The following is a 56,647-nucleotide window of genomic DNA, read 5'->3' on the forward strand; positions in this document are numbered from 1 at the left end:
TCCTCGCGAAATTCGCGAGGAACGACGCGTTCATGGCGTCGGAAGATGGGTGCGGACGCGGGTGAGGCGGGCTTCCCAGGCCGCCCGGACTTCCGGGCCGGCGGCGTGTGCGGCGAACAGGTCGGGTGCGGGCGCCTGAAGCGGTACCGGCAGTCGACCGTCCACAGGGGACAGTGAGTCGCCGCAGACGTCCCCCGTCAGCAAGGACATCGTGCCGAGCCCGCAGGCGAAGTCCAATGTGGGCAGTGCGCCCGCGAGGGCCAGCCCGGCGGCGAGACCGACGCTCGTCTCGACGGCGGACGAGACCACGCACGGCAGCCCGCACGCCTCGGCGACCTCCAGCGCGCGCCGGACCCCGCCCAGCGGCGCGACCTTCAGCACGGCGACGTCGGCCGCCCCCGCCACGGCCACCTTGAGCGGATCCTCCGCCCGGCGGATGGACTCGTCCGCGGCGATCCGCACCCCGACCCGGCGCCGGACGTCGGCGAGTTCCTCGATCGACGGGCACGGCTGTTCGACGTATTCGAGTCCGCCCGCCGCTCGATCCAGTTCGCCGATGGCCTTGACCGCGGTGTCCACGTCCCAGGCCATGTTCGCGTCGACACGGACCGCGCCCCGCGGGCCCAGCGCGGACCGCACGGCCTCCACCCGGGCGCAGTCCTCGGCGAGACTCACCCGCGGGTCGGCGACCTTCACCTTCGCCGTGCGGCATCCCGACGCGGACACGAGTTCGTACGCCTTGTCCGGGGACACCACCGGGACGGTCGCGTTCACCTCGACGCTCTCCCGTACCGGCGACGGCCAGCCGCGTTCGCTCGCCTCCAGCGCGGACGCCAGCCACGGCGCGCTCTCGGCGTCGGAGTAGTCGGAGAACGGGCAGAATTCGCCCCAGCCCGCTTCGCCGCGGATCAGCAGTCCTTCACGGACGGTGATGCCGCGGAACCGCGTGCGCAGGGGGATCGCGTAGACGTCCATCGGCACCGATCATGCCACCGCGGGAATCACGTGCCGTTTGTCCGGGTTCCGGACAGAATGAGCGACGTGGCACTCGACTTTCGCGTGCTGGGGCCCACGGAGGTCACGGCGGACGGGCTGCCGGTGCCCTTGGGCGGCAGCAGGCCGCTCATCGTGCTGGCAGGCCTGTTGCTGCGCGCGAACACGGTGGTGCCGGTCGAGGAACTGGGCCGCTGGCTGTGGCCGGACGACCAGCGGCGGTCGAAGGGAGCACTGCAGACCTACGTCCTGCGGGTCCGGCGCGCCCTCGGCGACGAGGTCGCCATCCGCACCGAACGCGGCGGCTACCTGCTCGAACTCGACGAGAAGCTGCTCGACCTCGCCCGGTTCCGGTCACTCGCCGCGACCGGGACGGAGGCCGCGCGGGACGGTGACCTGCGCGTGGCCGCGGACCGGTTCGCCGCCGCGCTGGCCGAGTGGCGTGGCCCGGCGTTGCAGAACGTCCACTCCGAAGCGCTGCTTCGGGACGAAGCCGACCAGCTGGGCGAAGAGCGGTTACGCGTGCGCGAGCAGTGGGCCGACGCGCTCATCGCCCTCGGCGAGCACGCCAGCGTCGTCCCCGAGCTGACCAGGTTGTGCCGCGAGCACCCGCTGCGGGAGCGGCTGCACGAACAGCTGATGATCGCGCTCTACCGCTCCGGCAGGCAGGCCGAGGCGCTGGACGTCTACCGCCGGATCGGCGCGGTGCTCGCCGAAGAACTCGGCCTCGACCCCGGCGCGTCGCTGCGGCGGGCGCACCAGGCCATCCTCACCGGTGAAGAGTCCGTCGAGACCACATTGGACTCCGGACTGACGCGGTACCGGCTCGGCGCCGAACCGTTGATCCCCCGTCAGCTCCCCGCCGACCTGCGGGTGTTCTCCGGCCGTCAACGCGACCTCAAGGCGTTGCACGGCCTCGTCCCGGAGGCGCTGGACACCGAGCGATCGACGCCCATCGCGTCGATCGAGGGGATGGGCGGTATCGGCAAGACGACCCTCGCCGTCCACTTCGCGCACGAGGTCGGGGACCGCTTCCCCGGCGGGCAGGTGTACCTCAACCTGCGCGGTTACGGCCCCGGTGAGCCGGTCGAAGCCGCCGCCGCGCTCGAAACCATGCTCGTTTCCGTCGGCGTCCCCGCCGACCGGATCCCCGCCGGCGTCGACGGGCGCGCGGCCACCTGGCGCACCCACAGCGCCGGCCGCCGGATGCTGATCCTGCTCGACAACGCGGGGAGCACCGAGCAGATCAGGCCGTTGCTGCCCGGCCCCGGCTGCCTGGTGCTGGTGACCAGCCGATGGCAGCTGCGGGCACTCGTCGCGACCCACGGCGCGCGGCGCGTCGCGCTGGAGGAACTGCCGGACGAGGACGCGATCGCGCTCCTCGCGTCGACGATCGGGCTGGACCGGGTCGCCGAAGATCCCGATGCCACCGAACGATTCGTCCGGTACTGCGGCGGGCTGCCGCTGGCCATCCGGATTCTCGCGGTGCGGGCGGCGCAGTTCCCGGACCTCGGGTTGCGGGAGTTCGTCCGGCTGCTGGAAGCCGAACAGGACCGGCTGGGCTCGTTCGACCTCGCCGACGGCGACGAGACGAACATCCGGGCCGTCTTCTCGTACTCGTACCGGGCGCTCGACGAACGCGCCGCACGCCTGCTGAGGCTGCTCGGCCTGCCCACCGGCGGTGACTTCAGCCTGCCCGCGGCCGCGGCGGTGGCCGGGATCGACATCGCCGAAGCGCAAGAGGATCTGGCGAAACTCGCGTCCGCGCACCTGATCGCGCGGTCCAAACCCGGCCGCTACCAGTTCCACGACCTGATCCGCGCGTACGCGGCCGAGCTGTCGGCGAAGATCGACGGGCCCGGAGCGCGGACGGCCGTGCTCGACAGGCTGCTCCACGCGTCGCTGGCCTCGGCGTTGAACGCGTCGAGGCTCCTGCGCCCGGAACGGCACTACCGGCTCGTCGAACCCGAGCGGTTCGACGGCGACGGCCTCAGGTTCGGGCATTACGAGCAGGCGCTCGACTGGTTCGACGAGGAGGCGGGAAACCTCATCGCCGCGGTGAACGTCGCGTACCGGGAGCGGCGGTACCGGGAGTGCTGGCAGCTGGCGTGGCTGCTGCAGTCGTACTTCATCGTGCGGGCACGGCTGGAGGACTGGCGTTCGGTGTTCGGGGTGGCGCTCCGCGCCGCTCGCGACCTGGGGGATCGCTCCGGCGAGGCCGCCATCCTCAGCGGGCTCGGCGTGGCCTGCGGGGTCGCCCGCCAGTACGACGACAGCATCGCCTACCTGAAGCAGGTCGTCGAACTGCAACGCCAGGTCGGAGACCGGCAGGGCGAGGCGCGGGCCCTCTACAACCTCACGCTGGCCAGCCAGGATCCCGAAACCGGTTGGGAATACGGGACACGGGCGTTGCGGCTCATCCGGGAGAGCAACGTCGGCGCCGGCATGGAGGCCAGCGCGCTGCAGGCCCTCGGCGACATCTGCACTCAGGCGGGCCGCTTCCAGCAGGCACTCGACTTCGCCGACCAGGCCCTGGCGCTGGAGGCGCACGCGCTCCCCGACGAAGCCCGCTTCACCCTGCACACCAAGGGGACCGCGCTGGTCGGGCTCGGCCGCGGCGACGAGGGCATCGCCTGTATGCGGCGCGCCGTCGAGATGTTCTTCGCCCACGGCGAGCTCTACGAGGCGGCCGACGTGCTGGCCCAGCTCGGCGGAATCCATCTGCGGCTCGGTGATCCCTCGTCGGCGCGGGAATGCTGGCTGCGTTCGGTCCGGGTGCTGACCGAGCTTTCGCATCCCGACGCCGAAGACGTCCGGACCAAGCTGGCCTCGCTCGTCGGCGAAGCGGCCAAGGCGGAGTGAGGCACGGGCGCCCGGCGTGCCGACCCCCAGTCGCAGCACGCGAGTACGCCCGTGCCCGCACACGTCACCTAACAGGACACCGCTCACTGCGCGCTGACTGTGCAGCGTGCGCGGGTCAAGCCAGCATTTTCGCGAGGGTGATCGCGTTCTTCGGCGCCTCGACCTTGACGTCGTTGTCGAAGTAGACGTACGTGTCGCGGCCCCAGCTTTCGATTTTCCGGGCCCACTTCTTCAAGGCCTTGTCGCTGTACCCGCTGACGTACAGCTCCTCGTCGCCGTGCAGGCGGACGTACGCGAAGTCGTCGCTCGTCATCTCGTCGACGAACGGGAACTTGCCCGCGGTGTCGGCGACCACGAGGGCGATGCCGTGTTTCCGGAACAGTTCGAGGCTTTCGGGCCCGGCGAAACTCGGATGCCGGACTTCGACGGCGTGCCGGAGCTTCCGGCAAGGCTTCGGATCGGTGTGCGGCTCGGCCTTCAGCTTGTCGTCGTGCTTGCCCGCGAGCTTGGCGGCGGCGTCACTGGTGCGCGGCAGCAGCTTGAAGAACGCCTCGACGCGCTCGGCGTCGAACGCCAGCCGCGGCGGCAGCTGCCAGAGGAACGGCCCCAGTTTCCGGCCGAGCGCCAGCACGCCGGACGCGAAGAAGTTCGCCAGCGGCGCCTCGACGTCACGCAGCTGCTTCATATGCGTGATGAAGCGGCCGCCCTTGACGGCGAAGACGAAGTCGTCCGGTGTCTCCTCGGCCCACGTCCGGTACCGCTCGGGACGCTGCAGCGAGTAGAACGAACCGTTGATCTCGGCCGAGTTCATCCGGGACGACAGGTATTCCAGCTCGCGCCGCTGCACCAGGCCGCGGGGGTAGAAATCCCCGCGCCACGGTGGGTAGCGCCAGCCCGAAGTGCCGATCCTCAGCTCCGCGACGTCGATCACCGCCTTCCCGTGTCGCCCTGATTCCCCCTCTCCGGCCGGTGCAAACGCCCGCTCACGCCCACGAGAACCGCCACCTGCGGGTCTGGACCAGGCTGGAGGCGAACTCGCGGAGATTGCCCGGCTGACCGGCGAACGAGGGCAGGCAGAACGCCCGGTGCTCGGCGGCGACGGTGAGCGCGCGGCCCTGGGTGCGCGGCGGCGCGGCCACCGACAGCTCCATCGAGTCGAAGCCCAGCACCGTGAGCGTGGCGCCGAAACGGTCTTCCCAGCTGCGCAGGACGGCGGACAGCTCGTGGACCTGGTCGGTCGCCTTGATCATGCCCGTCCAGCCGAGGATCGCCGGGATGTCGGCCGGCCGCTCCGTCTGCACCAGCGCCAGCCGATGCGGCCCGCGCGCGGCCAGGATCGATCCGGTGTTGCCGGCCTCGGCCAGCGGATCCGCCCGGCGCGACGGACGACGGGCGAGCCCGGGGAACTTCGCGCCGAACGGGCGCAGGCAGGCGCCGTCGCAGCACGACGTGTCCCACCAGCGGGCCAGCACCTCGGCCGGATCCACCGAGGCGATCCGGTGGTCGGCGGGGGCGAGCCTGCCGCGGTCGTCGATCCAGTCCTCGCCGTTGGCGGCGAAGCGCTGGTCGTGCGGGATCAGCACCGGCCACAGACCGGAGCGGTCGAACTCGGCGACGCAGCCGGTGTAGCGCTCCGGCCTGGCCAGCGGCAGATCCGAAACCCAGATCCGGCCGTGCCACCGGCCGGGCGGCAGGGTCTGGACGGGCGGCGTACCCGGACGGAACGGTGCGATCGTCATGGCTTCCCCTCGAACTGGTGTTCGGTCGACTCTACCCGAACACTAGTTCGAAGCACCGACAGTTTTCGATACCCCGTTTGCGGGATCTCGCTATGGTCGCCTCACGCGTCTCTGGAGTCACAGGGGCACCAGGACCGCGAGTGGTAGCAAAGGTCCCTTGCTCTCTTTTCGCAGGTCAAGCGGCGATCGGATGTCCCGAAGGGCACCTTTGGGACGCTGAACGTCTCAAAGGTGACCTTCGGGACACCGCGGCCCAGCGGGCCCCTACAACGGGCGCAGCAGGTCGTCCGCGTCCACGATCCGGTACGCGTAACCCTGCTCCGCCAGGAACCGCTGCCGGTGCGCCGCGTACTCCGTGTCGACGGTGTCCCGCGAGACGACCGAGTAGAAATGCGCCTGCCGTCCGTCGCCCTTGGGCCGCAGCAGCCGTCCGAGCCGCTGCGCCTCCTCCTGCCGCGAGCCGAACGTCCCGGAGATCTGGATGGCGACCGACGCCTCCGGCAGGTCGATCGAGAAGTTCGCGACCTTCGAAACGACCAGCGTCCTGATCTCACCGCGCCGGAACGCGTCGAACAGTTCCTCGCGTTCCTTGTTCCGTGTCGCGCCCTGGATCACCGGGGCGTCGAGTTCGTCGCCGATCATCTCCAGCTGGTCGAGGTAGGCCCCGATGACCAGCGTCGGCTCGCCGGGATGCCGGTCGACCAGCGATTTGATCACCTTGGTCTTGGTGTCCGCGGTCGCCGCCAGCTTGTACCGCTCCTCGGCCTCGGCCGTCGCGTACGCGAGCCTCTCGGCGTCCGTCAGCGTCACCCGGACCTCGGTGCATTCCGCCGGCGCGATCCAGCCCTGCGCCTCGATGTCGCGCCACGGGACGTCATATCGCTTCGGGCCGATCAGCGAGAACACATCGCCCTCGCGCCCGTCCTCGCGCACCAGGGTCGCGGTCAGCCCGAGCCGCCGCCGCGACTGCAGGTCGGCGGTCATCCGGAACACCGGCGCGGGCAGCAGGTGGACCTCGTCGTAGACGACCAGGCCCCAGTCCCGCGAATCGAACAGGTCCAGATGCTTGTACTCGCCCTTGGTCTTGCGCGTGACCACCTGGTACGTGGCGATGGTGACCGGCCGGATCTCCTTCTTCTCCCCGGAGTACTCGCCGATCTCCTCCTCGGTGAGCGAGGTCCGCGCGACCAGCTCCCGCTTCCACTGCCGTCCGGCGACGGTGTTCGTCACCAGGATCAGCGTCGTCGCCTTCGCGTGCGCCATGGCGGCGGCGCCGACCAGGGTCTTGCCCGCGCCGCACGGCAGGACGACGACGCCGGATCCGCCGGCCCAGAACGCCTCGGCGGCCTTGCGCTGGTAGTCGCGCAGCTCCCAGTCGACCTCGGCGAGGTCGATCGGGTGCGCCTCGCCGTCGACATAGCCCGCGAGGTCCTCCGCGGGCCAGCCGACCTTCAGCAGCGCCTGCTTCAGCCGTCCGCGTTCGGACGGGTGCACGATGACGGTGTCCTCGTCGATCCGCGCGCCCAGCATCGGGCTGATCTTCTTGTGCCGGAGGATCTCCTCCAGCACCGCGCGGTCGATGGTCGACATCACCAGGCCGTGCGCCGGGTGGTTGGCGATCTGGAGCCGGCCGAACCGGCCCATCGTGTCCACGATGTCGATGAGCAGCGGCTGCGGCACGGGGAAGCGCGAGTACGTCGTCAGCGCGTCGACGACCTGTTCGGCGTCGTGGCCGGCGGCGCGGGCGTTCCACAACGCCAGCGGCGTGATCCGGTAGGTGTGGACGTGCTCGGGCGCGCGTTCCAGTTCGGCGAACGGCGCGATGGCGATCCGCGCGTCGTCGGCCTGGCTGTTGTCGACCTCGAGGAGCACGGTCTTGTCGGATTGGACGATCAGCGGGCCATCGGTCACATCCTCCTTTATACGTTCCGGCCACACCGACTCCCGTCGCGGCACCGCTGGTGGAAGGATGTGCGGAAGGTGACTGGAGGGGACCTTGACGACTACACCGACCGGCGGGATGCCCGAGTACGACCCGTTCAACGCGCCGGCGCCGCTGCCGTCGATGCCGGAGGCGGTACCGCCGACACCGTTCCCCAAACCGCCGCCGCTGAGTGTGCTGGCCAAGGCCTCGATCGTGCTGGGCGTCGTCGTCGCGCTGGGCCTGGGGAGCCTGTTCGCCTTCGCCGTCTCGCGGTCGAGCGGCTTCACGAAGGTCGAGGCGGGCAAATGCCTGTACCTGACCGACGAGGCGGGTGGCAACCAGAGCTACACGACGGCCAGCTGCTCGTCGGATCGCGCGACGTTCCGGGTCGACGAGGTGCGGACGGGCTCGTCGGACTGCCGTAGCGCCGACTACATCCAGTTCGAGCTGTACGGGGGTTCGTCGAGCAAGAGGGCGGAAAAGACGCTCTGTCTCGCGCTGAACGTCGAAAGCGGGGACTGCCTGCGCGACGTCGTGCACGAGACGCGGATCGCGAAGGTCCGCTGCAGTGACATCAGCGCGGAGGCGCGCGCGACGGTGATGCGGGGATCGGAGGCCGCCTGCATGCCGGAGGACACCGAACTGCGCTACACCGGGCCGCCCGTGCGCACCGTGTGCCTGCGGCCGACCGGCGAGAACATTTAGGGCCGCGCCACCATCGACTGCACGTCGAGCCGCGCGCCGAGCATGCCCGAGTTGTGCATCAGGTCGGCCACGCGTTGCAGCCGGATGCCGTTGAGGGACACCGGATACGTCCCGAGCGAGATCAGCGAAGCCGTCGTCCGGTCGATGTCGGAGAACGACGGCAGCGCGTCGCGCACGACGGCGGGATCGGCCGCCCGCACCTGCGCTTCGCCGAGCACCTTGCGGAAGACCGCGAGCGTGCGGGCGTTGGCCTGCCCGAAGGCTCCCGTCGAAACATAGGACGACATGGGGAAGTCCAGCGTCGCGCCACGGGCGCCGTCGGCGAGGATGCTCGCCCCGAGTTCCTTCTCGGCCCTGGTGATGTACGGCTCGACCATCCACGCGGCGTCGGCCTCGCCCGCCTGCAACGCCTGGGGCATCCGGTCGAACGGGTGCTGCTTGAACTGGATGCGGGTCGCGTCGACGCCCGCGGTCGCCAGTACCGATCGGGCCGCCAGCACGCCGACGTCGTCGAGCATGTTCACCGCGATCTTCGGTGACTTCTTCAGCGTCGGCTCGGTGTAGTCGGAGCCGGGGAGTGTGACGAGCGCCATGGTGTTGCGGCCGGCGGTGTACGCCTCGCCCTGCAACTGGAGAGCCGTCCCGGCCGCGGCGGCACGGAAGATCGACACGTCGCTGGCGAACGCCAGGTCGACCTCGCCCGCCGAGAGCTTGCCGATCGCCTGGTCGGCGGGAACTTCGACGAGGGTCACGGAAAGGCCGGCGGCGGTGAACCTCCCTTCGGCGACGGCGACCCGCAACGGCGCCGTGTCGATGGGGCTCCCGACGCCGATACGCAGTTCCGTCCGTTCGAGTGGCGCGTCGGTGCTTGCGTCACCACCGGAAAACACTCCGCAACCGGCGGTCGCCAGCAGTGCCGCTACCAGCGGAATCGCCAAGACGCGCATCTTCGTCACCGCTCACCTACCGAGAGAATGTGCTCCTCCTTCTGGATCGTATGGTCCGCGCCCCATACGATCGCCTGCGGGAGGCGCCCGACGGCGCGGCTTTCGATCGTTCCCGAACCTTGTTACTCTACAGTAGGTTCGGGCTCTCGTCCCCGATGTCAGCCATGGGAAAGGGTCCCGTGGTGGGAAAAGGAAACCAGGTGGCCCGTCGCGACAAGCGTCCCCGTGGGGGCGACGCGGCGGAACGGCATCCTCGTGTCGGCGGACGCTGGCGGCTGCGGAACTGGCACCTGCGTACCAAACTCTTCGTGGTACTCCTGATTCCCGCCCTCGCGGTGGTCGCCCTCGTCGGGCTCCGGGTCAACTCGGATCTGCGGGACGCGCGGCAGCTGGCCGAATTCGCCACCCGCGGCCGCGTCGACAGCACCGTCGCCGAGGCCGTGCACCAGCTCCAGCGCGAACGAGACCTCACCGTCCGGTTCGTCGCCGGTGACCGCAAGGGCGACCTTTCCGAACTGACCGAGCAGCGTAAGCGCGTCGACGAGGCCATCGGCACGTTCGACCGCACGCTCGGCGAGAGCAAGAGCAGGCTCGGCGGCAACACCGCGATCAGCCTGCAGCAGACCAGCGACCGGCTGCGCGTGCTGACCGGGCTCCGGTTTTCCGCGGAACACTCCGCTTTTCCCGCCGACGCGGTGCTGCGTTCCTACAGCGACCTGATCTCCGGCCTGCTCGACATCAGCGATTCCACCGCCGCCGACGTCTCCGACCCGGATCTGGGGAAGCTCCGCCTCGCGGGCAACGCGCTCGCGCGGGTCAAGGACCAGATGTCGGTCAAACGCGCGATCATGGCGGCCGCGCTCGCGGAGGGCGGCCTCAACCGGGACCGGACCCGCGCGCTGCTCGGCGCGGAGGCCGAACTCGCCGCCGCCCGCAACGACTACCGCACGTTCGCGACCCCCGAGCAGCAGCGGATGTACGACGACACGGTCATCGGCCTGATCGTCGACATCGGCAACGACATGGTCGAGTCGGCGCTCATCCGCGCGGAGAACGATCAGGGCCTCGGCGGGCTGGACCCGAACCAGTGGGACACCTCGGCCACGTACACGGTGAATTTGGCCCACCAGGTGCAGCAAGCGCTGCTCGTCCAGCTTCAGGAACGCACCGACGCCCTCGCGGCACGGGCGAGGACGTCCGCGATCTGGGACGGCGGCATCGTGCTCGCCGTGCTGGTCGTCGCCGGGGTGCTCTCGGTGATCATCGCGCGTTCGCTGTTGCGGCCGCTGAGGATCCTGCGCCGCAGCGCGCTCCACGTCGCCGAGCATCAGCTTCCGGCGGCCGTCGAAGGACTGCTGAGCGATCCCGAGCCGCAGCCGGAAAACCTGCGGCGGCGGTTGGCCGTCGCCCCGGTCCCGGTGTTCAGCCGCGAGGAACTCGGCCAGGTGGCGCGCGCGTTCGACGCGGTGCACGGCGAGGCCGTCCGGCTCGCCGGGGAACAGGCGATGCTGCGGGAGAACATCAACGCGATGTTCGTGAACCTGTCGCAGCGAAGCCAGGATCTCGTCGAACGGCAGCTGTCCGTGCTGGACCGCATGGAGGCCGACGAACAGGATCCCGACACGCTCGCCGGGCTCTTCGAACTCGACCACCTCGCGACCCGGATGCGCCGCAACAGCGAGAACCTGCTGGTGCTGTCCGGAACCGACGTCGTCCGCGAGGACGGCGGCGCCGTCGTCGCCGACGAGATCATCGGCGCCGCGCTCTCGGAGGTCGAGCACTACCAGCGGATCGAACTCGGCCCGGCGCCGCGGATCGCGGTGCGCGGCGAGGCCGTCAACGACCTCGTGCACGTGGTCTCGGAGCTGCTGGAGAACGCGACCCGCTATTCGGACCAGAGCACGATGGTGCAGGTCGAAGGGCACGAGACCGGCCGCGGGGAATGGCAGATCGAGATCACCGACCACGGCGCCGGGATGCCGCAGGCCGAGATCGACCGGACCAACGCGCGGCTGGCGAATCCGCCGGACGTCGACGTCGAGGTCTCCCGGCGGATGGGGCTGTTCGTGGTCGCGACGCTGGCGATCCGGCACCATATCGACGTCCGGCTCCGGTCCGCCGACGGCGGCGGGATCACCGCGGAGGTCGTCGTACCCGCCGAGCTCATCGTCGAAGCGCCCCGGCCCGCGCCGCTACCGGAACCGGTGCCCGTCACCGTCGTCGCCCCGGAGCCGGAACCCGAGCCGCCGCTGGAAGTCCCGCCGCTGCCCGAGCCGGAAGAGAGCGCCGAGGAGTCGCGGTTCGCGCCGGTGCTGGACCCCGGCCCGCTGCGGCGCGCTCCCGTCGTCGAGCGCGAGACCCAGCCGGAATGGCCGTCTTCGGACGACGACGCCGCCAACCATCTCGAAGTGGACGCGCCGACCGAGCGGATGCCCAAGTACCAGAGCGTGCTTTCGCAGTGGTTCGACCACGGAGGCCCGCGCGAAGGGCCTTCGCCCGCGGAGCCCGGCCCGCCTTCCTTGCCTTCGTTCGAGCCGGTCAAGAACACCGTGCCCGAGGAACCCGAGCCGGATCCGGACGAGCCGACCGAGCCGACGCTGAAGCCGGTGGAGCCGAAGGCTCCGGTGCCGGAAGAAAAGGAACCGGAACCGGCGTGGCCGACGCCCGCCGAACTGGAACAGGAGGACGGGGCGGAGGAGACCTGGCCGGTGCTGCCCGCCGTCGTTCCCGAGGCCCGGTCGCAGGACGACAGGCCGGAGAAGCCGCGAGGGGAGAGGCCGATACTCTCACTTTCCCCCGAAGCGGTCCGCGAACGGATGACCAGCCTGCAAGGCGGATTCCGGCGCGGTCGCCACGCCAGGGGTGACGACAACCCCTCGGCATAAGCGAATTGGAAGGTCCATGAGTTCGAAAACCGGCCTGCTGGAAGTGATCGCGCTGACCGCGGCGGACGCGGAGCGCGCGCAGGAGGGCGGGGCCGATCGCCTCGAACTGGTCAGCGACATGGCCAGCGACGGTCTCACGCCGTCGGTCGAGACGCTGCGCGACGTGCTCGGTGCCACCGATCTCCCGGTGCGGGTCATGCTGCGCGACAACATGTCCTTCGCCGCCGGCGACCTCGACGGGCTGCGTGCGGACACGGTGCGCCTGATCGACGCGGGCGCGCGGGAGTTCGTCTTCGGTTTCCTGGACCTGGAAAGCGAAATCGACGTCGAAGCCTGCGAGACCCTGGTCAAGGAACTCGACGGGCTGCCGTGGACCTTCCACCGCGCCATCGACCGCGCGCGGGATCCGTTGCGCGCCTACGACCAGCTGATCGCCCTCGGCTGCGACACGGTGCTCGCGGCCGGGCATCCGCACGGCGTCGCGCACGGGCTTTCGGTGCTGCAGCGGCTCGCCCGGCGTGAGGACGGGCCCCGGCTGCTGGTCGGCGGCGGCCTCCGGGCACAGCAGGTGCACCTGCTGCGAGCGGGCGGGGTCGGCGCCTTCCACGTGGGCAGCGCGGTCCGGCCGGGCGGCTGGGAGTCCGATGTGGACGTCGCCGCCGTTCGCGAGTGGGCGGCGCTGGTCAAGGAGTAGGCCCCACCGCGTTCGCATGTCGTGAAGGCCTCCTTGCCTACCTTCAAGGTAGGGAAGGAGGCCTTCACGGACTTGGCTCGCTTTGACCGCACCGGTTTCCTCGCGCGTGCGACTACCACGTTAAGAGGACGAAATGCGGGCGTTCGCCGTACGCGGGGGGTCAGGTCCAGACCACAGACGGTGATCCGAGGTTGCATCTTCAACTATCCGGGGGCGACCAGATAGCGTGTGGCCATGGCTACCCGCACCGTACGTGACGCGACCAGGGAACTGCTGCGCGATCTGGGCCTGACCACCGTTTTCGGCAATCCCGGTACGACCGAGATCGCCTTCCTGACGGAATGGCCCGACGACTTCACCTACGTGCTCGCGCTCCACGAGGCGTCCGTCGTCGCGATGGCCGACGGGTACGCGCGCGCGAGCAGGCGGGCGGCGCTGGTGAACCTGCACTCCGCCGGCGGGGTCGGCCACGCGCTCGGGCATATCTTCACCGCGTACCGCAACAACGCCCCGCTGATCATCCTGGCCGGTCAGCAGACCAGGTCGCTGCTGCCGGACGATCCGTTCCTCGGCGCCGTCGAGGCGGCGAACTTCCCCAAGCCGTACGTGAAGTGGAGCTGCGAGCCCGCCAGGGCCGAGGACGTCCCGGCGGCGCTGGCGCGGGCTTACCACATCGCGACGCAGGCGCCCATGGGTCCGGTGTTCGTCTCGGTGCCGGTGGACGACTGGGACGTCGAGACCACGAAGCCGATCATCTCGCGGCCGCAGATCCGGGGTTTCGCGCCCGATCCGTCCGCTTTGGACGAACTGGTGTCCGCCTTGGACGCCGCCGAACGCCCGGCGATCGTGGTCGGCCCCGGGATCGACGGCGAGGGCGCCGTGCCGGACGTCGTCGAGCTGGCCGAGAAGGTCGGCGCCGGGGTCTGGGCGCCGCCGATGGGGGCGCGCTGCTCCTTCCCCGAGGACCACCCGCAGTTCTTCGGATTCCTGCAGCCGGAACGGAAAGCGCTCGCGAGCGCGCTGACCGAGCACGACCTCGTGGTCGTCATCGGCGCTCCGGCGTTCACCTACCACGTGTACCGGGGCGAGTCGGAAACCGCGCTGCCGCCGCTGTTCCTGGTCAGCGACGACGAACAGATCCTCGCCAGGGCCGCGGAAGGCACCGGTATCCGTGCGACGCCGAAGCTCGCCATCCGCGCGCTGCTGGACCGCGCCGCGCCGCGTGAAGCGCCGAAACCCCGCACCAGGCTGGAAAAGCCCGCCGCGGTCACGCCGATCACGCCGGCCTTCGCCTACTCCGTGCTCTCGGAGGTGCTGCCGGACGACGCGATCGTCGTCGAAGAGACACCGAGCCACCGCAACGAACTGCACGACCACCTGCCGATCAAGTCGACCGACACCGGCTTCCTCACCGTCGCCAGCGGCACGCTGGGCTACGGCCTCCCGGCCGCCGTCGGTGCCGCGCTGGCCCGGCCGGACCGCAAGGTCGTCGCGATCCTCGGCGACGGGTCGAGCATGTACTGCGTCCAGGCACTGTGGACGGCGGCGCAGCACAACCTGCCGGTGACGTTCGTGATCTTCGACAACTCGCAGTACGCCGCCGTGCGCATCCTCGGCGAGGCGGCGGGCGGCGAGAAGGTGCCGGGCGTCGACCTCGGCGGCATCGATTTCCCCGCGCTGGCGACGAGCCTGGGGCTGCGGACGTCGGTCGTCGAGAAGGCCGAGGAGCTCAAGCCGACGCTGGAGGCCGCGCTGCCGGACGAGCGGCCGCATCTGGTGCACGTCCGCATCGACGCGAACCCGCGCACGCTGTACTGAGAGAGGCCGCCGGCGCCACTCCCAGAAGTACGTGAAGGGCCCCTTCATTGCGCTAGGCGCAGTGAAGGGGGCCTTCACGTACTTTCAGCCCTTGGCGCGCACCTCGGCGTCGGCGTCGGCAGCGGCAGCGGCCTCCTGCTGCGCCAGCTCGTACTCAGCCGCGTCGGAAGCAGCGGTGACCGCTTCCGGAGCACCGCCGTGCAGCAGCCGCGCCACCTCGCCGCGCAGCGTCACGAACTCCGCCGACTCGCGCGTGGTGATCTGGTCCCGCTCAGCGGGCAGTCCGACCGGCAGGTCCGCGACGATCTTCGCGGGCGACTTCGACAGCACCAGCACCCGGTCCGACAGGTAGACGCTCTCGTCGATGTCGTGCGTGACGACGAGGACCGTGCTCCCGTTCTCGCGCTGCACGCGCCGCGTCAGGTCTTCGAGCTCGAACCGCGTCTGCGCGTCGACCGACGCGAACGGCTCGTCCATCAGCAGCAGGGCCGGACGGCTGGCCAGTGCCCGCGCGATCGACACGCGCTGCTGCATACCGCCCGAGAGCTGCCACGGGAACTTCGAACCGACCCCGGACAGGCCGACCGACTCCAGCGCCTCCCGCGCCCGCGTCCGGCGCTCCGAGCGGCTCAAGTTTCGCCACCGCAAGGGGAACTCGACGTTCTTCTCGACCGAGAGCCACGGGAACAGCGAGCGGCTGTAGTCCTGGAACACGACGGCGAGATCCTCCGGCACGCCGGAGACGTCGTCACCGTGCAGGCTGACGCGGCCGGACGTCGGCTTGATCAGCCCGGCGATGCAGCGCAGGAGCGTGGACTTACCGCAGCCCGACGGGCCGACGATGCTCGCGAGCTGTCCCGCTTCGACGGTGAACGACAGGTCGTTGACCGCGACGTGCGCCTTTTCTCCCGCGCCGTACCGGTGGTTCAGCCCGGAGACTTCGAGCATGGTTGACATCTTGCTGACCCTTCGAAAACTAGAGACGGCCGTTGCGGGTGGGCTGCCAGCGAAGCACTCTCTGCTCCACCGCGAGGAACGCCGCGTTGAACCCGAAGCCGAGGAGCCCGAGCAGGACCAGCCACGACCACATGAGCGGGAAGTCGAACGCCTGCTGGGCGTCCATCAGGGACCGGCCGATGCCGTTGTAGGAGCCGACCAGTTCCGAGATCACCATCAGCAGCAGGGAGATGGAGAGGCTCAGCCGCAGGCCCGCGAAGATCTTCGGCCCGGCGGCGGGCAGCACGATCGAGCGGACCCAGTACGACCTGGGCGTCCGGAACGATTTCGCGGTGTCGATCGTCACCTGGTCCACCGAGCGGACGCCGTCCACGGTGTTGAGCAGCACCGGCCAGATCGCGCCGAAGATGATCGACCCGGTCTGCATCCCCGGCCCGAGTCCGAAAAGGACGATGAACACCGGGATCAGCGCGGGCGGCGGCACCGAGCGGAAGAACGCGAAAAGCGGTCCGACGTAGTCCATCCCGGTCTTCGACCGTCCCAAGAGGACACCCAGTGCGACACCGAGGGCACCGGCCAGCAGCCAGCCGCCGAGCGTCCGGCCGAGGCTCGGCAGGACGTTGTCGAACACGGTGTCGGTCAGGAACAGCTGTGAGGCCGGGCCGGTGAACCAGAGTTTCACCGATGCGGACAGGATCTCGGTCGGCGGCGGGAAGAACGGGCTTTCCGCGAGCCGGGTCGCGAGCTCCCAGATCCCCAGCAGCGCGAAGAAGAGCAGCCAGTTGCGGACCAGGATGCCGATACCCCGGCCCACGCGCCTGCCGACGCGGCTGGTCAGCGTGAGGGTCGTCACGAGACCGCCTCCCGGTCGACCGTGCTCCAGCGGAACGCCCGCCTGCCGATCATCTCGAGCCCGCCGTTGATGAGGAAGCCGAGCGCGCCGACCACCACGGTGCCGGCGAGCACGAGGTCGAACCTGGTGGAGCCGGTGCTGGCCTGCATGATGAAGTTGCCGATGCCGAGTTTGGCGCCGGCGAGGAACTCGGTACTGACCACGGCGATCAGCGCGATGTTGGCGGACAGCCGGACCCCGGTGAACACGAACGGCGCGGTATGCGGCAGCGCCACCGACGTCAACGTCCGGAACTTGCTGGTACCGCAGGCTTTCGCGGTCTCCTGCAGCACGGGGTCGATCTCGCCGAGCGCGTAGATCGTGTTGAACATGATGGGCCACAACGACGCGTACACGGCCAGCGTGATCTTCGCTTCGGGGCCGCCGCCGATCAGCAGGAGCACCAGCGGGATCAGCGCGACGGCGGGGATCGGCCGCAGGAACTCGATGACGACCGCGGTCGCGGTGCGCAGGCCGGGGATGCTGCCCAGCAGCAGGCCGGCGGGCACGGCGATGGCGACCGCGATCAGCAGGGCGATCGCCCACGCGAGGAACGTGGCGATCAGGTCCCGGACGAACTGGGTCTCGCCGAACTGTTCGAAGATCGTCACCAGGACGACGGACGGCGGGGGGAGGAACTCTTTACGGACCAGGCCGGCCTGGACGATCACTTCCCAGACGAGGAAGAAACCGGCCAGACCGGCCAGGGCACGGAGAAGTCGTGGCACCTTGACCTTTATCCAGCTTGAGGGGCGAGCATCGGAGCGGCGTCGAGCTTGGCCGTGATCACTCCGGTCTGCAGCAGCAGATCCGGCACCCGCTGCAGGCGACGGGCGTCCAGTGTGGACCCGAACGTCGGCAGCGTGAGCAGTGAGGCGGTTTCCGCGTCGACCTTGGCGTACTTGACGATCAGGGGTTCGATCTTGGAGCGGTCGGCCGAGTCGCGCACGGCCTTGCCCAGCGCACGCTGGAACGCGGCCAGCGTCTTGGGGTTCTTGTCCACGAAGGAGCCGAGCGCGCCGAAGCCCGCCAGGGGGAAGTCCTGGGTGGCACCGGTCGAGATGTCGACGACCGGGGTCGCGCCGACGACCTTCGAGGCCTGGGTCAGGAACGGCTCGGGCAGGTAGCCCGCGTCGACCTGGCCCGACGAGAGCGCCGCGGCGATGTTCGGCAGCTGCATGGGCACCCACTGGACCTTGCTGGTGTCCACGCCGTGGTCCTTCATCACCGAGACGGTGAGCAGGTGGGAGGCGGTGTTCTTGTCGGTGATCGCGATCTTCTTGCCCGCGAGGTCGTTGATCGTCTTGACCGAGGAGGTCGGCACGGTGACGACCGCGTTGCTCTTGGGGCTGGCCGAAACCGAGTCGGCGACGAGCCGGATGTCGGCCGCGCCCTTGCTCTTCGCGACGAAGAACGGCATGTAGGTGGAGAAGGCGATGTCGACCTCGCCACCGATCATCTTGGTCATCGCCTGCTGGCCACTGGGGGCGTCGACCGCTTCGACCTCGAGACCTTCGGCCTTGAAGTAGCCGCCTTCCTGCGCCAGCCGCAGCGGCGCGAGGTCGACGACGGGCAGCAGGGCCACCTTGATCTTCGGCTTCTCCAGTCCGCCTTCGCCGCCCGACGCCTTCGACGTGTCCTCGCCGCCGAGTGCGCCACAGGCGCCCAACGTGGCCAGCATGAGCGCGCTCAGGGCGACGCCGACGGCACCCCGTCCTCTACGTGCACCGCTCCTGCTCATGGCGTTTCGAAACAAAGCCAGCTCCTCGGAAACAATGAATCACCGTTGGGGTTTTTTCATCCGTGTCGTGGCTTCATTTCGCCAGGCACGCGGTCACCTTAGAGATTTGCCCACCTGCTCACAATGGGTGTCGTGAGCGGGTGATCATTTTAGGCCATTCGCCCGATCACCTGATCACCCGCTTGGACAACATTACTTTCAGTGATCGAATTCCGCGTGGATGGGCAATTCGAGGTGACCGCGAGTCATCAACTCGTGGCCTGGGCCGCGATCATCGGGCCGACGTCGATCTTGCTCTGGATCGCGCCCATCTGCAGGAGCAGGTCCGGAACGCGCTGGATACGGCGCGGGTCCAGGGTGGACTGGAACGTCAGCAGCGTGGTCAGCGCGGCGGTGTCCTGGTCGATCTTGGCGTACTTGACCAGCAGCGGCTCGATCTTGGAGCGGTCCGCCGCGTCCCGGGTGGCCTTCTGCATGGCGCGCTGGAAGGCGGCCACGGTCTTCGGGTTCTCCGAGACGAACTTGCCGAGCGAGCCGTAGCCCGCGGTGGGGAAGTCCTGGGTGGCGCCGGTGGCGGTGTCCACGACCGGGACGGTGCCCGCCTGCTTCGCGGTCTGGGTGATGAAGGGCTCGGTCAGGAAGCCGGCGTCGATGTCGCCGTTCTTGAGCGCGGTCCCGACGTTCGGCAGCGGGATCGGCACCCACTGGACCTTGCTGGCGTCGACGCCGTGGTCCTTCATGACCGATTTGGACAGCGTGTCCGACACGGTGTTCGGCGCGGTGATGCCGATCTTCTTGCCCGCCAGGTCGCTGACGCTCTTCACCGTGGACGTCGGCAGCGTGACCAGCATCGTGCTCTTCGGGCCCGCGGAGGAGGCGTCGGCGACCAGCTTGATGTCGGCGGTGTTCTTGCTCATCGCGATGAAGAAGGGCGTGTAGCTCGCGTACGCGATGTCGACCTCGCCGCCGATCAGCTTGGTCAGCGAGACCTGACCGGTCGCGGCTTCGATGGCCTCGACTTCGAGGCCTTCGTTCTTGAAGTAGCCGCCGTCCTGGGCGAGGCGGAGCGGGGCAAGGTCGATGGTCGACATCACGGCGACCTTGATCTTCGACTTCTCGAGGTTCCCCGAGCCGCCGGAGGAGGACGAATCGTCGCCGCCGAGGAGCCCGCAGCCGCTGACCGATACCGAAACCGCGGCCGCCATCGCGAATGCGAGGGCTCCACGACGGCCCAGGCTGGCGCTCAAGGCCTTCTTCGAGCTTGCAGAGCCAAGCAAAGTGGTGCTCCTGATCAAGGGGAGGGACACGTGATGACGTGGCCTGATGTGGAATTCGGAAGTGACTCTTTGTCTCAAGTCACGGCCCACTGTAGAGAACACACACTGTGCTCACAATGGGTGGTCATCCCATGATCCCAAGTGGTAACGATCACCCGAACAGGTTGTTTGTCAGAAGTGAACACAACTGGGCGTGTTCGCGCCGGGGACTTGTTGACAACTGAGCGCCGACGGGTCAAGAGCCGTCCGGGGCTTACTCCTAGGTCTTGACCGAAGGGTTACATCTGGGCCGCCCGTTCGCTACCCTCATGCACCGGTAGTGAGGTGTGGACCACTGATGTAGTGAAAGAGAGTGCCTTGGATGGCCGAACGCTCTGGACCTTTCCCGAGGTGCAAGGCACTCTGTGTCAAACACGGTGAACACGTCCGTGCTTCACTGGTGCGCGCCCGCGCACTGGCGGGTTAGGCCGAACAGACCAATGGTACCGAGCAGGGTTTCGGTCAAGTGCACTTGAGAGATCACGTCGAAGACGACTTCCTCATTCGGATGAGTGGATACTCACGCCGTGCGCGTCACTCCCGGATGACGGGAGCGTGCGGATAGTGGTCTCCGACAACCGACCCAGACAGCGGCAGTACGGCCAGTTCGAGAACGGCATGTCCAAAATGGGCTTTCCCGGCCCGGATGAAGATGATGGTGGTGCGGCGGTGCCGAACGAAGACACCGCGGGGGTGGGAGGGGCCCCTGCGCGGGATACCGGAGACGGTCCTGGCGGGAAGGCCGGGTCGTTCCTGGGCCTGCGTAACTGGCGTCTGCGATCGAAGCTCGCGGCCATCCTGATCATTCCGACGCTGACGGCGCTCGCGCTCGGCACGCTGCGTGTGATCGACGACAGCAACGAGGCGGCGAGGTTCCAGGACACCGCCGACCAGGTCGCGTTCGCCGACAAGATCACGCTCGTGGTGCACGAGCTGCAGAGCGAACGCGCGCTCGCGGTCGCCAAGATCGCCTCCGGCGACCCGTCGCGCCAGAACGGTCTCGACGCGCAGATCGCCAAGGTCGACCGCGCGGTCGACGACCTGCGTGCTTCGGCGAACCAGATCAACCCGGACGATCAGGACACGAGGGACCGCTACTCGCGTGGTCTGCAGCGGCTCGACGCCCTGCGCCCGCTGCGCGGCGCGATGAACACCTCGCTGCTGGGCGACACCCCGGTCCTCATCGCCTACTCCGGCATCCTCGACTCGCTGGTCCAGCTCGGCCGCGAGGTGACCACCGCGGTGGCCAACCGCGACGTGCTCCGGCTCGGCGTCACCGTGCAGGCCATCAGTGAGAGCAAGGAGTTCATCGCCCGCGGTGACGCGGCGCTGCTGATCGCCTCCTTCCGCTCCGGCTTCCCCGGCGACCTGTTCGACCAGGCCCGCTCGGCGGTCGCGAGCGGCGACGCCTCGACGGCGGCCTTCGTCGCCAACGCCAGCCCCGAACAACGGCAGCTTTACTCGGACACCTTCTCCGGTCCCGAGGTCGACGACCGCCGCCGGATCACCACGATGGCGTTCTCGCTGCACCAGCAGAACGAGCCGCCGGCGATCGACAACGTCGCCCTCGGCAACGACAGCCGCGTCGCGCTGGACAAGCTGCGCGCGGTCGAGACCAATCTGCTCGGCCAGCTGCGGGCGCAGGCCGACGGCCTGGCCACCGACGCGATCAACTCGGCCTGGATCGGCGGCGCGATCGTGCTGCTGGCCCTGCTCGCGGCGCTGTTCCTGATGCTCGTCATCGCCCGCCTGATGCTGCGCCCGCTGCGGGTGCTGCGGAAGACGGCGCTCGACGTCGCCTACACACGGCTGCCGGAAACCGTGCAAGCGATCCTGGACGACCCGGACCCGGTCAACGCCTCGAAGCGGTCGGTCGAGCCGGTGCCCGTCACTTCGCGTGACGAGATCGGTGAAGTGGCGCGGTCGTTCGACGTCGTCCACGAACAGGCCGTCAAGATGGCCGCCGAACAGGCCCTCCTGCGCGAGAACGTCAACGGCATCTTCGTGAACCTCTCCCGCCGGTCGCAGCGGCTGGTGGAACGCCAGCTCGGCGTCATCGACCGGCTCGAGGCCGACGAGCAGGACCCGGACCACTTGGCCAGCCTGTTCGAGCTCGACCACCTCGCCACCCGGCTGCGCCGCAACGGTGAAAGCCTCCTGGTGCTCTCGGGTGCCGGTCTCGCGAAATCGGTGCCCAAGCCGGTGCCCGCCGCCGACGTCATCGGCGCCGCGGTCTCGGAGATCGAGCAGTACGCCCGGATCGAGATCGGGATCGTCCCCGAGGTCGCCGTCCAGGGCCTGACGATCCACGACCTCGTGCACGTGCTCGCGGAACTGCTGGACAACGCCACCTACTTCTCCGAGCCGGAGACGAAGGTGACCGTCCGCGCGGTGATCACCCGCAAGAAGGCGCTCGCCATCCAGGTCACCGACCACGGTGTCGGCATGACCGAGGAGCGGCTCGCCGAGGTCAACCAGCGGCTCGCCGACCCGCCGGACCTGGACGTCTCGGTGACCCGGCGGATGGGCCTGTACGTGGTCGCGCGCCTGGCGCGCCGCCACGGCATCGAGGTCCGGCTGCGGGAGAACGAGGACATCGAGGGCGGCGTGATCGCGCGGGTCGTCGTGCCCGCCGAGCTGCTCACGCAGATGCGGCCCGGCGGCGTGCGTAACACCCCGCCGCCGGCGAACCGTTCGGAAACGTCGATGCCTTCGATGCCGTCGGTGTCCGAGATGTCGACCTCGCTGCCGAACATCCCCGCCTTCGACCGCGGCCTGGAGATGACCCCGCCGCCGCCGTCGAAGCCCCCGGCTTCGCAACCGGTCGCGCAGCAGGGCGGGCTCGTCCCGCTCGACCAGCCGATCAGCCTCGACGACCTGGTCGCGGGCAAGAACGCGGCCGGGCCGTTCCTCAGCCCGGCGACGCCCGCCGAGGAGGCCCCGGCGTGGCCGACGGCCGAAGACATCTCGCCCGCCAACGGCGATGGCGCCTCCAGTGGCACCGAGACGCAGTTCGCGTCGCTGGTGCTGCCGAAGCGGGAGCCGAAGTACACCCCGGTCGAGCCGCGGAACAAGCCCGAGGAGACCGCCGAGTCTTCGGAAGCGGGCAAGTCGGCGCTCGACGACGACGTGCCCACCCGGCGGCTGCCGATCTACCAGTCGGTGCTCTCGCGCTGGTTCAGCGAAGGCGACGAGGCCGGGGGCGACAGCCCGACCACCTACACCGAGCCGGTCGAGTCCGAGCTGCCCGCGCGGACTCCGGACAGTGGCGCCGAAGCGGCGGAATCCGCTTCCGAAGAGGCATTGCCCACTCGGACACCGCGGAGTGTTCCGCCGGAGACGGTGCTCCAGGACAATGGCTGGCGCAGCGCGTCGGACGACGGCTGGCAGGCGGCGCAGGTCCTGTACGAAGACCGGAACGACGAGATCACCCCGGCGGGCCTGCCCAAACGGGTGCCGAACCAGTACCTCGTCCCCGGCTCGATCGGCGGGAACGAGCCGAAGAAGGAAGACTCGTTCGCCGACAAGACCTCCGGAATGCCGGGAACGGGCGCGATCGCCCGCTCGGCGACGGCGGCGCGGAGTCGGATGGCAAGCTTCCAGAAGGGCTACACGTCGGGACGGCACGCGTTGAAGGAACGCCCGCTCGATGCGCTGGATGACAACGGCGTTCCGGTGACCGGCAGGGATACCTCTGCCGATGACAGCAGTAAGGAGTGACAGTGACACGGGCGGGTGCGATGCAGCCGGGTGGTCCGGCGCAGCCTGGCGGCCAGGCGCAGGGTAAAGGACACACGAGCAGCTTTGCCTGGCTGATCACGGATTTCGTGCACCGGGTCCCGGGCGCGGCGCATGCCGTGGTGGTGTCGGCGGACGGGTTGCTGCTGGCCTCCTCGAAGGGACTTCCCAAGGACAGGGCCGATCAGCTGGCCGCCGTCGCGTCGGGGCTCACGAGCCTCGCCCGCGGTGCGGCGAAGGTGTTCGAAGGCGGCACGGTCGCGCAGACGGTGGTCGAGATGGCCAACGGCTTCCTCTTCTTGATGTCGGTGTCCGACGGGTCCTGCCTGGCGGTCCTCGGCTCGCCGGAGAGCGACATCGGCCTGGTCGTCTACGAGATGACCCTGCTGGTGGAACGGGTGGGGCAACAGCTGACACCGGAGATGCGCGCGCAGCTGCAGGGCGCGTCGGTCCGCCGCTGAGCGACCGGGAACCGAGGAGAATGCCGTGGACGACGGGCGCTTGAGGGGCGATGGCCGGCTCGGTGACGACTTCTCCGGCGGGTGGTCGGAACGTGACGACGGCCGGGAGGACTGGACGTCCTTCCGGGACCGGGTCGACCGCGAATGGCGATCGCGGCGGGCACAGGGGTCGGACAACGACCCCGTGTCCCCGGACGAGGCCTCCCGCTGGCTGACCGATTCGAACGCGGGTCAGGGACCCGCCGATTTCAGCGTTTCGGACTACCGGGAACGCCTCCTCGGCGGCCCCGGGGCGGAACTGTTCGGTGGTGGCAGCGGTCCGCTCTACGACTCTGGCGAGTTCGCCAAGTTCTCCTTCGACAAGGAGGAGGAGCGCCGGGCGGCGGCGGCCGCCGCCGACCCGCTCGCCGCGGCACTGCCGCAGCAGGCGCAGAACGAGTACGTCGACGAGCAGTACACCACCGACGTCGAATCCTCCGGCCTGGTCCGGCCGTACTTCCGCACGCGGGGACGGACCAAGCCGACGTACGACCTTGCCATCGAGGCGTTGATCTCGACCAGCGAACAGGGACGTGTGCTCGATCGGGTGCGCGTCCCCGAACACCGGTCGATCTGCGACCTTTGCCTGGACACCCGGTCCGTCGCCGAAGTCGCGGCGCTGCTGCGCCTGCCGCTCGGCGTGGTCCGGGTGCTGATCGGAGACGTGGCCGGCCTCGGTCTGGTCCTGGTGCACAGCGCCAGCCAGAACGTGGGTGACCGGCCGAGTATCGAGTTCATGGAGAGGGTGCTCAGTGGGCTTCGGAGAATTTGACTCCGACGCGAATGCGCCGCAGGTGACCGGACCGACTTCGTCGGCCAAGATCGTGGTCGCTGGCGGATTCGGCTCGGGGAAGACCACGCTGGTCGGAGCGGTTTCGGAGATCGATCCGCTGACCACCGAGGCCATGATGACCGAGGCCAGTACCGGCGTCGACGACAATTCGGCCACCCCGAACAAGTCGACGACGACCGTGGCCATGGACTTCGGCCGGATTTCGCTGGACTCGGACCTGGTGCTGTACGTGTTCGGTACGCCGGGCCAGCACCGGTTCTGGTTCATGTGGGACGACCTCGCGGTCGGCGCCATCGGTGCCGTCGTGCTGGTCGACACGCGGCGGCTCGCCGACGCGTTCCCCTCGATCGACTTCTTCGAGAACCGGAAGCTGCCGTACGTCGTGGCGATCAACTGCTTCGACCGGCTGCTGCACCACCAGATCGAGGACGTCCGGCACGCGCTGACGATCTCGCCGTCCGTGCCGATCATGGCCTGTGACGCCCGGGAGCGTGAGTCCGCCAAGCAGGTGTTGATCTCGGTCGTGCAGCACGCCATCGCACACGATTCGGCGTTGCGCGCGGGGTAATTGGGACGAAAGCCCGGAGCGGATGCGGCCGTTGGAGTGAACTCGGCAGGCTTCACCCGCTTCGGGGAGTGGCGTCACCGGCCGGACTGAACGCGGGGCGATCCCTTTCACGCGATCCGGCACCGGCCTCGCCCGATCGGGTGGCCGGGACGGCGATGACCTGCGCGGACACCGGTTCACGCCTGGGCGCACCCGGCCACCACGGGGTGACCCACGAATGCGTGGTTCGCGATGGGTCGACGCGGTGAGCGGCTGGACGTTCACGTTCGGTTAGCGACGGCGGCCGGGTGGCGGGCTCGACACGATCGACGGGACGAATACGCTGGGTGGAGGCGTCTTCCGGCTCGGCGGCACCGGGATCGGTGCAGGTCGGCGTAAGACGCCCGGACCACGCCGCCCAGGTGGTCTTGACGCAGCGAGGAGGGACTTGTGACGGCATCCGGGCAGCAAAGCTCGTTCGGCTGGCTCATCACGGATTTCGCGCGCCGGGTTCCCGGCGCGGCGCACGCCGTGCTGGTCTCCGCGGACGGGCTTCTCCTCGCGCCGTCGGACGGATTGCCGCAGGAACGGGCCGAACAGCTGTCCGCGGTCGCCTCCGGGCTGATCAGCCTCACCGCCGGCGCGGCGCGCTGCTTCGACGCGGGCGGGGTCAACCAGACCGTCGTCGAGATGGAACGCGGGTACCTCTTCCTGATGTCGGTCGCCGACGGCTCGTCACTCGCCGTGCTGGCCGCGCCGACCTGTGACATCGGCACCGTGGCCTACGAGATGACCCTGCTCGTCGAGCGCGTCGGCCAGCAGATCACCCCCGAGCTGCGGGCGCAGCTGCAGGGCGGCGTCCGTGGGTGACCGATGAAGATCACCGGATTCACCGAACCGGAACCGTCCGGCTGGGACTCCCTCTACCAGGGCACCGAACGCGAGGCCTTCGATTCGCCGAGCCGCTTCGAGCTGAGCTCGATCAGCACGGTCATGCCGCGGCGCCCGGCCGCGCCGCCGGAGCCGCCTCCCGCGCCTCCGTCGATGCCGTCTTCGATGCCTTCGCCGATCCGCCAGTCGCCGCCGCGTCCCGCGCCCGCCGACGTCGCCCCCGCCTCGGTCTACCTGCCGCCGGCTTCGGGCTCCCGGGTCCGGCCCTACACCCGCACCGGCGGGCGCACCCGCACCGCGCACGACCTGGCGCTGGAGGCGCTGGTGTCGACCAGTGAGGACGGCCGCCGGTACCGCGGCGTGCGGACTCCCGAGCACCGCCAGATCTGCGACCTCTGCCTGGACACCCGGTCGATCGCGGAGATCGCCGCGCATCTGCGGCTGCCGCTGGGCGTGGTGAAGGTGCTCGTGGGCGACATGGCGGACGCCGGGCTGGTGCTGATCCACCAGACCGAACTGATCCTCGGCGACTCTTCCTCGCGCGCTTTCATGGAACGGGTGCTTCAGGGCCTTCGCGCCCTCTGACCCCCCTCCCGCATTTAGTCCTCTAAATGCGCTCGCGCAAGGCGCCTTCAAGCTGACTACCTTGCGGTGATGTGCCAGCGCTTTCGGTAGCGGACCGTGCCGCTTCTCGATAGAACCACGGTCGTCCGTGAACGGGATCTCAGCGTGACGCCGGTCTTCTTGATCTGCGTTAACCTGGTCGAGGAGTAGCCGGTGGGGTACTGGAGAAAGCATCCTAGGAAGGATCTGGAAGCTGTTCTGGAGCACTTTCATCGGGCAGGATGGAGGGTTCTTGGATCCGCCGACCTACTACACCGTCCGATGTCCTTGTGGGCAGCATCAGCGTTGGATCCACCTGACACCGAGCGGTGCCAACTACGGAAAGAACGCGGTGTCCTGGCTGCTTCGTCAACCTTGCTACCAGATCGAAGGGGGTTACTGATGGGTGTGACGGTTCACGCGCATTGGGTGTTCATCGCCGACGGCGACGATCTCTTCGGTTACTGCGACAAGGTGATGCGAGCGCTGCTCGAGCAGGAACGCTGTATCGACGGATTCGTGGACAGCGCGGTCTCCGCGGACGGTGGACGAGCGGTCATGGAGATCGAGGCCGACGTTTCCGGCGACGACCTCTCGCACGCGATCGCGAAGGCTCATGCCGCCGTCCGGTCCGCTCTGCATTCGGTCGGGATCGGGACACCGGATTGGCCGACACACGGCGAGGCCATGTCGATGGTGCTGAAGGACCTTCGCACGGAGCAGCTCGCGTAGCTGCCGCCGCGCGTTCAGAGGACTAAATGCGGCGTGGTCAGTCTTCGACGAGGGCCGCCGACGTGATCCGGTGCAGCGGGTAGCGCTCGTTGTCGGTCCCTTCGAGGACCCCGCCGCCGACCCGAAGCGGCCGCACCACCCGCTGGCTCGCCGTCCCGCGTGAGTCGACGAACCCGATCCACACCTCGCGCCGCTCGATGGTCGCCTGCGACAGCAGCGCCAGCGTCGCGGAAGTGTCCCCGGCTCCGCCGCCCTGCGGCGCGCGCACCGTCTCGCCCCGGCGGCGCGCAGAAGCGGCGTCACCGGCCCGGACGTGCGCGACGATCTTGCCGACCTGCTCGTCGGTCAGCCCGGCGGGCTCGCCAGGCGCGCGACGCGCGGCACGCGCCTTCGCGGGAAGGCGACGTCCAGACGGCCTGATGTCCATGACGCGTCCGTCGGGCCCTTCGGCCGCCGGGGCGAACCCGGCGGCGCGGAGGGCGTCGAGGACTTCGGCGAGCGGGTACGCGCTGATGAGCACCGTCGGCGCGATCATCCGCAAGCCGTACTCGGTCGCGACGGGGCTCCCCATGACCTCGGCGAGCAGCGACGCGTCGTCGCAGCGCAGGAACGACTCGGCGGCCCCGCCGCGCAGCCGCCCGTGCCGCCGGGCGACGTCGTCGATCAGGTAACTCAGCGACTGGGGCACCGGCGTCGCCGACTTCGTCGAGAACAGCTGCTGCAGCTCGCCCGCCGTCCGCCCGGTGTCGAGCGCGCGCCGCACGGAAGTCTCGGTGATCCGGTAGACGGTCGCGTGCCCGGAGGATTCGATGTCGGCCACGGCGGTCATCTCCGCCGCGAGCTCGGCCTCCAGCGGCCCGGGCGCGACCACGGTCAGGTCGGCCTGGACGAGGACGTGGTCCACCGGACGCGGCAGCGCGTCGATCATCGCTTCGACCGCCCCGGGCCGGTCCTCGGCCAGCAGGGCCCGGGTCGCCGTGGTGAGGCCGCCCAGCCCGATCAGGCCAAGCGCCGCCCCCTCGGCCATCGTCCAGCGCACGGTCTCGTCGCGCAGCCGCCCGCCCCGCCGCGGCGCGCGCCAGGCTAGCGCCGCGACCAGTTCGTCGGTGCTCTTCACGCCCGCGCCCTCGGGAAGCGCGGCCAAGGCGAGGAGGATCCGCCGCCGCGACGTGGGCGCCAGCGGACGGCGCAGTTCTTCCGAAAGCGGCGCGATCGGCTTGTCCTTCGCGTCCCGCCCGCCGGCGAGGCCGGGCAGCCGGGGCAGTTCGAGCCAGGCCTGGGCGATCGTCATCCAGCGTTGCGCGGTCGGCGACGCGAGCCACGAATCCGTGAGCGTCGTCGGCACCCATTCCGGCGTGGTCGCTTCGCTGTCGGCCACCAGCCCGGCGCCGACCGCGATCTCCGCGAGCAGGGTCACCCGTGCCTCGTCGACGTCGAGATCCTTGGCGAGCTTCTTGAGCTCGCGGACCCCGAGCCCGCCGGACTTCAGCACCGGCGGCGGCGTCTCCGACCACGCGCGAAGCATGCTTTCGGTCTGGCGCAAGAACTCCATCGCTTCGCCGGCCGCCGTCGTGTCCACTGTGGACGCTTGATGCGGATGCGTGGGGAGCTCCGGTTCGCGCAGCGACGCCGGGTCGAACACCGACCCGCCGCGCAACGCGATCCCGATCTCCCGCGGCAGCTCGACGGTCTGGTCGTCCCGGCGCAGCAGCAGCCCGCGTGCGAGCAGGCGCTGGACCGGGTTCTGCGCCCGCTCCAGCGTGACGTCGGCCGCCGCGTCACGGGTCCGGCCGATCGGCGGCCCGGCCGCCAGCGTCGTCAGGACGGCGCGCTCGTCTTCGCCGACCTCCGCGAGCGCGGCCTCGATATCCGCTCCGGCGAGCGAAGGCGACGACGACCCGAGCCCGGCGGGGAAGGGGCCGAGCGCGTCGCGGGCCGAGGGCGGGACGCGCAGCGCGGCGTCCTCACCCCAGACCAGTGCCCGTTTGCGCAACAGCGCCAGCGGCTCGCCGATCTCCTTGCCCACGAGCCGCGCGACCTCGGCCGCGGCGACCGGCTCGGTGTCCGCCCCGGCAAGCAGCAGGGCGTCGAGGACGGCGAGGGTGAAGGTGTCGAGGTCTTCGCAGGCACGCGCGACGGAGCCCGGCGTGCCGGCCCGGGTGGCGAGCACGATGGTGTCGGACGGGGGCGGCGTGGACAGGTCGCGACGCGTGCGCAGCAGTGCGGCGAGGGCGTCGTCGGACTCCTGGCGCAGCCAGTCCGCCAGGGATGGCGCGGGCATAGACGACCAGGATACCGGGCGGGTGGTGGCCCGCCAGCCGCGTTCGGGCAGACTGTCCCGTGAGAACGCTTGACCATGCTCTGGAGGACGTTGTGGCGAAGGGCGATAACAAGAAGCGCGCGGGCATCGACCCCACGTGGCCCGGTGAAGACGGGGAGCACCCCGTCACCGAGCTCGCGTCCGACCGGCAGGGCGCGCTGTCCCCGTTCGGCGACGTGACCTTCCCGCTCGAGAGCGTGCCTTACGTGCACCCCGAGACCGAGATCAACCGGTAGGCAGGCCCACCGAACTCGGCGCGCGTGTCGCGAAAGCCACTTTCGCGACACCTGATGTCCCGAAAGTGGCTTTCGCGACACGCGATGCGGGCGCGTGGCTGCCGGAAAACCCCGACCCGACCTCGCGCTTGTACGGAAAATGTATTTCCTCCGGCTTTGCTTCGGGCCGTCCGGCTTCCNGCCCCCCCCCCCCCCCACGGCCGCGCGGTCCGGGGCTCCACTTTCGACGGCCCGCGAGGTTACCGGTCAGTCACCCCTGCGAGGGTTCGTGGCGGTCGTCACGGGAGTAGGTTTTCGATCGACCTATTCGAGCGTTCCTCAGCGGGGGTAGTGCCATGCCGGTTCCCGGTCCCGGATATTCGATCACCGTCCGGGTGGAGGCCCCCGCGTCGTCCACCGCGGCGGGTGATCTGACGACCGCCGTCGGCCGGGTCGGCGGCGTGCTGACCGCGTTCGACGTCGTCGAGTCGCACCCCGACTCGATCGTCGTCGACATCAGCGCCAACGCCCTGTCGGAGAACCACGCGCAGGACATCACGCAGACCCTGGACTCGATGCCGGGCGTCCGCGTGCGCAAGGTCTCCGACCGGACGTTCCTGATCCACCTCGGCGGCAAGATCGAGGTCAGCCCCAAGGTCGCGCTCCGCAACCGTGACGACCTCTCCCGCGCGTACACGCCGGGCGTCGCCCGCGTCTGCCAGGCGATCGCGGCGAACCCCGAGGACGCGCGCCGCCTGACCATCAAGCGCAACACCGTCGCGGTGCTCACCGACGGCTCCGCGGTGCTGGGGCTGGGCAACATCGGCCCGGCCGCCGCGCTGCCGGTGATGGAGGGCAAGGCGGCGCTGTTCAAGAAGTTCGCCGACGTCGACGCGTGGCCGGTCTGCCTGGACACCCAGGACACCGAAGAGATCATCATGATCGCGAAGGCGCTCGCGCCGGTCTACGCGGGCATCAACCTCGAAGACATCGCCGCGCCGCGCTGCTTCGAGATCGAGAAGCGCCTGCGTGAGCAGCTCGACATCCCGGTGTTCCACGACGACCAGCACGGCACCGCGATCGTCGTGGTCGCCGCGCTGCGCAACGCCTTGCGCGTGGTCGGGAAGAACATCGAAGACTGCAAGATCGTCGTCAGCGGCGTCGGCGCGGCGGGCTCGGCCATCATCCGCCTGCTGCTGCGCAAGAACCCGGGCGACATCGTGGCCGCCGACATCGACGGCATCGTGCACTCCGCGCGCGGCAACCTCGACGACAACCTGACCTGGATCGCCGGGCACACGAACAAGGAGCAGCAGGCGGGCACGCTGCACGAGGCGCTCGTCGGTGCCGACGTGTTCATCGGCGTCTCCGCGCCGAACCTGTTCGGGGCCGAGCAGGTCGCGACCATGAAGTCCGACGCCGTCGTGTTCGCGCTGGCCAACCCGGACCCGGAGATCGACCCGCTGGAGGCGCAGAAGCACGCCGCCGTGGTCGCCACCGGCCGCAGCGACTTCCCGAACCAGATCAACAACGTGCTCGCGTTCCCCGGCGTCTTCCGCGGGCTGCTCGACGCGCAGGCGCACCACATCGACGACTCGATGCTGCTCGCGGCCGCCGACGCCATCGCGGACGTCGTGGACAACGGCAAGCTGAACGCTTCGTTCATCGTGCCGAGCGTGTTCGACAACGCCGTCGCCCCCGCGGTGGCGGACGCCGTGAAGAAGGCGGCGAAGGCTGCCAAGGTCGCTGCCCACGAGTAGGGCGCGGTAGCAAAGGTCCCTTGCTCCAAACGGGGGCGTCGTCATCACTGAGGCCGACCCCGGGGCCGACTTCAGGGTGACGACTCCGCCGATGGCCCGCTCATAGGGTCGACTCCGACCAGGAAGTCGATCATGACGGGGGTTGGGATGAAACGCTCTGTCCTGAGCAGGATCGGGACACTCACGGCCGCGGCGGTCACCATGGCGGTACTCGTACCGGCCACGGCGTCCGCCGCGGTTCCGTCGGTCAGCTGGGGGCCGTGCCCGGGGGACGTGGCCGCGCCCGGCGTGCAGTGCGCCACTTTGAAGGTCCCGCTCGACTATCGGGACCCAGGCGGGAAGACCATCGACATCGCCGTTTCGAAACTCGCCAGCACCAAGCCGGCGAAGCGGCGCGGGATCATGCTGACCAACCCGGGCGGCCCCGGCGGGCCAGGGCTGACCATGCCGGCCGGGCTGCGGTCGGCTGGCATGCCGTCGAGTGTGCTCGACGCGTACGACATCATCGGCTTCGATCCGCGCGGGATCGGGCACAGCACGCCGGTCACCTGCGATCTCAAGCCCGAGCAGCAGGTGAGCAACGTCCCACCGTACGCGCGTGACGCCGCGGCGGTGGCGGAGCGCGCGAAGTACGTCGAGGGCATCGCCAAGCAGTGCGAGACCTCGGCGAGCGCCGCGAACCTGCCGTACATCACCACGGCCAACACCGCCCGCGACATGGACCGCATCCGGGCGGCCCTCGGCGAGGAGAAGCTCTCGTACTACGGCGTTTCGTACGGCAGCTACCTGGGCGCCGTGTATTCGACGCTGTTCCCGCGGCAGACCGATCGCGTGGTGATCGACAGCGTGACCGGTCCCGGCGGGCTCGATCCGGTCACCTCGCGCCGCCTGGCGGAGGGGTTCGAGGACCGCTTCCCGGACTTCGCGAAATGGGCGGCGGCGCGGCACGCGAGCTACGGGCTGGGCCGCACTCCGCAGCAGGTGACGGCGAAGTTCTACGAGCTCGTCGCCAAGCTCGACGGCGGCGCCGTCCCGGGTGTCGACGGCGCGGCGTTCCGCATGGGCACCTTCGGCGCGCTCTACGCGACCAGTTCCTTCCCGGTGCTGGCGCAGCAGTGGCAGGCGCTCGACACCGAAGGCACCGTGAAGCAGACCGCCCAGGCTCAGCAGATCGACCCGGCGCAGTTGCTGGCCGGGCAGTTGCACGTGGTCTGCAACGACGCGGACTGGCCGGAGGACGTCGCGACCTACCAGCGCAACGTCGCGAAGGACCGGGTGAAGTACCCGGGATTCGGCGCGGCCGGGGCGAACATCTGGGCCTGCGCGTACTGGCCGTCCGAGCCGATCGAACCGCCGGTACGGATCGGCGACCGGGGGCCCTCGAACATCCTGATGGTGCAGAACCTGCGTGACCCGGCGACGCCGCTGAGCGGTGCCAAGGAGATGCGCCGCGCGCTCGGCGACCGGGCGCGGATCGTGACCGTGGACGAGGGCGGGCACGGGGTCTGGCTGAGCGACGACAACGCTTGCGGCAACAACGCCGTCAACCGGTTCTTCGTGGAAGGCAAGCGCCCCGCGCGCGACACGGCCTGCGCCGCGGACAAGGGCGGGCTCTTCGCTTCGATGACGCCGGAGCAGCGGCAGGAACGGGAGAAGGCGCTCGACGAGGTTCGCTCGAAGCAGCGGATGTTCTGAGGCTTCTGAGGTGGAACCCGATCGCGATCGGCGTCGGCAGGCGCTATCCGGTGATCCACCTCACGGTGGGCCTTCAGGGCGCCTGCCACCGCGATAGCGAGGCCTCCCGCCGAGCGGGTTCACACGTGGGGTGCCTCACCGAGCGGACCTCGGCTCCGCCGACAGGTACCGCGGACTAGCCTGCTGGGCGTGAGTGAACTCAGCCACGTCGACCATACGGGCGCCGCCCGTATGGTTGTCGACCATACGGGCGCCGCCCGTATGGTCGACGTTTCCGGCAAGACGCCCACCGCCCGCATCGCGCTGGCGGGCGGCACCGTGCACACCACGGCCGAGGTACTCGGCCTGCTGGCGACGGACGGGCTCCCCAAGGGCGACGCCCTCGCGACCGCCCGGATCGCGGGCATCATGGGCGCGAAGAAGGTGCCCGAGCTGATCCCGCTCTGCCACCAGATCGCGTTGTCCGGCGTGAAGGTCGAGTTCGTGCTCGACGAGACCGCCGTGCACATCACCGCGACCGCGAAGACGAACGACCGGACCGGTGTCGAGATGGAGGCGCTGACCGCCGTCGCCGTCGCCGGGCTGACCCTGCACGACATGATCAAGGCCGTCGATCCCGCGGCGACCCTCGACGACGTCCGCCTGATCCGCAAGGACGGCGGCAAGACCGGGACCTGGGAGCGGCCGTGAAGCGGGTCGCGAGGGTGATCGTGGCGTCGAACCGCGCCGCGAAGGGCGTCTACGAGGACACCACGGGCCCGGTCATCACGGACTGGTTGGCCGCACGGGGCTGGGACGTTCCGGCGCCCGTGGTCGTCGAAGACGGGGAGCCGGTCGGCGAAGCCCTGCGAGACGCCGTCGCGGCCGGGGTCCAGGTGATCGTGACGACCGGCGGCACCGGCATCTCGCCGACGGACCGCACCCCGGACGTCACGCGCGCCGTGCTCGACTACGAGCTCCCCGGCGTCGCGGACGCGATCCGGGCAGCCGGGCTGCCCAAGGTGCCCACGGCCGTGCTCTCGCGCGGGGTCGCCGGCGTCGCGGGCCGGACCCTCGTGGTGAACCTGCCGGGTTCACGCGGCGGCGTGAAGGACGGCCTCGGCGTACTGGACGGGATCCTCGACCACGCCGTCGACCAGCTGGCGGGCGGCGACCACCCACGGGAGGTACAGCAGTGAGCGTTCGGGTCGCACGGATCGCGGTGGTCGACGAGCCGCTTTCGGTCGAGGAACACGCCCGCCTGGTGGACGACGCGGCCGCGGGTGCCGTCGTCACCTTCGGCGGGGTCGTGCGGGACCACGATGGCGGGCGGTCGGTGGACCGGCTCGCCTACGAAGGACATCCCAGCGCCGCCGACGTGCTCGCCGAGGTCGTCGCGGATCTCTCGGGGAAGTGGGAGGGCGTGCGGGCGGTCGCCGTGAGCCACCGGCTGGGCGCGCTGGCCATCGGCGACGTCGCGCTGGCGTGCGCCGTGGCGGCCGAGCACCGGGGGCAGGCGTTCGCCGCCTGCTCGGAGCTGGTCGACGAGGTCAAGGCGCGGCTGCCGGTGTGGAAGCACCAGCACTTCAGCGACGGCAGCGACGAATGGGTCAACTCGCCGTAGGTCGCTTTTCGGCCCGGGCACGACAAAGCCCCACCGCCGGGGGAATGGTGCGGTGGGGCCTTGTCAGTCGTGACGTGGCCGCGCGGGGAATCCCGCGGGCATCACGACTTACCGGTGCTCAAGAGCTCACTTGGTGGCGAGCTTCTGGCCGACGACGATGAAGTCGGCGTTCGGCACGTATTCCTTGTTCAGCTCCTGCAGCTTCTGGAAGCCGCCCTGGACGTTGAACTTGGAGGCGATCTTCGACAGCGTGTCGCCGGCCACGACGGTGTAGTCACCCGCCGGGTTGGAGTTCGCGACATTCGCGACGGCCGGAGCCGGGGCCGGGGCCTGCTGCTTCTGGACCGGCGCGGTCGACTTCTTCGGGGTCACCTTCTTGGTGGCCTTCGGGGCGCTCGACTTGGCCTTGGCGGGGCTGGCGGAGCCGCCCTTCTTGCCGCAGTTCGGCCACGCGCCGATGCCCTGGCCCTGGAGGACCCGCTCGGCGACGGCGATCTGCTGCTCACGCGACGCGGTGTGCGCGCTGCCGGTGCCACCGTAGGCGCGCCAGGTGCTCGGCGAGAACTGCAGACCACCGTAGTAACCGTTGCCGGTGTTGGTGCTCCAGTTGCCGCTGCTCTCGCACTGCGCGATGGCGTCCCAGTTGGTCGCCGACGCGGGGGTCGCGGCGATTGCGAGGGGAGCGCCGACCGCGACACCCGCAATGGCGACGCGGGCGATGTGACGGGTGGCGGCGGACATCTTGCGGTGCTTGCCTCGGTAAGACATGTGAATGAATCTCGCTCCCTGCGCCTACGAGCCTGTGCTGAGGGAAAGACCCGTGGGTCCTGGCCGGCCGTCTCAGGCCGGCTGACTTCGCCTGACGCACGACGCGTCGGCTCGGTCCCCTCGTCCCTGTCCGGAAATGCTTTCGCTCGGGGTTGGGTCCGGGAATCCGTTGGACAGGGCTCGGCGCTACGGGTTCCCGGTGTTGCGTGGTCGGTCGGGGCCAACCGAAAAGCGACGGTACGTAACGAACGGCCTGATCGGAAATTATTCGAGCTGTGACCTACATCACAGTAACAGCACGCAACCCATAACGATTCGGCTGTTTATGCAGGTCAGCGGGCCGTTATCTGGCCGTTTCCTGACCGAGATAATTCACGGATCGTGAGGCTTGCATCACGTGGATTAAGGGATGACTGGCCCATTCGTGCGCCTTCGCGCGCGAATGGGCCGCGCACTTTAGCGAGACCTCAAGAAGTTCGCCAGCCCTGGCAGGTCATCCGTATTCAGGTGGTCGACCCCGGCGGTGACCAGCTCTTTCCACAGCGCGTCCCGTCCTGGCCCGGCGGTGTCCGGCGTGGCCCAGAAGCGCACGCGCTGACCCGCCGCGTGGGCCCGCTTGACCAGATCGTGCAGTTTCGCCCGCTCCTCGGCGGGGAAGGGGCCCTCACCGGTCCAGGTGAAAAGGCTGCTCCAGGAGTCCGAGACCAGCGGGGTGACCCGGGGGTCCGAGCCGATGCCGAGGTCGTTCTGGTCCCTGATCCGGCCGTCGTAGAAGGCGAGCCGGAACTTCTGCCCGAGCATCACGTCCTTGGGGCGACCGCCGGAGATCACCGCGGTGACGGCCCGCTTCTTGACGTGTCCGAACGCGTACAGAGAGAAAAGGAAGGAGTAGCGCGGGTTGTACAAACGCTTCTCGAGAGCCGCGTAGGTGCTGTTCGCGTCCCCCTTGACGTCGATCAGCAGCTGGAACTCCGCACGCTGCCGGTAGACGCCGACCCCGTGATTGGCCAGGACACGCCGGCGCAGCGGCTCCAGGTAGAGCGACTCGAGGGTGCGGTCCGGACGGGTGTCCGCGAGGTCGTGGGCGACCAGGAGCTGCCCGTCCACCAGGAAGATGTCGGCCTCGACACTGGTGAAGCCTTGATCGAGCGCGTCGTGCAGCGGACGCGTGTGCTCATAGTCGTTGTGGCTGTGCGCCTGCGGCAGCGGCCGGACGCCGCGTTCGTGGGCGGACGCCGGAGCGTTCGCGAGGCTCGTGGCGGCGACCGCGGCGAGCAGTGCGGCGAGGATACGGCGGGGAGTGATCACTGGCGCATCCTCGGCTGCTTCGGCGACCGGACGGTGAACTCGAGAGGGCGAGCAAGGGACCTTTGCTACCACTTTCGCCGTTCGCGCAGGTCAGCGGCGGTCGGCGGGCGGCCAGTGTGTCGCGAAAGCCACTTTCGAGACGTCAGGTGTCCCGAATGGAGACGTCAGGTGTCCCGAAAGTGGCTTTCGCGACACGCTCCGGCGGGCGACAGCAGGTCAGCCGCCGGCGAACGGGGGCAGGACGTCCAGTTCGGCGCCCTCGGTCAGCGGCCGCGTGAGATCCCGCACCGCGACGCCGTCCAGCAGGTATGAGACCGCGTCGAGCAGCTTCGCCAGCTTCTCCGGGTGGAGTTCGCGCAGGCGGGCGACGGCGTCGGCGACGCGGGCGCCGTCCGGCAGGGTGACCTTCTCCTCGTCGAGGCCGGTGGCCGCGCGGGCCGAGGCGAAGTACCGCACCACGATGGTCACCATGTCAGCCGCCGATCGCGCTCATCGGCCGGATCGGCTGCGCGAACCCGGCCTCGTTGATCTCGTGCCCGGCGAGTTTGCCCCACATGGTCGCCCGCCAGGCGTCCGCCACCTCTTCTTCGCGCGCGCCCGCGCGCACGAGGGCGCGCAGGTCGGTCTCGTCGTTGCTGAACAGGCACGAGCGCACCGCGCCGTCCGCGGTCAGCCGGGTGCGCTCGCAGGCGCCGCAGAAGGGGCGGGTCACCGACGCGATCACGCCGACGTCGCCCGGCCCGCCGTCGACCAGCCAGCGTTCGGCGGGCGCCCCGCCACGCGCGGCGGGGAACGGCGACAGCGCGAACTCCTCGCCGAGCATGCCGAGGATCTCCTCGGCGGTGATCATGTCGGCGCGGTTCCAGCCGTGCTGCGCGTCCAGCGGCATCTGCTCGATGAAGCGCAGGTGGTAGCCCTCGGCGAGGCAGAACCGCAGCAGCGGCACGGCCTGGTCCTCGTTCAGCCCGCGCATCAGCACCGCGTTGACCTTCACCGGGTCCAGCCCGGCCTCGCGCGCCGCGGCCATGCCGGCGAGCACGTGCGAAAGCCGGTCGCGACGCGTGATCTTCTCGAACAGCGCGCGATCGACGGTGTCCAGTGAGACGTTGATCCGGTCCAGCCCGGCGTCGGCGAGCGACTTCGCGCGCTTCGCGAGCCCGATTCCGTTGGTGGTCATGGAAAGCCGCGGCCGCGGTTCGAGCGCGGCGACCCGCTCGACGATCTTCTCCAGCCCTTGGCGCAGCAGCGGTTCACCGCCGGTGAGCCGGATGTCGGTGATCCCGAGCCGCTCGACGGCGATCCGCAGCAGGAGCACGAGCTCGTCGTCGGTCAGCACGTCCGCGCTCGGCATCCATTCGAGCCCTTCGGCGGGCATGCAGTAGGTGCAGCGCAGATTGCACTTGTCGGTGAGCGACACCCGCAGGTCGGTCGCCACGCGGCCGAAGGTGTCGATCAGAGCGGGATTGTCCGGCCTGGGCACGCTGGGGCGACCGCGTGTACCGGGGACACGGGGAAACCCGAGATCGACTGCTGTCATTGACACCAGACTAACCCCGAAGCGGGCGAAAACCGACTGTCTAGAATCTTCTTCGCACTGAATCGGAAGGGTTTCCGGATGGCGAAATACCCGCTCTCGGCGGAAGAATCGGCCCGGTTCGCCCAACTCGGCAGGGAAAGCAGCACCCTGACCGTTCTCCGGCACGCGCGTATCGCCGAGCGGATGGGCCTGTCGGCCACCGATCACAAGGTGCTCGAACTGGCAGGCCAAACGCCGGGACCGTTGACAGCGGGCAGGATCGCCGAGCTGACCGGACTGTCGACGGGCGCTGTGACCGGCGTCATGGACAGGCTCGAGAAGGCCGGCCTCGCCCGCCGCGTCCGCGACACCGCCGACCGCCGGAAGGTCCTGATCGAGGTCGTCCCCGGCGCCATGGAGCGGCACGCGCCGCTCTTCGAATCCGCGTACACGAACCTGAAGACGGTGCTCGAACAGTTTTCTCCCGAAGAACGGAAAGTGCTGGAGCGATTCCAGAGCGCGGTGCTCGACGGCCTCCGCGACGAACTCACCGGTGATGCGTAGCTTTTCCGCATCTGCGGAAGTAATCTTCCGGACATGCCGCAATTCCGGTTGTCCGAGGCCGCTCGTCTGCTCGGCGTCAGTGACGACACCGTCCGCCGCTGGGTGCGCGCCGGCCAGTTGACCGCGTTCGACGACTCCGCGGGCCGCAAGGTCGTCGACGGCGCCGAGCTCGCCGCGTTCGCCAAGGCGCAGGCCGAACAGCCGGAGGATCCTTCGAGCGTCGGCCGCTCCGCGCGGAACCGGTTCGTCGGGCTCGTCACCGAGGTGATCACGGACAAGGTGATGGCACAGGTCGAGCTGCAGTGCGGCCCGCATCGCGTGGTCTCCCTGATGAGCGCCGAGGCCGTCCGCGAACTCGGGCTGCGGCCCGGGGTGCTCGCGGTCGCCGTCGTCAAGGCGACCACCGTCGTGATCGAAACCCCGGAAGGAAGCCGATGAGGAAGCTCGCGTCCGTCCTGGCCGCGCTGGCGCTGGCCGCGACGGCCTGCGGATCCGGGGAGACGGCCGCGGAGGCCAAGACGCTCACCGTGTTCGCGGCGGCGTCGCTGACCGAATCTTTCGGGGCGCTGGGCAAGCGGTTCGAGGCGCAGAACTCCGGGGTGTCCGTGAAGTTCAGCTTCGAGGGCTCGTCGGCGCTGGTCCAGAAGCTGACCCAAGGCGCGAAAGCGGACGTCTTCGCTTCCGCCGACAAGACCAATATGGACAAGGCCGCCAAGGCGGAGCTGCTCGGCGGGCAGCCGTCGGTCTTCGCCACCAACCGGCTCGCCATCGCGGTCGGCAAGGGCAACCCCAAGGGCGTCAAGGGGCTGGCCGATCTCGCGAAGGACGGCCTGACCGTCGTCGTCTGCGCGCCGCAGGTGCCGTGCGGGTCGGCGGCGAAGAAGGTCCAGCAGTCGTCCGGGGTCACGCTCGAGCCGGCGAGCGAGGAGCAGGACGTCAAGTCGGTGCTCGCGAAGGTGCGTTCGGGTGACGCCGACGCCGGGCTCGTCTACGTCACCGACGCGGCATCGGCGTCCGCCGACGTGGACAAAGTGGACTTCCCGGAGGCCGCGGACGCGCCCAACGACTACCCGATCGCGGTGCTGAAGGACGCTCCGCAGGCCCAGCTCGCCGGGTTGTTCAGGGACTTCGTCCTCAGTGCCGAAGGCAAGACCGAACTCGCGAAGGCCGGTTTTGGCTCGCCCTGACCCCGCGTTTCGTCCTCTGGATGCGGTAGATGCACGCGCAAGTACCGCATCCAGAGGTCCTCTGGATGCGGTAGATGCACGCGCAAGTACCGCATCCAGAGGACGAAACGCGGGAGCCGGGGTGCCGTGGGTGCTGTGGCCGCCCGCGATCTGCGCGCTGGCGCTGGTGGTGCTGCCGGTCGTCGGGCTGCTGGTGCGCTCGGACCTGACCCGCTTCCCGAGTCTCATCGCCTCGCCGTCGTCGCTGAACGCGCTCAAGCTTTCGCTGCTCACCGCCGGACTGTCCACTGTGGCCTGTGTGGTGCTCGGTGTCCCGCTCGCCGTGGTGCTCGCGCGGTCGAGGGCGCGCGGTGTCCGGGTGCTGCGCGCGGTGGTGCTGCTGCCGCTCGTCCTGCCGCCGGTGGTCGGCGGCCTGGCGTTGCTCTACCTGTTGGGCCGCAAGGGTTTCCTCGGCATCCTGGTGGCCACCCTGACCGGTGAGCAGGTGCCGTTCACCACGGCGGCCGTGGTCATCGCGCAGACGTTCGTCGCGATGCCGTTCCTGGTGGTCAGCCTCGAAGGAGCCCTCCGGGGCGCCGGTGACCGGTACGAACGGGTCGCCGCGACGCTGGGCGCCAAACCGTGGACGGTCTTCCGCCGGGTCACGCTGCCGCTGCTGCTGCCCGCGCTCGGGTCGGGCATCGTGCTCAGCTTCGCGCGGGCGCTGGGCGAGTTCGGCGCGACGATCACCTTCGCCGGAAGCCTCGAAGGGGTGACCCGGACGCTGCCGCTGGAGGTCTATACCCAGGCCGAGGTCGACGTCGACAGCGCGGTGGCGCTCGCGTTGCTGCTCATCCTGGTCGCCGTCGCGGTCATCGCGCTCGCCCGGCCGCGCGCGCTCGAAGGAGTCCGGTCGTGACCCTTTCGGCCGAGCTCGCCCTCCGGCGCGGCGAGTTCACCTTGGACGTCGGCTTCGAGGTTCCCGACGGCGGTGTGCTCGCGCTGCTCGGCCCGAACGGGTCGGGGAAGTCCAGTGTGCTCGGCTGTCTCGCCGGTCTTCTCCGGCCCGACCGGGCACGGATCACGCTCGGCGGGCGCGACCTGGCCGGCCTGCCGCCGCACGCACGCGGTATCGGCCTGCTCTCCCAGGACGCCTTGCTCTTCCCGCATCTGTCCGCTTTGGACAACGTCGCCTTCGCTCCGCGCTCGACCGGCGCCGGCCGTGCCGAGGCGAAGAAGCGCGCGCGGGAGTGGCTGGCCGAAGTGGACGCCCTCGAACTGGCCGGACGGCGGCCCGCGCAGCTCTCCGGCGGGCAGGCGCAGCGCGTCGCGATCGCGCGGGCGCTGGCCGCCGAGCCGGGGCTGCTGCTGCTCGACGAGCCCTTCGCCGCGCTGGACGTCGATGCGGCGCCCGCCATCCGAGGCCTGCTCCGGCGGGTCCTGCGGTCCGGGCCGCCGACCGTGCTGGTCACCCACGACCCGCTCGACGCGCTGGCGCTTGCCGATCACGTCGCCGTCCTCGACGGCGGCCGGATCGTCGAACGCGGCGAGACCCGCAAGGTCCTCTCCGCCCCGCGCACGGCGTTCACCGCGCGGATCGCCGGGCTGAACCTGGTGCCCGGTATCGCCGCCGAGGGCGGTTTGCGCACGTCAGGCGGGCAGTTGGCGGGAATTCCGGCCGAGGACGTCGTCCAGGGCGAAGCGGCCGTCGCGGTCTTCGCGCCGAGCGCCGTCGCGGTGTACCTGCGGGACGGTGAGCACCGGGGCAGCCCGCGCAACACCGTCGAGGGAATCGTCGACGCGCTCGAACCACACGGTCCGGTGATCCGCGTCCGGGCCCGCGGCGACGATTGGGCGGCGGGCCTCGCCGCCGACCTCACCCCGGCCGCGGTCGCCGAGCTGGCGCTCGAACCCGGCACACCGGTCAATCTTTCGGTCAAGGCGGCGTCCGTGGCTGTCCACGCCGTCTCGGATCATTAGGGTGGGCGGTATGAACGAGCGCCGTTGGACATACCTCAGCGACATGGATGGCGTGCTGGTCCAGGAGGAGCACCTCGTACCCGGCGCGGACGAGTTCCTCAAGGAGCTGCGCGCCAACGACATCGGCTTCCTGGTGCTGACCAACAACTCGATCTACACCCCGCGCGACCTGCGGGCGAGGCTCGAGCGGACCGGTCTCGACATCCCCGAGGAGGCCATCTGGACCTCCGCGCTGGCGACCGCGAAGTTCCTCGCGTCGCAGCGGCCGAACGGCTCGGCGTTCGTGATCGGCGAGGCCGGGCTCACCACGGCGCTGCACGAAGTCGGCTACGTGCTGACCGAACGCGACCCGGACTACGTGGTCCTCGGCGAGACCCGCACGTACAGCTTCAGCGCGATAACCCGCGCGATCAGGCTCATCGAGGGCGGCGCCAAGTTCATCGCCACCAACCCCGACGCCACCGGCCCGAGCATGGAGGGCTCGATGCCCGCCACCGGTTCGGTCGCGGCGCTGATCGAGAAGGCGACCGGCCGCTCGCCGTACTACGTGGGCAAGCCGAACCCGCTGATGATGCGTTCCGCGCTGCGGCGGCTCGGCGCGCATTCGGAGTCGACGCTGATGATCGGCGACCGGATGGACACCGACGTCCACTCGGGAATCGAGGCCGGTCTGCAGACGATCCTGGTGCTTACCGGCATCTCCACGCGGGAGAGCGCCGAGCACTACCCGTACCGGCCGACCAAGATCATCGACTCGATCGCCGATCTGGTCGGGCGCACCGGCGACCCGTTCGGCGAAGGCTGAGCGGCACGGTCGCATGCGGAGGGCTTATCGTCAGACGATGCACGACGATCAGCCCGCGTCCCCGACCTATGTGGTCGGTGACGTGCACGGACACCGGGACGAGCTGGCCGAAGCGCTCCGGGAGAAGGAGCTGATCGACTCCGACGACGACTGGTCGGGCGGGGAATCGACCCTCTGGTTCCTCGGCGACTTCGTCGACCGGGGGCCCGACGGCGTCGGCGTCATCGACCTGGTGATGCGGCTGGAACGGCAGGCCGCCACCGCGGGCGGGCGCTGCGGGACGCTGCTGGGCAACCACGAGATCCTGCTGCTCGGGATGTACCACTTCGGCGACGCCGAGGTGCCGTCCGATTTCGGGCCGCGCAGCTTCGCCCGCAGCTGGGAGATCAACGGCGGCCTGCTCGAAGACCAGGACAGGCTCACTCCGCAGCATATCGAGTGGCTGAGCTCCCGCCCGATGCTGACGCTGGCCGCGGATCACCTGCTGATGCATTCGGACACGCTCGAGTACCTCGGCTGGGGCGAGGACATCGACGAGATCAACACTCGTGGCCGCGAGATCCTCGAAGGCAGCGACATCCAGGCCTGGTGGGACGTGTGGCGGCGGATGACCACGCGGTACGCCTTCCGCGGCCCGGACGGCGCCGACGTCGCGCAGCAGCTCATGGACCGGCTCGGCGGCGAACGCATCGTGCACGGGCACAGCGTCATCGCCGATCAGCTCGGGATCCACCCCGCGCAGATCGAGGGGCCGTACCTCTACGCGGGCGGCAAGGCGCTCGGGATCGACGGCGGGTTGTTCGTCGGCGGTCCGTGCCTCATCGTGCCGCTGCCCTGGGAACCCGAGGACTGAGCCTCACGGGGTCGTGAGTGGCGATCCCCGAATGCCTCGCCCGGTCGTCGCAACGCGGCTAAGACTGTCCACAAGGGACTGAAGTTCGGCGGCGCCTGATTTGGGCACTTTGCGCATTTTGGCGCGGGGTCGTGAGTGATAAAGAGGGTTATTGAGGGGTTAGGCAAAGGTGGCGTCGCGGCGCTGACCGGTCCGTGAAGGCCTCCTTGCCTACCCTGAGGGTAGGAATGGGTCCTTCACTACCCTCGGGGGTGTGGTGCCTGGTGGCACTGGGGCAGTCGTGGCGCCAGGCCGTGGTTGCGCCCGTCGGCCCGTGTCGCGAAAGCCACTTTCGGGACACCAGACGTCCCGAAGGTGGCTTTCACGACACGCCACGTTTGCCCTACCCCTCAATAGAACCATCATTGCCACTCACAACCCCCGGACAAAGCACCCAAATCGGGCACGTGGACGGGGTCTCCGCGTCCAGGCTGCGCGGCAGGGACATTCAACCCGAATCGCCCCTTGGTGCCGAAGCCTCAGGGGAGCTCGACGATCTCCTTGCCGAGCGGCATCAGCGAGACCGGGATCATCTTGAAGTTCGCCACGCCCAGCGGGATCCCGATGATCGTGACGCACAGCGCGACCCCGGTCAGCACGTGCCCGATCGAGAGCCACAGCCCGGCGAAGACGAACCAGATGACGTTGCCGATCGTCGACGCGGCCCCGGCGTCGCGCCGGTCCACCACCGTGCGGCCGAACGGCCAGAGCGCGTACGCCGCGATCCGGAACGACGCCAGCCCGAACGGGATGGTGACGATCAGGATGCAGCAGATGACGCCGGCGACGACGTAGCCGAGTGCCATCCACAGACCGCACAGCACGAGCCAGATGACGTTCAGGATCAGGCGCATCAGACGTGCAACTCCCCGCTGGCCACGGTGACCGCCTGCCCCGAAAGCAGGACCCGGTCGCCTTCGAGGTTCATCCGCACGATGCCGCCGCGGGCCGAGGCCTGTTCGCCGACGAGTTCGTCCCGGCCGAGGCGGGCGGCCCAGTACGGCGCGAGGACGCAGTGGGCGGAGCCGGTGACCGGGTCTTCGTCGATGCCGACGCCCGGCGCGAAGAACCGGGTGACGAAGTCGATCCCGGCCACGTCACCCGGCGCGGTGACCATCAGCCGCCCGTTCCAGTGCGCGCGCAACGCGGCGAGGTCCGGGGCGAGCGAGCGCACCACGGATGCGTCGCCGACCACCGCGAACAGGTTGTGCTTGCTGCGCCCGACGTACTCGAACTCCAGGCCCGGCAGGATCGACGACAGATCGTCGTCCGACTCGCGGGGCGGGTCCGACGGGAAGTCCATCGACACCCAGCCGTCTTCGGCGCGGCAGCGCAACTCGCCGCTCTTCGTCGTGAAGGTCTGTTCGCCGCCGAGGACGTGCGTGGTCGCCAGCGTCGCGTGCCCGCACAGGTCGACTTCGGTCTCCGGCGTGAACCAGCGAAGGGACTTCGGCCCTTCACTGTCGACACTGTCGACCTCGACGAAGGCCGTCTCGGCGTGCTTCAGCTCGGCGGCGACGGACTGCATCCAGCCCGCGTCGCCCGGCGCGTCCAGCAGCACCACGCCGGCGGAGTTACCGGCGAAGGCCTCGGAGGTGAAAGCGTCGACGATGTAGAGGCGCATGCCTCCGACGATATCGGCCGCCGCCGGACCCGGCCTCCGGGTTTCCCCTGAGGTGGTCTCCACTTGCAGGTGGCCGCCGTCACGTCGCGTTCCTAGACTCGACGCGTCGATGCCGCCGAACGCAGGAGTCTCCATGCCCGACGCCCCCGCAGTACCGAGCTACGCATCGGGAATCTCGGACACCCCGCTGCTGGGGGACACCATCGGTGACAACTTCGACCGCACCGTCGCCGCCTTCGGCGACCGGGACGCGCTCGTCGACCGCGCCGCCGGGAAACGCTGGACCTACACCGAACTCGCCGCCGAGGTGGACGCGCTCGCGCTGGGCCTGCTCGACCTCGGGATCGCCAAGGGCGACCGCGTCGGCATCTGGTCGCCGAACCGCTGGGAGTGGACCTGCGTCCAGTACGCGACCGCGAAGATCGGCGCGATCCTGGTCAACATCAACCCGGCGTACCGCTCGCACGAACTCGAATACGTGCTGAACCAGGCCGGGATCAAGCTCATCGTGGCCGCGAACTCGTTCAAGACCTCGGATTACGCGGGCATGATCGCCGAAGCGGGGCCGAAATGCCCGGCGCTGGAACATGTCGTGCTGCTGGACGGCCCCGAGTGGCCGTCGATGCTGGAGATCGGATACAAGGCCGACCGCGCGCCGCTGGTGAAACGGCAGGCCGAACTCTCCGCGGACGACCCGATCAACATCCAGTACACGTCCGGCACCACGGGTTTCCCCAAGGGCGCCACGCTGAGCCACCACAACATCCTCAACAACGGCTACTTCGTCGGCGAACTCTGCAACTACACCGAAGCCGACAAGATCTGCATCCCCGTGCCCTTCTACCACTGCTTCGGCATGGTGATGGGCAATCTCGCGGCGACGACGCACGGCGCGTGCATGGTCATCCCGGCGCCCGCGTTCGAGCCGAAGGCCACGCTCGAAGCCGTCGCGGCCGAGAAGTGCACGTCCCTGTACGGCGTTCCGACCATGTTCATCGCCGAACTGGCCGACCCGGATTTCGCTTCCCACGACCTGTCCTCGCTGCGCACCGGGATCATGGCGGGCTCGCCGTGCCCGGTCGAGGTGATGAAGCAGGTCATCGACCGGATGGGTATGGCGGAGGTGTCGATCTGCTACGGCATGACCGAGACGTCGCCGGTGTCCACGCAGACCCGCGCGGACGATTCGGTGGAACGGCGGGTGTCGACGGTCGGCCGGGTCGGGCCGCATCTGGAGGTCAAGGTCGTCGATCCGGAGACCGGGCTGACCGTGCCGCGCGGCGAACCGGGCGAACTCTGCACCCGCGGCTACTCGGTGATGCTCGGCTACTGGGAGCAGGCCGACAAGACGGCCGAGGCGATCGACACGGCGCGGTGGATGCACACCGGCGACCTCGCGATCATGGACGCCGACGGGTACGTCAACATCACCGGCCGGATCAAGGACATGGTCATCCGCGGCGGTGAGAACCTGTACCCGCGCGAGATCGAGGAGTTCCTCTACACCCATCCGGACATCCTCGACGCGCAGGTCATCGGCGTCCCGGACGAGAAGTACGGCGAGGAATTGATGGCGTGGGTCCGCATGCGCGAGGGCGCGGAGCCGCTGACGGCCGAAGCGGTGCGGGAGTTCTGCGAGGGGAAGCTGGCGCGCTACAAGATCCCGCGGTACGTCCACGTCGTCGAGGAGTTCCCGATGACGGTGACCGGCAAGGTGCGCAAGGTCGAGATGCGGGCGGAGTCGATCAGCATCCTCGGGCTCGAAAAGGCGGCGGCGACCAAACACGCCTGACGCTCGCGTGAAGGCCCCCTTCCCTCGGGTCAGCCGAGGGAAGGGGGCCTTCACGCGCGATCAGGCCGCGGTGTTGGCGGCGGCCGCGGCGATCGCCTTCGCGTCTTCTTCGCCGAAGGTCTCTTCGAGGTTCTCCGGCGAGTAGTCGAGGTCGATCTGCTCCACCGGCATCCCGCGCGCGGATTCGATCGCGCCGAGCCGCCGCTGCGCCCGGTCGGCCGCGTACTGGATGATCTCCTCGGGATCGTTGTCGAACGGGATCTCCTCGAACTGGTCCTGCACCCACTGGATCATGCCCAGCGCGTGGGGGAGCAGTTCGCCCATCCGCTGCTGCACGGCGTCCCACAGCGAATCGTCCGCGGCGACGTGACGGCGGCAGGTGAAGGTGCCCCAGGCCATGTGGCGGCGTTCGTCGTCGCCGATCCGGCGCACCAGCTCCTGCATTCCCGGCAGGATGTCGTGCTGCGTGCAGATCAGCTGCCACGAGTAGTACCCGGTCAGCGCGAGACTGCCTTCGATGACGTGGTTGTACGTGACGCTCGCGCGGATCTGGTTGAGCGGGCTGGGATCGTCCTCCAGCGCGCGCAAGGACTGTGGCAGCTCTTCGTAGAAAAGCTTGCGGTAGTGCGGATTTTCCGCGACGTACGGATGCAGGTCCTCGGTGAGCCCGACGGCGTCCATCCAGCGGCGGAACACCTCGGTGTGCTTGGCCTCTTCGAAACAGAACTGGGTCAGGTACATCCCGTCGCCGAACCGGCCGGTCGCGGACATGGCCCGCATGAACGGCTGGATGTCCTCGGTGACCGCCTCTTCGCCCGCGATGAACTGCGCCACCAGATAGGTCGTCGACCGCTGCTGTTCCGGGTTGAGGCTGTCCCAGCCCTCGCGTTCACGGGAGAAATCGATGTCGGCGGGGTTCCAGAACTTCTGGTTGCCCTTGACGAACAGGCGCAGCGGGAACGAGTCCCAGTTCAGCCCGCCCTTGCGCAGTGAGGAAAAACCGGTCCGCAGTTCGGAGAGCGTATCGGTCATGACGTACCCTTCGTGTCACTCCATTGTGGACGAATCGGTGGTCAGCGCCCGGATCGCGGGCGCCAGCACGGCGACTACCGAAGCCGCCGCCTCGTCGGCCGGATGCGTCGGCATGACGAGATGGGACAGGGAAAGCCGCACGACGGTCTCCGCCAGCAGCGTGGCGGATTCCGGGGAGAGCGACGGCTCGAACTCCCGGTACTGCCCGGCCGCGACCTCGGTGGCCGCGGTCAGGATGGGTTCGCCCTTGGTGGTCAGCAGGGGCAGGAGGTCTTCGCCCGCTTCGGTGCCCAAGGTGGTGGCGACGAGCCGGTTCTCCCGGGCGTGCTCGATCGTGTAGACGACCGCTTCGCGGATCCCGTCGCGCAGATCCTTCGCGTCCTGCACGCGCAACCGGATGCCTTCGAGGAACTCCGACGTCGTCCGGAGGACCACGGCCTGGGCGAGTGTGGCCTTGTTGCCGAACTCGTTGTAGACGGTCTGCCTGCTCACCCCGGCGCGCGCGGCGACGTCCGCCATCCGCAAGGCGGTGTATCCGTGTTCGGTGAGCAGCTCGGTGGCCGCGTCGAGCAGCGCCTCCCGCAGGGAGGCCTTGGTCCGATCGGAGAAGCTGGTGATCTCGCCCACAGTTCCAGCTTGACACAGATCACGTCCATGTCAAAGAAGTTGACGGGCACCCATCGGATGTAAATCTGTCGGTGGCGGCCGCTACCGTGGCCTCGTGGGCATCACCGTGGGGTTCGACCTCGACATGACACTGATCGATCCGCGGCCGGGCATGGTCGCGGTGATGAACGCGCTCGGCGTGGAGTCCGGCCTGCCGCTGGACGGCGAGTACTTCGCGGCCAACCTCGGCCCGCCCCTCGACGCCAGCCTGCGGGGTTTCGGAGCGCCGGAGGAGCGGATCCCGGAGCTGGTCACCCGGTTCCGCGCGATGTACCCGGACACGGTCGTGCCCGTGACGGTCGCGCTGCCCGGCGCGGCCGAAGCACTGCACGCGGTCCGCGCGGCGGGCGGGCGCACCGTCGTCGTCACGGGCAAGTACGGGCCCAACGCGAAACTCCACCTGGACGCCCTCGGGCTCGAGGTCGACGTCCTGGTCGGAGAGTTGTGGTCGACGGAGAAGGCCGCCGCGCTCACCGAGCACGGCGCCCGTGTCTACGTCGGCGACCACCTCGGCGACATCCGCGGCGCGCTGGCGGCGGGCGCGGTCCCTATCGGGGTCACGACCGGCCCGTGCACCAAGGAGGAGCTGCTCGCGGAGGGCGCCGACGTGGTGTTCGACTCGCTGACCGAGTTCCCCGGCTGGTTCAGCTCTTTCGGCGAGCCTCGCGGATCAGGGCGATCAGACCGAGGGCGAGCCCCAGCGGAGTGATCACGCCCGCCGCGGCGGACAGCCACACCGGCAGGTTCTCCAGCCCGGCGGCGAACAGCACGAACACCGCCGTGACGGCGAGCATGCCGAGCGCGAACAGGCCGATGCCGACGCGCATGAGGATCGGTTTGCCGGGCTTTCCGGGGACGGCCACAGCGGCCTCCTTTACTGCGGTCTCCATGAAGCAGAGGGTATCCGCCGGTATCCGCTTCTCCACAGGGCGTGTGGCGAGATACGCTTATGGGACGCGCGCCCTGGGTACGCCCCCGGGCGCGTTCGTTGTGAGCAGGACAGCAAAGGACTGGTGAGGGAAGTGCCGACCGGCAAGGTCAAGTGGTACGACGCGGAGAAGGGTTTCGGTTTCGTCACCCAGGATGGGGGCGCCGACGTCTACATCCGTAAAGCCGCGCTGCCGCAGGGCGTCGAAGGGCTCAAGGCGGGCCAGCGCCTCGAGTTCGGTGTCGCCGACGGCCGCCGCGGCCCGCAAGCGCTCTCCGTCCGGCTGCTGGACCCGCCGCCGTCGGTCGCCGAGGCGCGCCGCCGTCCCGCCGAGGAGCTGCACGGGCTCATCGAGGACATGATCAAGCTGCTCGAGCTCAAGGTGCAGCCGGATCTGCGGCGCAACCGCTACCCGGACCGCAAGAACACGAAGCAGATCGCCGAGATCATGCGCGCCGTCGCCCGGGACCTCGATCCCTGATCGGCGTCCCCGCGGCCAAAGCGCGTGAAGGCCCCCTTCCCTCGGCTCAGCAGAGGGAAGGGGGCCTTCACGCGATTCAGCTCAGGGGAGATCCGCGAGTGGTAGCAAAGGTCCCTTGCTCCCTCAGGCGGCAGGCGGCTCGACCTGCAGCGACCAGATGGCCGTGGTGACCGCCTCGGCGTCCTCCGGACGTCCGGTCCGGCTGATCACCGAAGCCTGCGCGACCTCGACGACGAGGATCTGGTCGTCGGGCCGGGGCGTCGTCACCGTGTAGGCGAAGCGGTCCAGCGAAGTGATGATGTCCTGCTTGAGCTCCTGCGGCTCGCCCTTGCCGTTCACGTACTGCACCGTGACCTTCCACGGCGTCTCCGCGATCGCGGTCGGCACCGAGATCTGCACCGGCTTCCCCGGCCGGATGCGCAGCTTGCCCGCGGCGTCGGACCTGGTGGTGCACTGCGCGCTCTTGATGTCGCAGGACGCCAGCGGGGTGACGTTCACCGTGTTGCCGTCGGCGAAGAAGGTCACCTCTTCGGGGCCGGGGGCCGAGCAACCGGCCACCACGAAACCACCCGCCGCGAGTAGGGCTGCAATACGAAGTCGCCGCATACGGTGAAGATTACGAGCCCGGCCGCCACCGGGAGTCACCGGGCTGCGAGGGGATCGGCGATTCGCTGGTCGGCTCCGGACGCAGCGGCCGGTCGCCGCCGAGTCCCGGGATCAGCGAAGTGCCGCGCCGCACCATGAACGTCTGCGTGAACCCGACGGCCAGCAGGATCGAAAGCACCAGGAAGCCGATCCAGTACGTCGGCGGCAGCAGCAGGCCGACGGCACCGCCGAAGCACCAGGACATCTGCAGCACGGTCTCCGACCGCCCGAACGCCGACGCGCGCGACTCTTCCGGCAGGTCTTCCTGGATGACGGCGTCGAGGCTGATCTTCGCCAGCGCGCTCGCGGTCGCGCCGACGAGCGCCACGATCGCGGCCGTCGCCAGCCCCGCCGCGACGGTGGCGATGATCGCGATGCCGAGACAGGCCCCGACACAGGCCAGGATCACCTGATCCGGTTTGCCGAAGTGCAGCCGCGAGCCCAGCGCGTTGCCGAGGAAGCCGCCGGCCCCCGCCGCGGCGCCGATGATGCCGAGCAGCAGCAACTGGTCGAACGGGCTCTGCCCGCTGCCCTCGGCCTGCGCCTTCACCGCGAACGCGGAGAACATCATCAGGAACCCGGTCAGCACCCGGACGGTGCCGTTGCCCCACAGCGAGAGGACGATCTGGCGTCCCATCGGCTGCCGCTGCTTCTTGACCCGCCGTTCGGGATGCGCGGACAGCGACGCCGGCACCTCGCCCTCGGTCTTCTCGACCCAGGACGGGATGCGCATCGACTGCACCGCGGCGGCGACACAGATCAGCATGGTGAACCACAGCGCGCCCTGGGAGCCCCAGATCGCGTTGACCCCGCTCGCCAGCGCGCCGAACACACCGGCGGCGACCAGGCCGAACACGGTCAGCCGCGCGTTCGTCTTCGACAGCGTGATCTCGGGCGGCAGCACCCGTGGGGTCACGGCGGCCTTGAGCACGGTGAACGACTTCGAGAGCACCATCATGCCCAGCGCCGCCGGGTACAGGAGCCAGTCGTCGAAATGCAGCGCCATCACGATGGCCATCAGCGCCTGGCCTGCCGAGGACACGCACATCGCGAGCCTGCGGCCTCGCTGGATCTTGTCCAGCGCCGGGCCGATCACCGGCGCGACCAGCGCGAACGGGGCGATCGTGATGAGCAGGTAGAGCGCGACCTTGCCCTTGCTCTCCCCGCTCGTGGCGGCGAAGAACAGGGTGTTGGCCAGCGCGATCGCCATGGCGGCGTCGCTGGCGTAGTTCAGCATCACCGCGTACGTCAGCGAAGTCAGGCCCGATTTGTCGGCGCCGTCCGCCTTCGTCGCGCGCTGGAAGGCGCCGACGGCCTGCCCGGTGAGCTGACGGCTGCGCATCGCCGCGACCCGGGTGACCGTGATCTTCTTCGGCATCTTCGGCAGGGAGCCCGCGCGCGGCGGGGCCGCGGTCGTCGGGTGCTCGTGCGGCTGCTCCTGGGCGACCCGCGGCTCACCCGCGTAACCGCCGGTGTCGTAGTGCTCGTACTCGCCGCTGCCGGGCGGGTGCTCGTCGTAGAACCCGCCCGGACGACGCCGGACGGGTTCGGTCTGCCGCTGCGATGGATCCGGATACGGTCGCGCGCCGCGGGGAGGTGTCCGCGGCGGTGGAGGCGGCGGCGGTGGCTGGTGGTGCCCCATCGGGATCGCGCTGGTGCGCGCCTCGTCGGCGGTCGGCCCGGCCGGATGCGGCTGGTACTGGGGCTGCGGACGGGCCGCGCGCGGCGGCGGTGGCGGCACCGGCTGCTGATCGACGCGGGTCGGCGGCGGAGCGGACCAGCTGCGCGCCTGGGCGGCCCCCGGCTCCGGCGTCCACTTCCGCTTGCTCTTGCGGCCACGCTCCTTGCCCGGCCTGCCGGAAGGCGTGCCGTCGCGTCCAGAGTTCGAGCCGAAGATTCCCACGCTTCAATCCTGCCTTACGCGGGTCTCGCTTCGCGCGTTCACCACTGCTTTCTAGGCGGCGGGGACGAATTTCACGCGGAACATCCTCGGCCAGAGCTTGCCGGTGAGCAGGAATTCGTCGGTCCCCGGCACCGCGGCGATGCCATTGAGGACGTCGGCGGACCGCCGTTCCTCGGGAGCGAGCAGCCCGGAAGCGTCGATCTCGCCGGTCACCCGCCCGGTCGCGGCGTCGATCCGCAGGATCCGGTCGGTCTGCCAGACGTTCGCGTAGACGGAGGCCCCGACACACTCCAGCTCGTTCAGCTGATCACGGCCCACGTCGACGCCGCCTGTCGGCGCGAAGGTCACGGGGTCCCGGAAGGTCAGCTTCGACGAGCCGTCGCTCATCACCAGCTGCCCGTCGCGGTGACAGAGCCCCCAGCCCTCGCCGGTGTACGTCACGCGCCTCAGCTCGGCCAGCGTCTTGGCGTCGCGTTCGATCGCGACGCCGTCCTGCCAGGTGATCTGCCAGGCGGTCGCCCCCAGCACGGTGATGCCCTCGCCGAACAGGCCGGGCAGTTCCCGCCGGACCGACGGTGCCGCGCCCGGGGGCCCGGCCCGCATCGACGACTTCCCGACCAGGCCGGTCCCCTCGTACAGCGTCTCGCCGGAGAACTCGAGGCCCTGCGTGAAGGCGGCCGGGTCGTGGGGCAGCGTCGAGACCACCCGCACCTTCAGTTTCTCGGGCGCGGGCGGGGCGGCGTCGCTCACCGGCGCGGCGGCGCAGCCACCGAGGACGGCGGCCAGCAGGAGCGACATGGTCATCAGCGTGCGCACGCGGACAGCCTGACACGGACCGCGATATCGCGTGCGGCAGAATGGGGGCATGACCCTGCTGTTGACCCTGGACGACGGCTCCATCCAGCGCAAACTCGCCGAGGCGGTCGATCTCGCCCGTGCGGCGGTGCTGGAGGACGCCGGTGCCGAACAGGTCGGCGCGCACGTCGGCGTGGACCGGGAGGACGCGGTTTCCGCGAGCCACCTGTTCGAGGCGACCGTGTCGGGTTATCGAGGCTGGCGCTGGTCGGTCACGGTCGCGCTCGCCGGCGAGGAAGAGCCGATCACGGTCAGCGAGGTCGTGCTGATCCCCGGTCCCGAAGCCCGTGTCGCCCCGGCGTGGGTCCCGTGGGACCGCCGCGTCCAGGCGGGCGACCTCGGCGTCGGCGACATCTTCCCGGTGGAGAAGGACGACCCGCGGCTCGTCCCGGCGTACCTGGAGTCCGACGACCCCGCGGTCGAAGCGGTCGTCAAGGAGACCGGTCTCGGCCGGGTCCACGTGCTGTCCCGGTACGGCAGGCTCGACGCCGCCGCCCGCTGGCACGGCGGCGAGTTCGGCCCGCGGTCGGATATGGCGCGCAGCGCGCCGGACGTCTGCGGCAGCTGCGGGTTCTTCGTGCCGCTCGCCGGGTCGCTCAGCGCGGCCTTCGGCGCGTGCACCAACGACATCTCTCCGGCGGACGGCCACGTCGTCGACGTCGAGTACGGCTGCGGCGCGCATTCCGAGATCGAGGTCGAGGTGACCTCGTCGGTGCCGGTGGCGGAGCTGGTCTACGACGACTCGCTGATCGACTTCGAGCCCGCGCCGGAGACCCCGGCCGAGCCTGAGCCCGAGCCCGCCGAGGCCACCGTCGTCGACGAGTCCGAAGCCCCCGTCGCCGAGGCGCCGGAGACCGCCGAGGTCCAGCCGGAGGTCGAACCCGAGGCCGCCGTGCCGGACACCGCCGACGAAGCGCAGGTCGAGGCCGAAAGCGCCAGTGAGCACTGACCCGTTCGGCACCGAGCGGCTCCGCGCCGCCGTCCTGCGGGCGTGGGCGGATTCGCCGACGAGGTTCACCGAGGACACGAACACCGAGAACGATCTGCGCGTCGGCGGTTACCGCGACCGGCTGTTCGTCGAGCTGGCGCAGAACGCCGCCGACGCGGCCCTCGCCGCCGGTGAACGCGGCACGCTCCGGGTGTCCGTTGTGGACGGTGAGCTGAGGTTCGCCAACACGGGCGCTCCCTTGGACGCCCGCGGTGTCGAATCCCTCGCGTCTCTCCGCGCTTCCGGCAAGGGCGAGGAGACCGTCGGCCGGTTCGGCGTCGGGTTCGCCGCCGTGCTCACGGTTTCCGCCGAGCCGAGGATCGTTTCGGTGACCGGTGGCGTCGCCTTCTCCGCGGAACGCACGCGCGCCGAAGCCGGCCGCGCCGGCGACGTTCCCGTACTCCGCCTTCTGTGGCCGGTCGCCGAAACCGAACCTCCCGTGCCCGAAGGTTTCACCACCGAGGTCCGGCTTCCGCTGCGTGAAGGCGTCGACGGCAAGGCTCTCCTGGAGGACTTGAAGAACGACGCCGGTGATCTCCTGCTCACCCTGCCCTGGCTCGAAAGCATCGAGGTCCAGGGCGGTGTCTGGCGCCGGTCCGAGCTGGGCGACGGCGTCGTCGAGCTCGCGTCGCCGGACGGTTCCGAACACTGGCAGGTCCATCGCGGCGAGGTCGTCTGGGCCGTCCCGCTGGACGGGTCCGGTTCGCCCCGGCCGCTCGGTGACGACGTTTTGCACGCGCCGACTCCGACCGACGACGAGCTTTCCCTGCCTGCCAGGCTGATCGCGACGCTGCCGATCGAGCCGTCCCGCCGCCGTGCGTTGCCGGGCCCGGAGCTGACGGCGGCGTTGAAGAACGCCGCGCGGGAGTACGTCGACCTCGTCCGTTCCCTGCCCGGCAAGGAACGGCTGGCGCTCGTGCCCGGCGCGGACTTCCCGCGTTCCACTGTGGACGGAACGCTGCGGGAGGCCATTCTCGAAAACCTCGCCGACCTGCCCTGGCTTCCCGCGCAAGCGGGTGACGACTTGCCGGGGCGTCAGGCGCGTGTCCTGTCGGTGGACGTACCGGGGCTGGCGCCGCTGCTGGCCGATCTCGTGCCAGGGCTGACGTCACTGTCCGGTGTGGACCTTCGCGCGGTCGGCGCGCGGTCGCTTTCATCCGCCGAGGCCATCGAGCTGCTGACCGGGGCGCAGCGTGATCCCTCGTGGTGGCGTTCGCTCTACGACGTGCTGCTCCCGGCCCTCGAAGCGCACGACCTCACCAAGGACGACCTCGGCGCACTGCCGGTGCCGATGTCGGACGGCCGTACCTTGCCCGGCGTCCGCGACGCGCTGCTCGTCGGCGGCTCGGCGGAACTGCTCGAACTTCTGTCCGATGTGGACATCATCGGCCTGCGGCTGGTGCATCCGGCCGCCGCGCATCCGTTGCTGGAACGCTTGGGAGCCAAACACGCCGAGGCGGGTGACCTGCTCGAAGCCGACGCGCTGAGCGCCGCCGTCGAACGCAGCGTCGAGGACGTCCGGTCCGGTTTGGACGGAATGGCCCTCGCGGGCGCGGTGCTCCGCCTGATCGCCGAGGTCGGCGACGAAGCCCCCGGTTGGGCGGGTGCGCTGGCCCTGCCGAGCGAGGACGGCTGGCGGCGCGCGGACGAACTCGTCCTGCCCACGTCGCCGCTGGGCGACATCTTCGATCCCGAGGTGTTCGAAGAAGACGGCGCCTTGTCCGTGCTGGACGAGGAATTCGCCGAAGATTGGCCGGCGGCCACACTCGTCGCGGTCGGTGTCCTGGATTCGTTCGCGATCATCACCGACGACGAACCGCTGGAACCCGAGCACGGCCTGCCCGACGAGCACGACTGGTGGGAT

General features: G+C 69.6%; 52 protein-coding genes and 1 pseudogene (1 of these 53 only partly in view). 30 read left to right on the top strand and 23 right to left on the bottom strand.

What is annotated here, in order from left to right; translation table 11 throughout:
• Positions 1–30: 30 nt before the first annotated feature.
• Positions 31–975: an o-succinylbenzoate synthase gene (locus ACXIZN_RS37510; RefSeq protein WP_457959574.1), complete on the bottom strand. Its 945-nt coding sequence runs from the start codon at positions 973–975 to the stop codon at positions 31–33.
• A 66-nt stretch (positions 976–1,041) separates the two neighbouring features.
• Between ACXIZN_RS37510 and ACXIZN_RS37515 the strand changes: the two genes are divergently transcribed.
• A complete protein-coding gene (locus tag ACXIZN_RS37515; protein WP_457959575.1) occupies positions 1,042–3,855 on the top strand; it encodes a BTAD domain-containing putative transcriptional regulator in 2,814 nt (937 codons plus the stop codon).
• 115 nt (positions 3,856–3,970) lie between these two features.
• Here ACXIZN_RS37515 and ACXIZN_RS37520 read toward each other — a convergent pair whose 3' ends face one another.
• The 3 genes from ACXIZN_RS37520 to ACXIZN_RS37530 all read right to left on the bottom strand — a co-directional run bounded on the left by ACXIZN_RS37520 (position 3,971) and on the right by ACXIZN_RS37530 (position 7,505).
• On the bottom strand, positions 3,971–4,786 hold the full coding sequence (locus ACXIZN_RS37520; RefSeq protein WP_457959576.1) for a DUF72 domain-containing protein: 816 nt from the start codon (positions 4,784–4,786) through the stop codon (positions 3,971–3,973).
• A 52-nt stretch (positions 4,787–4,838) separates the two neighbouring features.
• Positions 4,839–5,594, bottom strand: a complete 756-nt coding sequence (locus tag ACXIZN_RS37525; RefSeq protein ID WP_457959577.1) for a DUF4253 domain-containing protein — start codon at positions 5,592–5,594, stop codon at positions 4,839–4,841.
• 264 nt (positions 5,595–5,858) lie between these two features.
• Positions 5,859–7,505: a DNA repair helicase XPB gene (locus ACXIZN_RS37530; RefSeq protein WP_457959578.1), complete on the bottom strand. Its 1,647-nt coding sequence runs from the start codon at positions 7,503–7,505 to the stop codon at positions 5,859–5,861.
• An 85-nt stretch (positions 7,506–7,590) separates the two neighbouring features.
• On the opposite strand from ACXIZN_RS37530, the gene ACXIZN_RS37535 reads away from it, so the two are divergent.
• Positions 7,591–8,223 (top strand): LppU/SCO3897 family protein, encoded by a 633-nt coding sequence (locus ACXIZN_RS37535; protein ID WP_457959579.1) that lies wholly within the window; start codon positions 7,591–7,593, stop codon positions 8,221–8,223.
• Here ACXIZN_RS37535 and ACXIZN_RS37540 read toward each other — a convergent pair.
• Positions 8,220–9,179 carry an ABC transporter substrate-binding protein gene (locus ACXIZN_RS37540; protein ID WP_457959580.1) on the bottom strand — a complete coding sequence of 320 codons (960 nt, stop codon included), beginning with the start codon at positions 9,177–9,179 and terminating at the stop codon, positions 8,220–8,222. The two genes, ACXIZN_RS37535 and ACXIZN_RS37540, sit on opposite strands and share 4 nt — an antisense overlap.
• A 191-nt stretch (positions 9,180–9,370) precedes the next feature.
• Between ACXIZN_RS37540 and ACXIZN_RS37545 the strand changes: the two genes are divergently transcribed.
• The 3 genes from ACXIZN_RS37545 to mdlC all read left to right on the top strand — a co-directional run bounded on the left by ACXIZN_RS37545 (position 9,371) and on the right by mdlC (position 14,567).
• A complete protein-coding gene (locus ACXIZN_RS37545) occupies positions 9,371–12,055 on the top strand; it encodes a sensor histidine kinase (RefSeq protein ID WP_457959581.1) in 2,685 nt (894 codons plus the stop codon).
• 16 nt (positions 12,056–12,071) lie between these two features.
• The gene (locus tag ACXIZN_RS37550; protein ID WP_457959582.1) at positions 12,072–12,749 is read left to right on the top strand and encodes a copper homeostasis protein CutC; all 678 of its coding nucleotides are present in this window, start codon (positions 12,072–12,074) and stop codon (positions 12,747–12,749) included.
• Positions 12,750–12,983: 234 nt separating this feature from the next.
• Entirely contained in the window at positions 12,984–14,567 is a 1,584-nt protein-coding gene (mdlC, locus tag ACXIZN_RS37555; RefSeq protein ID WP_457959583.1) for a benzoylformate decarboxylase, read from the top strand.
• A gap of 84 nt (positions 14,568–14,651) precedes the next feature.
• Here the strand turns inward: mdlC and ACXIZN_RS37560 are convergent, their stop codons facing one another.
• The 5 genes from ACXIZN_RS37560 to ACXIZN_RS37580 form a co-directional block, all read right to left on the bottom strand.
• Positions 14,652–15,524 carry an ABC transporter ATP-binding protein gene (locus tag ACXIZN_RS37560; protein ID WP_457959584.1) on the bottom strand — a complete coding sequence of 291 codons (873 nt, stop codon included), beginning with the start codon at positions 15,522–15,524 and terminating at the stop codon, positions 14,652–14,654.
• Between the two features lie 19 nt (positions 15,525–15,543).
• Positions 15,544–16,377, bottom strand: a complete 834-nt coding sequence (locus ACXIZN_RS37565) for an ABC transporter permease (protein WP_457959585.1) — start codon at positions 16,375–16,377, stop codon at positions 15,544–15,546.
• A complete protein-coding gene (locus tag ACXIZN_RS37570) occupies positions 16,374–17,144 on the bottom strand; it encodes an ABC transporter permease (RefSeq protein ID WP_126730393.1) in 771 nt (256 codons plus the stop codon). Before ACXIZN_RS37570 ends, ACXIZN_RS37565 begins: the two co-directional genes overlap by 4 nt.
• Positions 17,145–17,152: 8 nt before the next feature.
• On the bottom strand, positions 17,153–18,157 hold the full coding sequence (locus ACXIZN_RS37575; protein ID WP_457959586.1) for an ABC transporter substrate-binding protein: 1,005 nt from the start codon (positions 18,155–18,157) through the stop codon (positions 17,153–17,155).
• A 248-nt stretch (positions 18,158–18,405) separates the two neighbouring features.
• A complete protein-coding gene (locus tag ACXIZN_RS37580; RefSeq protein ID WP_257484038.1) occupies positions 18,406–19,248 on the bottom strand; it encodes an ABC transporter substrate-binding protein in 843 nt (280 codons plus the stop codon).
• On the opposite strand from ACXIZN_RS37580, the gene ACXIZN_RS37585 reads away from it, so the two are divergent.
• From ACXIZN_RS37585 to ACXIZN_RS37620, 8 genes are all read left to right on the top strand, one after another.
• Positions 19,238–19,468, top strand: a complete 231-nt coding sequence (locus tag ACXIZN_RS37585; RefSeq protein WP_257484039.1) for a hypothetical protein — start codon at positions 19,238–19,240, stop codon at positions 19,466–19,468. The genes ACXIZN_RS37580 and ACXIZN_RS37585 overlap by 11 nt on opposite strands.
• Before the next feature lie 623 nt (positions 19,469–20,091).
• Entirely contained in the window at positions 20,092–23,193 is a 3,102-nt protein-coding gene (locus ACXIZN_RS37590; RefSeq protein WP_457960694.1) for a sensor histidine kinase, read from the top strand.
• 20 nt (positions 23,194–23,213) lie between these two features.
• Positions 23,214–23,672, top strand: coding sequence for a roadblock/LC7 domain-containing protein (locus tag ACXIZN_RS37595; protein WP_085939650.1), 459 nt, complete (start codon positions 23,214–23,216; stop codon positions 23,670–23,672).
• Positions 23,673–23,697: 25 nt separating this feature from the next.
• The gene (locus ACXIZN_RS37600) at positions 23,698–24,483 is read left to right on the top strand and encodes a DUF742 domain-containing protein (RefSeq protein WP_457959587.1); all 786 of its coding nucleotides are present in this window, start codon (positions 23,698–23,700) and stop codon (positions 24,481–24,483) included.
• Positions 24,464–25,072: a GTP-binding protein gene (locus ACXIZN_RS37605; protein WP_007033392.1), complete on the top strand. Its 609-nt coding sequence runs from the start codon at positions 24,464–24,466 to the stop codon at positions 25,070–25,072. The genes ACXIZN_RS37600 and ACXIZN_RS37605 overlap by 20 nt, the downstream gene beginning before the upstream one ends.
• A 429-nt stretch (positions 25,073–25,501) precedes the next feature.
• Entirely contained in the window at positions 25,502–25,921 is a 420-nt protein-coding gene (locus tag ACXIZN_RS37610) for a roadblock/LC7 domain-containing protein (RefSeq protein WP_005156190.1), read from the top strand.
• 3 nt (positions 25,922–25,924) lie between these two features.
• Positions 25,925–26,527, top strand: a complete 603-nt coding sequence (locus tag ACXIZN_RS37615) for a DUF742 domain-containing protein (RefSeq protein ID WP_192743809.1) — start codon at positions 25,925–25,927, stop codon at positions 26,525–26,527.
• 420 nt (positions 26,528–26,947) lie between these two features.
• On the top strand, positions 26,948–27,277 hold the full coding sequence (locus ACXIZN_RS37620; RefSeq protein ID WP_457959588.1) for a hypothetical protein: 330 nt from the start codon (positions 26,948–26,950) through the stop codon (positions 27,275–27,277).
• A 37-nt stretch (positions 27,278–27,314) separates the two neighbouring features.
• Here ACXIZN_RS37620 and ACXIZN_RS37625 read toward each other — a convergent pair whose 3' ends face one another.
• Positions 27,315–29,558, bottom strand: coding sequence for a helicase-associated domain-containing protein (locus ACXIZN_RS37625; protein WP_457959589.1), 2,244 nt, complete (start codon positions 29,556–29,558; stop codon positions 27,315–27,317).
• 92 nt (positions 29,559–29,650) lie between these two features.
• Between ACXIZN_RS37625 and ACXIZN_RS37630 the strand changes: the two genes are divergently transcribed.
• The 5 genes and pseudogenes from ACXIZN_RS37630 to ACXIZN_RS37650 all read left to right on the top strand — a co-directional run bounded on the left by ACXIZN_RS37630 (position 29,651) and on the right by ACXIZN_RS37650 (position 34,870).
• Complete coding sequence (locus ACXIZN_RS37630; RefSeq protein ID WP_007033389.1) at positions 29,651–29,833, top strand: hypothetical protein; 183 nt, start codon at positions 29,651–29,653, stop codon at positions 29,831–29,833.
• 335 nt (positions 29,834–30,168) lie between these two features.
• Positions 30,169–31,572: a malic enzyme-like NAD(P)-binding protein gene (locus ACXIZN_RS37635; protein WP_457959590.1), complete on the top strand. Its 1,404-nt coding sequence runs from the start codon at positions 30,169–30,171 to the stop codon at positions 31,570–31,572.
• A 147-nt stretch (positions 31,573–31,719) separates the two neighbouring features.
• Positions 31,720–33,267: an alpha/beta hydrolase gene (locus ACXIZN_RS37640; RefSeq protein ID WP_457959591.1), complete on the top strand. Its 1,548-nt coding sequence runs from the start codon at positions 31,720–31,722 to the stop codon at positions 33,265–33,267.
• Between the two features lie 189 nt (positions 33,268–33,456).
• Positions 33,457–33,957: a cyclic pyranopterin monophosphate synthase MoaC gene (gene moaC, locus ACXIZN_RS37645; RefSeq protein WP_457959592.1), complete on the top strand. Its 501-nt coding sequence runs from the start codon at positions 33,457–33,459 to the stop codon at positions 33,955–33,957.
• Positions 33,954–34,870: pseudogene (locus tag ACXIZN_RS37650) on the top strand (molybdenum cofactor biosynthesis protein MoaE). Before moaC ends, ACXIZN_RS37650 begins: the two are co-directional and overlap by 4 nt.
• 126 nt (positions 34,871–34,996) lie before the next feature.
• Here ACXIZN_RS37650 and ACXIZN_RS37655 read toward each other — a convergent pair.
• From ACXIZN_RS37655 to moaA, 4 genes are all read right to left on the bottom strand, one after another.
• Positions 34,997–35,638 (bottom strand): transglycosylase family protein, encoded by a 642-nt coding sequence (locus ACXIZN_RS37655; protein ID WP_457959593.1) that lies wholly within the window; start codon positions 35,636–35,638, stop codon positions 34,997–34,999.
• Between the two features lie 456 nt (positions 35,639–36,094).
• On the bottom strand, positions 36,095–36,946 hold the full coding sequence (locus ACXIZN_RS37660) for a phosphatidylinositol-specific phospholipase C/glycerophosphodiester phosphodiesterase family protein (protein WP_457959594.1): 852 nt from the start codon (positions 36,944–36,946) through the stop codon (positions 36,095–36,097).
• A 216-nt stretch (positions 36,947–37,162) separates the two neighbouring features.
• Positions 37,163–37,417, bottom strand: coding sequence for a MoaD/ThiS family protein (locus ACXIZN_RS37665; RefSeq protein WP_185926969.1), 255 nt, complete (start codon positions 37,415–37,417; stop codon positions 37,163–37,165).
• A gap of 1 nt (position 37,418) precedes the next feature.
• Positions 37,419–38,483, bottom strand: coding sequence for a GTP 3',8-cyclase MoaA (moaA, locus tag ACXIZN_RS37670; RefSeq protein WP_192743801.1), 1,065 nt, complete (start codon positions 38,481–38,483; stop codon positions 37,419–37,421).
• A 78-nt stretch (positions 38,484–38,561) separates the two neighbouring features.
• Between moaA and ACXIZN_RS37675 the strand changes: the two genes are divergently transcribed.
• From ACXIZN_RS37675 to ACXIZN_RS37705, 7 genes are all read left to right on the top strand, one after another.
• The gene (locus ACXIZN_RS37675) at positions 38,562–39,026 is read left to right on the top strand and encodes a MarR family transcriptional regulator (protein WP_457959595.1); all 465 of its coding nucleotides are present in this window, start codon (positions 38,562–38,564) and stop codon (positions 39,024–39,026) included.
• Positions 39,027–39,059: 33 nt separating this feature from the next.
• A complete protein-coding gene (locus ACXIZN_RS37680; protein ID WP_192743799.1) occupies positions 39,060–39,464 on the top strand; it encodes a TOBE domain-containing protein in 405 nt (134 codons plus the stop codon).
• The gene (gene modA / locus ACXIZN_RS37685) at positions 39,461–40,213 is read left to right on the top strand and encodes a molybdate ABC transporter substrate-binding protein (RefSeq protein ID WP_457959596.1); all 753 of its coding nucleotides are present in this window, start codon (positions 39,461–39,463) and stop codon (positions 40,211–40,213) included. Before ACXIZN_RS37680 ends, modA begins: the two co-directional genes overlap by 4 nt.
• A 130-nt stretch (positions 40,214–40,343) precedes the next feature.
• Positions 40,344–41,111, top strand: coding sequence for an ABC transporter permease (locus tag ACXIZN_RS37690; RefSeq protein WP_457960695.1), 768 nt, complete (start codon positions 40,344–40,346; stop codon positions 41,109–41,111).
• On the top strand, positions 41,108–42,172 hold the full coding sequence (locus ACXIZN_RS37695; RefSeq protein ID WP_457959597.1) for a sulfate/molybdate ABC transporter ATP-binding protein: 1,065 nt from the start codon (positions 41,108–41,110) through the stop codon (positions 42,170–42,172). Before ACXIZN_RS37690 ends, ACXIZN_RS37695 begins: the two co-directional genes overlap by 4 nt.
• A 10-nt stretch (positions 42,173–42,182) precedes the next feature.
• Entirely contained in the window at positions 42,183–42,977 is a 795-nt protein-coding gene (locus tag ACXIZN_RS37700; protein WP_034308369.1) for an HAD-IIA family hydrolase, read from the top strand.
• A gap of 37 nt (positions 42,978–43,014) precedes the next feature.
• A complete protein-coding gene (locus ACXIZN_RS37705) occupies positions 43,015–43,830 on the top strand; it encodes a metallophosphoesterase family protein (RefSeq protein ID WP_457959598.1) in 816 nt (271 codons plus the stop codon).
• Positions 43,831–44,348: 518 nt separating this feature from the next.
• Here ACXIZN_RS37705 and ACXIZN_RS37710 read toward each other — a convergent pair.
• Both ACXIZN_RS37710 and ACXIZN_RS37715 read right to left on the bottom strand, forming a co-directional pair.
• Positions 44,349–44,723 (bottom strand): YccF domain-containing protein, encoded by a 375-nt coding sequence (locus tag ACXIZN_RS37710; protein WP_126730420.1) that lies wholly within the window; start codon positions 44,721–44,723, stop codon positions 44,349–44,351.
• Positions 44,723–45,493, bottom strand: a complete 771-nt coding sequence (locus ACXIZN_RS37715) for a PhzF family phenazine biosynthesis protein (protein ID WP_457959599.1) — start codon at positions 45,491–45,493, stop codon at positions 44,723–44,725. The genes ACXIZN_RS37710 and ACXIZN_RS37715 overlap by 1 nt, the downstream gene beginning before the upstream one ends.
• Positions 45,494–45,626: 133 nt before the next feature.
• Here ACXIZN_RS37715 and ACXIZN_RS37720 point away from each other — a divergent pair, with 133 nt between their 5' ends.
• The gene (locus ACXIZN_RS37720) at positions 45,627–47,285 is read left to right on the top strand and encodes an AMP-binding protein (RefSeq protein ID WP_457959600.1); all 1,659 of its coding nucleotides are present in this window, start codon (positions 45,627–45,629) and stop codon (positions 47,283–47,285) included.
• A 60-nt stretch (positions 47,286–47,345) separates the two neighbouring features.
• Here the strand turns inward: ACXIZN_RS37720 and ACXIZN_RS37725 are convergent, their stop codons facing one another.
• Complete coding sequence (locus tag ACXIZN_RS37725; RefSeq protein ID WP_457959601.1) at positions 47,346–48,317, bottom strand: R2-like ligand-binding oxidase; 972 nt, start codon at positions 48,315–48,317, stop codon at positions 47,346–47,348.
• Between the two features lie 15 nt (positions 48,318–48,332).
• On the bottom strand, positions 48,333–48,944 hold the full coding sequence (locus tag ACXIZN_RS37730; RefSeq protein ID WP_457959602.1) for a TetR family transcriptional regulator: 612 nt from the start codon (positions 48,942–48,944) through the stop codon (positions 48,333–48,335).
• Positions 48,945–49,038: 94 nt separating this feature from the next.
• On the opposite strand from ACXIZN_RS37730, the gene ACXIZN_RS37735 reads away from it, so the two are divergent.
• On the top strand, positions 49,039–49,692 hold the full coding sequence (locus ACXIZN_RS37735; RefSeq protein ID WP_192743791.1) for an HAD family hydrolase: 654 nt from the start codon (positions 49,039–49,041) through the stop codon (positions 49,690–49,692).
• On the opposite strand, the gene ACXIZN_RS37740 is transcribed toward ACXIZN_RS37735, so the two are convergent.
• Complete coding sequence (locus ACXIZN_RS37740) at positions 49,628–49,873, bottom strand: hypothetical protein (RefSeq protein ID WP_091598517.1); 246 nt, start codon at positions 49,871–49,873, stop codon at positions 49,628–49,630. The genes ACXIZN_RS37735 and ACXIZN_RS37740 overlap by 65 nt on opposite strands.
• Positions 49,874–50,005: 132 nt before the next feature.
• On the opposite strand from ACXIZN_RS37740, the gene ACXIZN_RS37745 reads away from it, so the two are divergent.
• A complete protein-coding gene (locus ACXIZN_RS37745) occupies positions 50,006–50,392 on the top strand; it encodes a cold-shock protein (protein ID WP_016337551.1) in 387 nt (128 codons plus the stop codon).
• A gap of 123 nt (positions 50,393–50,515) precedes the next feature.
• On the opposite strand, the gene ACXIZN_RS37750 is transcribed toward ACXIZN_RS37745, so the two are convergent.
• Genes ACXIZN_RS37750 through ACXIZN_RS37760 form a run of 3 tightly spaced genes read right to left on the bottom strand, consistent with a single transcriptional unit; the run spans position 50,516 to position 53,756 of the window.
• The gene (locus tag ACXIZN_RS37750; RefSeq protein WP_457959603.1) at positions 50,516–50,998 is read right to left on the bottom strand and encodes a DUF2771 family protein; all 483 of its coding nucleotides are present in this window, start codon (positions 50,996–50,998) and stop codon (positions 50,516–50,518) included.
• Positions 50,999–51,008: 10 nt separating this feature from the next.
• A complete protein-coding gene (locus ACXIZN_RS37755) occupies positions 51,009–52,940 on the bottom strand; it encodes an MFS transporter (RefSeq protein WP_457959604.1) in 1,932 nt (643 codons plus the stop codon).
• Positions 52,941–52,991: 51 nt separating this feature from the next.
• Positions 52,992–53,756 carry a glutaminyl-peptide cyclotransferase gene (locus tag ACXIZN_RS37760; RefSeq protein ID WP_457959605.1) on the bottom strand — a complete coding sequence of 255 codons (765 nt, stop codon included), beginning with the start codon at positions 53,754–53,756 and terminating at the stop codon, positions 52,992–52,994.
• A 49-nt stretch (positions 53,757–53,805) separates the two neighbouring features.
• Between ACXIZN_RS37760 and ACXIZN_RS37765 the strand changes: the two genes are divergently transcribed.
• Together ACXIZN_RS37765 and ACXIZN_RS37770 are read left to right on the top strand one after the other, a co-directional pair.
• Positions 53,806–54,744: a DUF3027 domain-containing protein gene (locus tag ACXIZN_RS37765; protein WP_457959606.1), complete on the top strand. Its 939-nt coding sequence runs from the start codon at positions 53,806–53,808 to the stop codon at positions 54,742–54,744.
• On the top strand, positions 54,734–56,647 hold the 5' portion of the coding sequence (locus ACXIZN_RS37770; RefSeq protein WP_457959607.1) for a sacsin N-terminal ATP-binding-like domain-containing protein. The gene runs 894 nt beyond the window's last position; 1,914 of the gene's 2,808 nt are visible here — the first part of the coding sequence; the start codon lies at positions 54,734–54,736; its stop codon lies beyond the right edge, outside the window. Before ACXIZN_RS37765 ends, ACXIZN_RS37770 begins: the two co-directional genes overlap by 11 nt.

The organism is Amycolatopsis sp. TRM77291, from assembly GCF_054166285.1.

Excerpts from the sequence above, each read along its gene's own strand:
- ACXIZN_RS37740 (WP_091598517.1), bottom strand. The coding sequence starts at position 49,873 with ATGGAGACCGCAGTAAAGGAGGCCGCTGTGGCCGTCCCCGGAAAGCCC.
- ACXIZN_RS37640 (WP_457959591.1), top strand. The coding sequence starts at position 31,720 with ATGAAACGCTCTGTCCTGAGCAGGATCGGGACACTCACGGCCGCGGCG.
- ACXIZN_RS37510 (WP_457959574.1), bottom strand. The coding sequence starts at position 975 with ATGGACGTCTACGCGATCCCCCTGCGCACGCGGTTCCGCGGCATCACC.
- ACXIZN_RS37700 (WP_034308369.1), top strand. The coding sequence starts at position 42,183 with ATGAACGAGCGCCGTTGGACATACCTCAGCGACATGGATGGCGTGCTG.
- ACXIZN_RS37720 (WP_457959600.1), top strand. The coding sequence starts at position 45,627 with ATGCCCGACGCCCCCGCAGTACCGAGCTACGCATCGGGAATCTCGGAC.
- ACXIZN_RS37585 (WP_257484039.1), top strand. The coding sequence starts at position 19,238 with ATGGTCGACATCACGGCGACCTTGATCTTCGACTTCTCGAGGTTCCCC.
- moaA (WP_192743801.1), bottom strand. The coding sequence starts at position 38,483 with ATGACAGCAGTCGATCTCGGGTTTCCCCGTGTCCCCGGTACACGCGGT.
- ACXIZN_RS37655 (WP_457959593.1), bottom strand. The coding sequence starts at position 35,638 with ATGTCTTACCGAGGCAAGCACCGCAAGATGTCCGCCGCCACCCGTCAC.
- ACXIZN_RS37710 (WP_126730420.1), bottom strand. The coding sequence starts at position 44,723 with ATGCGCCTGATCCTGAACGTCATCTGGCTCGTGCTGTGCGGTCTGTGG.
- mdlC (WP_457959583.1), top strand. The coding sequence starts at position 12,984 with ATGGCTACCCGCACCGTACGTGACGCGACCAGGGAACTGCTGCGCGAT.
- ACXIZN_RS37635 (WP_457959590.1), top strand. The coding sequence starts at position 30,169 with ATGCCGGTTCCCGGTCCCGGATATTCGATCACCGTCCGGGTGGAGGCC.
- ACXIZN_RS37525 (WP_457959577.1), bottom strand. The coding sequence starts at position 5,594 with ATGACGATCGCACCGTTCCGTCCGGGTACGCCGCCCGTCCAGACCCTG.
- ACXIZN_RS37765 (WP_457959606.1), top strand. The coding sequence starts at position 53,806 with ATGACCCTGCTGTTGACCCTGGACGACGGCTCCATCCAGCGCAAACTC.
- ACXIZN_RS37725 (WP_457959601.1), bottom strand. The coding sequence starts at position 48,317 with ATGACCGATACGCTCTCCGAACTGCGGACCGGTTTTTCCTCACTGCGC.
- ACXIZN_RS37575 (WP_457959586.1), bottom strand. The coding sequence starts at position 18,157 with ATGAGCAGGAGCGGTGCACGTAGAGGACGGGGTGCCGTCGGCGTCGCC.
- ACXIZN_RS37595 (WP_085939650.1), top strand. The coding sequence starts at position 23,214 with ATGCAGCCGGGTGGTCCGGCGCAGCCTGGCGGCCAGGCGCAGGGTAAA.
- ACXIZN_RS37580 (WP_257484038.1), bottom strand. The coding sequence starts at position 19,248 with ATGTCGACCATCGACCTTGCCCCGCTCCGCCTCGCCCAGGACGGCGGC.
- ACXIZN_RS37615 (WP_192743809.1), top strand. The coding sequence starts at position 25,925 with ATGAAGATCACCGGATTCACCGAACCGGAACCGTCCGGCTGGGACTCC.
- ACXIZN_RS37680 (WP_192743799.1), top strand. The coding sequence starts at position 39,060 with ATGCCGCAATTCCGGTTGTCCGAGGCCGCTCGTCTGCTCGGCGTCAGT.
- ACXIZN_RS37705 (WP_457959598.1), top strand. The coding sequence starts at position 43,015 with ATGCACGACGATCAGCCCGCGTCCCCGACCTATGTGGTCGGTGACGTG.
- ACXIZN_RS37715 (WP_457959599.1), bottom strand. The coding sequence starts at position 45,493 with ATGCGCCTCTACATCGTCGACGCTTTCACCTCCGAGGCCTTCGCCGGT.
- ACXIZN_RS37750 (WP_457959603.1), bottom strand. The coding sequence starts at position 50,998 with ATGCGGCGACTTCGTATTGCAGCCCTACTCGCGGCGGGTGGTTTCGTG.
- ACXIZN_RS37665 (WP_185926969.1), bottom strand. The coding sequence starts at position 37,417 with ATGGTGACCATCGTGGTGCGGTACTTCGCCTCGGCCCGCGCGGCCACC.
- ACXIZN_RS37675 (WP_457959595.1), top strand. The coding sequence starts at position 38,562 with ATGGCGAAATACCCGCTCTCGGCGGAAGAATCGGCCCGGTTCGCCCAA.
- ACXIZN_RS37550 (WP_457959582.1), top strand. The coding sequence starts at position 12,072 with ATGAGTTCGAAAACCGGCCTGCTGGAAGTGATCGCGCTGACCGCGGCG.
- ACXIZN_RS37590 (WP_457960694.1), top strand. The coding sequence starts at position 20,092 with ATGTCCAAAATGGGCTTTCCCGGCCCGGATGAAGATGATGGTGGTGCG.
- ACXIZN_RS37620 (WP_457959588.1), top strand. The coding sequence starts at position 26,948 with ATGGGTGTGACGGTTCACGCGCATTGGGTGTTCATCGCCGACGGCGAC.
- modA (WP_457959596.1), top strand. The coding sequence starts at position 39,461 with ATGAGGAAGCTCGCGTCCGTCCTGGCCGCGCTGGCGCTGGCCGCGACG.
- ACXIZN_RS37625 (WP_457959589.1), bottom strand. The coding sequence starts at position 29,558 with ATGCCCGCGCCATCCCTGGCGGACTGGCTGCGCCAGGAGTCCGACGAC.
- ACXIZN_RS37560 (WP_457959584.1), bottom strand. The coding sequence starts at position 15,524 with ATGTCAACCATGCTCGAAGTCTCCGGGCTGAACCACCGGTACGGCGCG.